The organism is Paraburkholderia sp. UYCP14C (genome assembly GCF_004197395.1).
Lineage (GTDB): Bacteria > Pseudomonadota > Gammaproteobacteria > Burkholderiales > Burkholderiaceae > Paraburkholderia.
Genome location: NZ_SELS01000056.1, coordinates 1 through 53,405 on the forward strand (window position 1 = coordinate 1; position 53,405 = coordinate 53,405).

At 64.0% G+C, this 53,405-nt stretch carries 45 protein-coding genes and 1 pseudogene; 29 read left to right on the top strand and 17 right to left on the bottom strand.

Going from position 1 to position 53,405, the window contains the following annotated elements; translation table 11 throughout:
* The 3 genes and pseudogenes from EVC45_RS34455 to EVC45_RS34465 form a co-directional block, all read left to right on the top strand.
* Positions 1-321: pseudogene (locus tag EVC45_RS34455) on the top strand (ammonium transporter); the annotation flags it as partial.
* Between the two features lie 275 nt (positions 322-596).
* Positions 597-887 (top strand): hypothetical protein, encoded by a 291-nt coding sequence (locus tag EVC45_RS34460; protein ID WP_129962623.1) that lies wholly within the window; start codon positions 597-599, stop codon positions 885-887.
* 135 nt (positions 888-1,022) lie between these two features.
* A complete protein-coding gene (locus EVC45_RS34465) occupies positions 1,023-2,189 on the top strand; it encodes a porin (RefSeq protein ID WP_129962624.1) in 1,167 nt (388 codons plus the stop codon).
* A 20-nt stretch (positions 2,190-2,209) separates the two neighbouring features.
* Here the strand turns inward: EVC45_RS34465 and EVC45_RS34470 are convergent, their stop codons facing one another.
* Together EVC45_RS34470 and EVC45_RS34475 are read right to left on the bottom strand one after the other, a co-directional pair.
* A complete protein-coding gene (locus tag EVC45_RS34470) occupies positions 2,210-3,010 on the bottom strand; it encodes a flagellar brake protein (protein WP_248295365.1) in 801 nt (266 codons plus the stop codon).
* A 233-nt stretch (positions 3,011-3,243) separates the two neighbouring features.
* A complete protein-coding gene (locus tag EVC45_RS34475; protein ID WP_129962626.1) occupies positions 3,244-5,184 on the bottom strand; it encodes a sigma-54-dependent Fis family transcriptional regulator in 1,941 nt (646 codons plus the stop codon).
* Between the two features lie 418 nt (positions 5,185-5,602).
* Here EVC45_RS34475 and EVC45_RS34480 point away from each other — a divergent pair, with 418 nt between their 5' ends.
* The 6 genes from EVC45_RS34480 (at position 5,603) to EVC45_RS34505 (ending at position 12,617) form a co-directional block, all read left to right on the top strand.
* Positions 5,603-6,658 carry an ATP-NAD kinase family protein gene (locus EVC45_RS34480; protein WP_129962627.1) on the top strand — a complete coding sequence of 352 codons (1,056 nt, stop codon included), beginning with the start codon at positions 5,603-5,605 and terminating at the stop codon, positions 6,656-6,658.
* An 82-nt stretch (positions 6,659-6,740) separates the two neighbouring features.
* Positions 6,741-7,724, top strand: coding sequence for a thiamine pyrophosphate-dependent dehydrogenase E1 component subunit alpha (locus tag EVC45_RS34485; protein WP_129962628.1), 984 nt, complete (start codon positions 6,741-6,743; stop codon positions 7,722-7,724).
* 47 nt (positions 7,725-7,771) lie between these two features.
* Positions 7,772-8,776: an alpha-ketoacid dehydrogenase subunit beta gene (locus tag EVC45_RS34490; protein ID WP_129962629.1), complete on the top strand. Its 1,005-nt coding sequence runs from the start codon at positions 7,772-7,774 to the stop codon at positions 8,774-8,776.
* A gap of 3 nt (positions 8,777-8,779) precedes the next feature.
* The gene (locus tag EVC45_RS34495) at positions 8,780-9,889 is read left to right on the top strand and encodes an acetoin dehydrogenase dihydrolipoyllysine-residue acetyltransferase subunit (protein ID WP_129962630.1); all 1,110 of its coding nucleotides are present in this window, start codon (positions 8,780-8,782) and stop codon (positions 9,887-9,889) included.
* A gap of 5 nt (positions 9,890-9,894) precedes the next feature.
* Complete coding sequence (gene lipA, locus EVC45_RS34500) at positions 9,895-10,863, top strand: lipoyl synthase (protein ID WP_129962631.1); 969 nt, start codon at positions 9,895-9,897, stop codon at positions 10,861-10,863.
* A gap of 401 nt (positions 10,864-11,264) precedes the next feature.
* A complete protein-coding gene (locus tag EVC45_RS34505; RefSeq protein WP_129962632.1) occupies positions 11,265-12,617 on the top strand; it encodes a DNA-binding protein in 1,353 nt (450 codons plus the stop codon).
* Positions 12,618-12,766: 149 nt separating this feature from the next.
* Here EVC45_RS34505 and EVC45_RS34510 read toward each other — a convergent pair whose 3' ends face one another.
* The 6 genes from EVC45_RS34510 to EVC45_RS34535 form a co-directional block, all read right to left on the bottom strand.
* Entirely contained in the window at positions 12,767-14,179 is a 1,413-nt protein-coding gene (locus EVC45_RS34510) for a cytosine permease (protein WP_129962633.1), read from the bottom strand.
* Between the two features lie 146 nt (positions 14,180-14,325).
* Positions 14,326-15,795, bottom strand: coding sequence for an aldehyde dehydrogenase (locus tag EVC45_RS34515; RefSeq protein ID WP_129962634.1), 1,470 nt, complete (start codon positions 15,793-15,795; stop codon positions 14,326-14,328).
* A gap of 12 nt (positions 15,796-15,807) precedes the next feature.
* Positions 15,808-16,845 carry an LLM class flavin-dependent oxidoreductase gene (locus EVC45_RS34520; protein ID WP_129962635.1) on the bottom strand — a complete coding sequence of 346 codons (1,038 nt, stop codon included), beginning with the start codon at positions 16,843-16,845 and terminating at the stop codon, positions 15,808-15,810.
* A gap of 11 nt (positions 16,846-16,856) precedes the next feature.
* Positions 16,857-17,828, bottom strand: a complete 972-nt coding sequence (locus tag EVC45_RS34525; RefSeq protein WP_248295366.1) for a flavin reductase — start codon at positions 17,826-17,828, stop codon at positions 16,857-16,859.
* A 1-nt stretch (position 17,829) separates the two neighbouring features.
* The gene (locus tag EVC45_RS34530; protein WP_129962636.1) at positions 17,830-18,648 is read right to left on the bottom strand and encodes an alpha/beta fold hydrolase; all 819 of its coding nucleotides are present in this window, start codon (positions 18,646-18,648) and stop codon (positions 17,830-17,832) included.
* Positions 18,617-19,219 (bottom strand): amino acid synthesis family protein, encoded by a 603-nt coding sequence (locus tag EVC45_RS34535; RefSeq protein WP_129962637.1) that lies wholly within the window; start codon positions 19,217-19,219, stop codon positions 18,617-18,619. Before EVC45_RS34535 ends, EVC45_RS34530 begins: the two co-directional genes overlap by 32 nt.
* A gap of 234 nt (positions 19,220-19,453) precedes the next feature.
* On the opposite strand from EVC45_RS34535, the gene EVC45_RS34540 reads away from it, so the two are divergent.
* The 15 genes from EVC45_RS34540 to EVC45_RS34610 all read left to right on the top strand — a co-directional run bounded on the left by EVC45_RS34540 (position 19,454) and on the right by EVC45_RS34610 (position 35,619).
* Positions 19,454-19,744 (top strand): DUF1330 domain-containing protein, encoded by a 291-nt coding sequence (locus EVC45_RS34540; protein ID WP_129962638.1) that lies wholly within the window; start codon positions 19,454-19,456, stop codon positions 19,742-19,744.
* Between the two features lie 102 nt (positions 19,745-19,846).
* The gene (locus tag EVC45_RS34545; RefSeq protein WP_129962639.1) at positions 19,847-20,533 is read left to right on the top strand and encodes a GntR family transcriptional regulator; all 687 of its coding nucleotides are present in this window, start codon (positions 19,847-19,849) and stop codon (positions 20,531-20,533) included.
* Positions 20,534-20,829: 296 nt separating this feature from the next.
* The gene (locus EVC45_RS34550) at positions 20,830-21,741 is read left to right on the top strand and encodes an alpha/beta fold hydrolase (RefSeq protein ID WP_373683106.1); all 912 of its coding nucleotides are present in this window, start codon (positions 20,830-20,832) and stop codon (positions 21,739-21,741) included.
* Positions 21,734-22,702, top strand: a complete 969-nt coding sequence (locus EVC45_RS34555; protein ID WP_129962641.1) for a flavin reductase — start codon at positions 21,734-21,736, stop codon at positions 22,700-22,702. The genes EVC45_RS34550 and EVC45_RS34555 overlap by 8 nt, the downstream gene beginning before the upstream one ends.
* Positions 22,703-22,797: 95 nt before the next feature.
* Entirely contained in the window at positions 22,798-23,829 is a 1,032-nt protein-coding gene (locus EVC45_RS34560) for an ABC transporter substrate-binding protein (RefSeq protein ID WP_129962642.1), read from the top strand.
* Between the two features lie 75 nt (positions 23,830-23,904).
* On the top strand, positions 23,905-24,789 hold the full coding sequence (locus EVC45_RS34565; protein WP_129962643.1) for an ABC transporter permease: 885 nt from the start codon (positions 23,905-23,907) through the stop codon (positions 24,787-24,789).
* A gap of 1 nt (position 24,790) precedes the next feature.
* Positions 24,791-25,585, top strand: coding sequence for an ABC transporter permease (locus EVC45_RS34570; protein ID WP_129962644.1), 795 nt, complete (start codon positions 24,791-24,793; stop codon positions 25,583-25,585).
* A gap of 16 nt (positions 25,586-25,601) precedes the next feature.
* Positions 25,602-26,699, top strand: coding sequence for an ABC transporter ATP-binding protein (locus EVC45_RS34575; RefSeq protein WP_129962645.1), 1,098 nt, complete (start codon positions 25,602-25,604; stop codon positions 26,697-26,699).
* A gap of 11 nt (positions 26,700-26,710) precedes the next feature.
* Positions 26,711-27,418: a GntR family transcriptional regulator gene (locus tag EVC45_RS34580; protein ID WP_129962646.1), complete on the top strand. Its 708-nt coding sequence runs from the start codon at positions 26,711-26,713 to the stop codon at positions 27,416-27,418.
* Positions 27,419-27,489: 71 nt separating this feature from the next.
* Positions 27,490-28,950, top strand: coding sequence for an NAD-dependent succinate-semialdehyde dehydrogenase (locus EVC45_RS34585; protein WP_129962647.1), 1,461 nt, complete (start codon positions 27,490-27,492; stop codon positions 28,948-28,950).
* 94 nt (positions 28,951-29,044) lie between these two features.
* Positions 29,045-29,959, top strand: a complete 915-nt coding sequence (locus tag EVC45_RS34590; RefSeq protein WP_129962648.1) for a LysR substrate-binding domain-containing protein — start codon at positions 29,045-29,047, stop codon at positions 29,957-29,959.
* Positions 29,960-30,152: 193 nt separating this feature from the next.
* Positions 30,153-31,448, top strand: a complete 1,296-nt coding sequence (locus EVC45_RS34595) for a dicarboxylate/amino acid:cation symporter (RefSeq protein WP_129962649.1) — start codon at positions 30,153-30,155, stop codon at positions 31,446-31,448.
* Positions 31,445-32,911, top strand: coding sequence for an aspartate/glutamate racemase family protein (locus EVC45_RS34600; RefSeq protein WP_129962650.1), 1,467 nt, complete (start codon positions 31,445-31,447; stop codon positions 32,909-32,911). The genes EVC45_RS34595 and EVC45_RS34600 overlap by 4 nt, the downstream gene beginning before the upstream one ends.
* Before the next feature lie 94 nt (positions 32,912-33,005).
* Positions 33,006-34,424 (top strand): aspartate ammonia-lyase, encoded by a 1,419-nt coding sequence (gene aspA, locus EVC45_RS34605; protein WP_129962651.1) that lies wholly within the window; start codon positions 33,006-33,008, stop codon positions 34,422-34,424.
* A 73-nt stretch (positions 34,425-34,497) separates the two neighbouring features.
* Entirely contained in the window at positions 34,498-35,619 is a 1,122-nt protein-coding gene (locus tag EVC45_RS34610; protein WP_129962652.1) for an asparaginase, read from the top strand.
* A gap of 80 nt (positions 35,620-35,699) precedes the next feature.
* Here the strand turns inward: EVC45_RS34610 and EVC45_RS34615 are convergent, their stop codons facing one another.
* Positions 35,700-36,173, bottom strand: a complete 474-nt coding sequence (locus tag EVC45_RS34615; protein WP_129962653.1) for a bacterioferritin — start codon at positions 36,171-36,173, stop codon at positions 35,700-35,702.
* 121 nt (positions 36,174-36,294) lie between these two features.
* The gene (locus tag EVC45_RS34620; protein WP_248295367.1) at positions 36,295-38,964 is read right to left on the bottom strand and encodes a PAS domain-containing protein; all 2,670 of its coding nucleotides are present in this window, start codon (positions 38,962-38,964) and stop codon (positions 36,295-36,297) included.
* A 505-nt stretch (positions 38,965-39,469) separates the two neighbouring features.
* Here EVC45_RS34620 and EVC45_RS45845 point away from each other — a divergent pair.
* Positions 39,470-39,646, top strand: a complete 177-nt coding sequence (locus EVC45_RS45845) for a hypothetical protein (protein ID WP_168991590.1) — start codon at positions 39,470-39,472, stop codon at positions 39,644-39,646.
* A 56-nt stretch (positions 39,647-39,702) separates the two neighbouring features.
* Here EVC45_RS45845 and EVC45_RS34625 read toward each other — a convergent pair whose 3' ends face one another.
* Positions 39,703-41,931 carry a SulP family inorganic anion transporter gene (locus EVC45_RS34625; protein WP_129962654.1) on the bottom strand — a complete coding sequence of 743 codons (2,229 nt, stop codon included), beginning with the start codon at positions 41,929-41,931 and terminating at the stop codon, positions 39,703-39,705.
* Positions 41,932-42,180: 249 nt separating this feature from the next.
* Here EVC45_RS34625 and EVC45_RS34630 point away from each other — a divergent pair, with 249 nt between their 5' ends.
* A complete protein-coding gene (locus EVC45_RS34630; RefSeq protein ID WP_129962655.1) occupies positions 42,181-45,474 on the top strand; it encodes an adenylate/guanylate cyclase domain-containing protein in 3,294 nt (1,097 codons plus the stop codon).
* A gap of 2 nt (positions 45,475-45,476) precedes the next feature.
* On the opposite strand, the gene EVC45_RS34635 is transcribed toward EVC45_RS34630, so the two are convergent.
* The 5 genes from EVC45_RS34635 to EVC45_RS34650 form a co-directional block, all read right to left on the bottom strand.
* Positions 45,477-46,079, bottom strand: a complete 603-nt coding sequence (locus EVC45_RS34635; RefSeq protein ID WP_129962656.1) for a phosphatase PAP2 family protein — start codon at positions 46,077-46,079, stop codon at positions 45,477-45,479.
* 100 nt (positions 46,080-46,179) lie between these two features.
* A complete protein-coding gene (locus EVC45_RS34640) occupies positions 46,180-46,869 on the bottom strand; it encodes an oxidoreductase (protein WP_129962657.1) in 690 nt (229 codons plus the stop codon).
* A gap of 116 nt (positions 46,870-46,985) precedes the next feature.
* Positions 46,986-47,213: an acetamidase/formamidase family protein gene (locus EVC45_RS47095; RefSeq protein WP_306770819.1), complete on the bottom strand. Its 228-nt coding sequence runs from the start codon at positions 47,211-47,213 to the stop codon at positions 46,986-46,988.
* A 60-nt stretch (positions 47,214-47,273) separates the two neighbouring features.
* Complete coding sequence (locus tag EVC45_RS47100) at positions 47,274-47,618, bottom strand: acetamidase/formamidase family protein (protein WP_248295369.1); 345 nt, start codon at positions 47,616-47,618, stop codon at positions 47,274-47,276.
* Positions 47,619-47,838: 220 nt separating this feature from the next.
* Entirely contained in the window at positions 47,839-48,024 is a 186-nt protein-coding gene (locus EVC45_RS34650; protein ID WP_129962658.1) for a hypothetical protein, read from the bottom strand.
* A 71-nt stretch (positions 48,025-48,095) separates the two neighbouring features.
* On the opposite strand from EVC45_RS34650, the gene EVC45_RS45850 reads away from it, so the two are divergent.
* Both EVC45_RS45850 and rarD read left to right on the top strand, forming a co-directional pair.
* On the top strand, positions 48,096-48,239 hold the full coding sequence (locus tag EVC45_RS45850; RefSeq protein ID WP_168991591.1) for a hypothetical protein: 144 nt from the start codon (positions 48,096-48,098) through the stop codon (positions 48,237-48,239).
* 550 nt (positions 48,240-48,789) lie between these two features.
* The gene (gene rarD / locus EVC45_RS34655; protein ID WP_129962659.1) at positions 48,790-49,683 is read left to right on the top strand and encodes an EamA family transporter RarD; all 894 of its coding nucleotides are present in this window, start codon (positions 48,790-48,792) and stop codon (positions 49,681-49,683) included.
* A 1,072-nt stretch (positions 49,684-50,755) separates the two neighbouring features.
* Here rarD and EVC45_RS34665 read toward each other — a convergent pair.
* The gene (locus EVC45_RS34665; RefSeq protein WP_129962660.1) at positions 50,756-52,012 is read right to left on the bottom strand and encodes a serine hydrolase; all 1,257 of its coding nucleotides are present in this window, start codon (positions 52,010-52,012) and stop codon (positions 50,756-50,758) included.
* A gap of 1,027 nt (positions 52,013-53,039) precedes the next feature.
* Here EVC45_RS34665 and EVC45_RS45855 point away from each other — a divergent pair.
* Positions 53,040-53,405, top strand: a 366-nt coding sequence (locus EVC45_RS45855) for a hypothetical protein (protein WP_211193524.1), incomplete at its 3' end; no start/stop codon positions are given.

A 53,405-nucleotide genomic window follows, 5' to 3' on the forward strand; every position in this document is an offset into this window, starting at 1 on the left:
GCGGGTGTGGTCTGCTTCTGGTCGGCCACGTGGCTCAAGCACAAGCTCGGCTACGACGATTCGCTCGACGCGTTCGGTGTGCACTGCGTGGGCGGGATCGTGGGCGCGATTCTCACGGGCGTGTTCGCGGTCAAGGATATCGGCGGCGCGGACGGCGACGTATTGCTGCAGCTCAAGGGTGTCGCGACGACGCTGATCTATAGCGGGGTGGTTTCGTTCGTCCTGCTCAAGGCAATCGACGCCGTGATGGGGTTGCGGGTCGCCGAGGAAGAAGAGCGCGAAGGACTGGACCTGGTCCTGCATGGCGAGGCGGTCGAATAACGGTTGCGGCGCGGATGGAGAGGGTACGACGGTCAGCGCCTGTCCTTTGGGGTGGCCGGTACCCGCAGGCATCGCTGCCATCCGCGGCAGCGCGCCTGCGTGCCTTGGGGTCAGGGGCCTGGCGCTTACAGCGGCCAAGCCGCGACAGAAGTCGGAGCACCCTTCGTACTTGAGGGCATGCGGGTGTCTGCCCGGTACGCGCGCGTACTGCCGAAGTTCGGCCGGACGAGCGAGGAGGTCGTGCCGGGTTCGAGCAACCGGATTTCCGCCAGCCGATGAAAAAGAATAATCAGCAGCAAGTCGTCGTACTGGTTGTTCTCATATCTCAAATCGCCTTTCTGGCAATGTTCGCATTCGCTGAACATGTCGTCAGGCATAACAAATGGATCGCCGCAGGATTTGGATTCGACCTTTTATTCGGTCTGATTCTGTCGGTCGGCTTTGTCGGGGTGTGGCGCACGCGCGCCGTCGAATCAGATTTTCTCGGTTTTCTACTGGCTAATCCGGTTGATCTGGCAGTCGTTATTGCGACCGCCGGTCAGCTGGTGGCCATTCTGCTTGTTTGAGCCGATTGGCAAACGCAAGCAGTTTCAGAAGCGGATCGGCGCGAGCTGCGTATTCCTGGCGATACCCGCCTGGATCGAAGTCCAATTAAAAAGAGTTGTTCTATTTTTCTGCAATCGCAAATGGGGCATTAAGGCATGAAAAAAACCTTGCTGGTAATCGGGGTCCTCGGTGCATTTTCGGTTTCCGCGTATGCGCAAAGCAGCGTGACCCTGTACGGGCTTATCGACACGGGATTTATCTATACCAACAACCAGGCCGGTCATAGCAATTGGCAAATGGCGACCAGCTCCACGCAGAATACGGTATTCGGCCTCAAGGGTACTGAAGATCTGGGAGGCGGTGTTCGTACGACGTTCAAACTCGAGCAGGGCTTCAATCTGAACAACGGCAGCCAGGCTTTTCCGGGTGATGGGTTCGGTTCTCAGGCGTGGGTTGGGTTGCAAAGCGATAATCTCGGCACCGTGACGTTCGGCCGCCAGTTCGATGTGCTGAACGACCAGCTCGGACCGATCTCCGCGGGCAGCAACACGTGGGGCGGCAACCTCGCCGCGCATCCGTTCGAGAACGACAACCTGGCGGCCGACTCGGTGGTCGTCAACAACTCGGTCAAGTACGTGAGCCCCACCTATGCGGGCGTGACGTTCGAAGGCATGTATTCGTTCAGCAACAAGGCGGGAGGATTCGCGGACAATCGCGCGTACGGCTTCAGCGTAGGTTATGCCCAAGGCCCGGTGAATCTTGCCGGTGGATACCTGCAATTCAATAACGCGGGCGGCGGCGTAGCCGGCACGAATCCAAACGGGGCAATCGCGCAGGGCGACGGCAGCGCGAACTTCATCGCGGAGCGCCAGCGTATCTGGGGCGCAGGCGGCAATTACACGTTCGGTCCCGCAACCGTCGGATTACTGTGGAGCCATACTCAGATCGACAACATGGCGGGCGTCATCTCGCTGGGCCTCGGTAGCTATCTGCCGCTTGGCGGCAATCTGCGACTGGACAATTACGAGGTGAACGCGCACTACTCGTTGACGTCTGCGTTGAGCGTATCCGGTGCCTATACGTTCACTGACGGCGCATACAACCAGGGGGCCACGAACGCCTCGCCAAAATGGAATTCGGTGATGCTGCAGACCGACTATTCGTTGAGCAAACGTACTGACGTGTACCTGGAAGGCGTCTATCAGCATGTTCATGGGGCGCCGGCGGACTCCGTGCTCGCAGAGGCGATGATCAATACGCTGTCGCCATCGTCGACGGGCACGCAGGTCGCGGTCACGGTGGGACTGCGACACCAGTTCTGATCGGTAAGTCGTCGGCGCGGCTAAGCCGCGTGAGCGGCCCAGTACGAGATCGCGTCCTGCCTGTCGAACACAAAGGCTTTCAGCGCGAGTTGCTGCTCTGAACTCAAGCCTTCGAATTCAAGGCCATGCGTGCAGAGCGCCGCCGGAGCCGTGCCGGTCTGAACGTTGCGGATGACGGCGACAGCCGAGAATTCCGTGTCGACACTTCGCGTCGTGAGTTGAAACGCAACGCGTAACCGCTCGCCGATCCTTCCGATCGGCGCGGTCGTCGCGAGCGACATGCCGAACACGCTCAGATCGCAGCCCACTCCCATTCCATCGAGCGCGGGTCCCGTCAAATCGATTCCATGGCGCACGGCGAGATGCGTGCGCACACGCACCGCTTTACGCTCGCGCAACTGTTTGATGTTGCCCGGCGCGGACAGCACCAGGTAGTCGAATGGATGCGTGCAAACCGTCTCGACGGTACACACGAACCAGAACACCGCTTGGGTAGTGACCGCGACGATCTCGACGTTCTCGCCGGGCATCAACATCAAGGGTTGACCGCCGACCACCGGCGGCGTGACGAACAGCGTGTGGCTCGGACTGAAGCCGATGACCCGGCTCGCATGCATCGCCCGGCCCATGCCGATCTGGCTGCGCATGCCGAGCAGCGCACCGATGCTCAGGTGCATGTCTTCGAGCGTGACCGGATGCGGCTCGTCGTTGCGCGAGTTCTGCTGGAATGCAGTCGCGTCGCCGCGCCGAGGATGGAAGTATGACAGCAGGAAATTGCGCTGGGATTCGCGGCACAGGATCGTGCCGGCACGAAGCAGCACACTGCCGTCCTGGTCTACCACGCGCCACGGAAGTGGCTCCCCGATCGGTAATTCTTCGCCGGCCAACGGCGCTACTGTGTTCGTGCGGCTTGGACCCTCGTCGTGCTTGCTCTCAGGCATTGCTCACCCGTTATTCTGTTTAAGGCGCTTGTTTTAGACTGCTATATTTTTTATACCATCTTACCGATGGATTGATTGACCGTCAAAGCGACATTCGGCGATAGGGATGCCGCCTATGCGCGATGTGGTCCGACGATGCCCAGCCGTGCGATGCGCCGGTACAACGTCGCGCGCGACATACCTAAAGCCGACGCGGCGGCGTTAGGACGCCACTGGCAACGCGTGAGTGCCGCGATGATGCGTGCCCGTTCGTCGTCGGGGCTGGCTGGCGACGTGGAGTGCGCCGCGAGAACCGGCGCGACGGCGGGCGCGAGTTGCGCCGCGAAGTCTGGCGACACGTGCCGCATCTCGACGCGAGCCGAATCGCAGACCGCGCACGCATAGCGCAGCACGTTGCGCAGTTGCCGGATGTTGCCGGGCCACGTGAAAGCGGCGAGACGTTCGGCGAATCGCGGATCGAGCATCAGCACATGGCTGGCCGCCTGGGCCTCCTCGTTGAACACCGTATCGATCACCTCGCGGATGTCGGCGCGCTCGCGCAGCGGCGGTATCCGCAGCGTCGCACCGCTCAGGCGATAGTAGAGATCCTCGCGGAACGATCCCGCTTCGACCATCTGCAGCAGATCGCGATGCGTCGCGCAGATCACATCGATATCGACGCGCACCGGCGTATCGCCGCCGAGCGGCACCACTTCGCCCTCGGCGAGCACGCGCAGCAGGCGGGTTTGCAGGCCGAGCGGCATGTCGCCGATCTCATCGAGAAACAGCGTGCCGCCGTGCGCGAGCGCGATCTTGCCGCGCGCGCCGCGGCTGCGCGCACCGGTGAACGCGCCAGGCGTATAACCGAACAGTTCGCTCTCGATCAGCGGCTCCGGAATCGCGCCGCAATTCACGGCGACGAACGGCCGGGTGCGCCGCGAACCCGCGTCATGCACTGCGTGCGCGAACACCTCCTTGCCGACACCGGTTTCGCCGAGCAGCAGAACCGGAAGCCGCTTGCCGGCGATCCGCAATGCGACTTCCGCATTGCGCGCGATCCGTTCGTCCGAGCTGTGCAAAAAGCGGCTCATCGCGCCGATGCTGTGGTCCGCGTGCAGATCGCCCGGCCGGGTCGTGACGAGCGGGCGAGCCGCGCGTCGCATCGGAGCGCGAATGCGTGCATACAGCATCGCGCCGGTCGCGCGCAGCCGCAGCGCCACGATCATGTCGGTGCGCGCGACGTCGTGCAGACGGACCTCGGACGTGTCGAATATCTCGTCGATGTGACGCGGACCGTCGAGGCCCGCGATGCTCTCATGCGCCTTGCGGTTCGCGGCGACGATGTTGCCGCATTCGTCGAAGGCGATCAGCGCTTCGGGTTGGGCTTCGACGAAATGGCGGCTTTGATGGCCGAACAGGATCCAGTGCTGCGCGGTCCGATTCAGGAAGTAACCGTCCTCGATCAAACTCGCGCTTTGCCGCACCAGTTGAAAAACCAGTCCCTGGCTGTCGCGCTTGTCGGGCGATTGAATCGCCGACGCATCGAGCACGCCGATCAGCTCGCCGGTCGGCGCGAAGATCGGCGACGCGCTGCACGTGAGCGTGGTGAACGCGGCCCGGAAGTGATCGGTCTTGTGCACGGTGATCGGCGCGAGGTCGGTGAGCACGTTGGCGATGCCGCAGGTGCCTTCTTCGCGCTCGGACCAGCACGAGCCGATATACAGCCCCGCATGCTTGAAGTCGTTGCGCCGGTCGCGGTCGATCCGATAGTCGATCGTGACGCCGTGCGCGTCGGACAGCATCACGCAATAGTCGGCGACGCGAATCATGTCGTGCAGCCGCGTCAGGCATTGGCCCGATGCGCGCAGAAAGGCTTCCTCCTTGCCCTGGACTTCGCGCAGCTCGGCGGAGCTCAGCACGCGCGGGCCGATCACGGAGCTGGGGTCGAGCCGGTACTGCTCGTACGAACGCTGCCACGACGACACGAGGCGCGGCGAATTCGCGGGCGCGGGCAGGCGTCCTTCAATGGCCCCGCGGACGCGATCGATGTGCTGCGTTTGAGAAACGTAGGGCATGGCCGGCTCCAGGCGAGCGACACCGAGTAGGGCGAGTCCCTGTCTTGTAGCACATCCGCAACGCGCAATCACATTGCGGCGCAGCACGTGCGGTGCGTGAGACGAACGTCTCAGCGCTGGGCGAGACGCGGGTCGCATCGAGCAAACCCTTGTCCGGCGCGGTGCCGCGCAAGCATCGCGGCGCGCTTCGAGGCGCTTGCCACATCGCCGCACGTGCGCGTGAGACACAGTGGACTGCGCAGCGCAGGTCCGATGAAAGCGGCCGCGAACGCCAGACCCCCGCGTCTGCCCTTTGAATACGACGCTTGCGGCCCATGCGCACGGCGCGCGAGCACCTGGCCCGACCTTTGCAGTATCGCTGGCAGACGAAAGCAAACGCGCAGGTCCGCTTCGCGACTCGCGCACAGGAGACAAGCCAGTGCCATCACCCATCACCGTCGGCGTGATCGCGAACCCCGCATCGGGCCGCGATATTCGACGCCTCACCACGCATGCTTCGGTGTTTCCGACCGCCGAGAAAGCGAACATGGTCGTGCGCCTGCTCGCGGGTCTCGGCATGCTCGGCGTCGGTCGCGTGCTGACGTTGCGCGACCAGACCGGTGTCGCCGCCCTGGTGCTGCGTGCGCTCGAAACCCATGCGACCGTGGCCGAGCCGCAGCCGTGGCCCAGCGTCGAATTCCTCGAGTTGCCGATTACGGACAGCGCGGCGGACACCCACGCGGGCGTCGCGCGGATGGTCGACCTGGGTGTCGATCTGATCGCGGTGCTGGGCGGCGACGGCACGCATCGCGCGGTCGCCGAGCATTGCGGCGACGTGCCGCTCTTGACGCTGTCGACGGGGACCAACAACGCGTTTCCGGAATTGCGCGAAGCGACGGTGGCGGGACTCGCGGGCGCGCTCGCCGCTTCGGGGCTCGTGCCGCCCGAGGTCGCGCTGACGCGCAACAAGCGTCTGGTGGTCCGCTGTGTCGCCGGTCCGAACGAGGGGCGCGAGGAAATCGCGCTGGTCGACGTGTGCGTGAGCCGGCAGCGTTTCATCGGTGCGCGGGCCATCTCCGAGCCGGCCGATATCGAAGCGCTGTTTCTCACGTTCGCGGCGCCGGATGGGATCGGCCTGTCGTCGATCGGCGGCGCGTGGGCGCCGGTCGAGCGCAGCGCGCCCTATGGGCTGCATCTGACGTTCGCGCGCGCGGGCGAATCCGGCGTGCCGATCTTCGCGCCGCTTGCGCCGGGCCGCGTCGACCGGGTGACGATGCGCACCTGCGAGCGCTTCGAAGCCGGCTGCTGGACGCCGCTGCACACGGAACAAGGAACGCTCGCCTTCGACGGCGAGCGCGAGATCGAGCTCGAACGCGACGACCGCTACGAGATCGCGCTCGACTGGGCGGGACCGCTCACCGTCGATGTCGGCCGCACGCTGCGCTATTGCGCGTCGCGGCAGTTGATGCGCGAAGCGGCGGCGCGTCGCAGGTAATCAACTCAGGAGGATGCGAACGCCTGAAGCAAAGCAGGTTGAAGTAGCAGTGACCATCGAGATCATTCCCAGGAGACACACCATGTCTGTATCGACGCAGTTGAGCAAGGAAAAGCTGCTGGAAGCGTACCGGATGATGCGCACGATCCGCGAATTCGAGGAGCGTCTGCACGTCGAATTCGCCACCGGCGAGATACCCGGCTTCGTGCATCTGTATGCCGGCGAGGAAGCGTCGGCGGTCGGCACGATGATGCATCTGAACGACGCGGACTATGTCGCGACCACGCACCGTGGTCATGGCCACTGCATCGCGAAGGGCGTCGACGTGCGCGGCATGATGGCCGAGATCTACGGCCGCAGCACCGGCGTGTGCCGCGGCAAGGGCGGCTCGATGCACATCGCCGATCTGTCGAAAGGGATGCTCGGCGCCAACGGGATCGTCGGCGCGGGTGGTCCGCTCGTGTGCGGCGCGGCGCTCGCCGCGAAGCTCAAAAAGACCGGCGGCGTGGGCGTGTGCTTCTTCGGGGACGGCGCGTCGAACCAGGGCGTGATCTTCGAATCGATGAATCTCGCTTCCGTGTGGCGCCTGCCCGCGATCTTCGTCGCGGAGAACAACGGCTATGCGGAGGCGACGTCGTCGACGTGGTCGGTCGCGGCCGACAACATCGCCGACCGCGCGAGCGGCTTTGGCATGCCCGGTGTGATCGTCGACGGCTTCGATTTCTTCGCGGTGCACGAGGCGCTCGGTGCGGCGATCGAGCGGGCGCGCGGCGGCGGCGGTCCGACGCTCGTCGAAGTGAAGCTGTCGCGCTATTTCGGTCACTTCGAAGGCGATGCGCAGACGTATCGCGCGCCCGGCGAAGTGCAGAAGCTGCGCGACGAAAAAGACTGCCTGAAGCGTTTCGAGGAGCGCGTGGTGCGCGCCGAAATGCTCAGCGCCGACGATCTGCGCGGCGTCGATGCCAAGGTGAAGCAGTTGATCGACGGCGCGGTGACGGAAGCGAAGGCCGCGCCGTTGCCGACGGCCGCGGATCTGCTGACCGACGTCTACGTGTCCTATCCGTAATTCGCAGCGCGAACCATTCAATTCAGGACAATCTTCAGGAGACAGTCATGGCACGGAAGATCACGTTTTCACAGGCGATCAACGAAGCGCTGAGTCAGGAGATGGCGCGCGACGAAACCGTCATCGTGATGGGCGAGGACAACGCGGGCGGCGCCGGCTCACCAGGCGAACAGGATGCATGGGGCGGTGTGCTCGGTGTGACCAAAGGGCTCTTTCATAAGTATCCGGGGCGCGTGCTCGACACGCCGCTGTCCGAAGGCGGCTTCATCGGCGCGGCGGTCGGCGCGGCCGCATGCGGGCTGCGCCCGGTGGCCGAGCTGATGTTTATCGATTTCATGGGTGTGTGCTTCGACCAGATCTTCAATCAGGCCGCGAAGTTTCGCTATATGTTCGGCGGCAAGGCCGTGACGCCGGTCGTGATTCGCACGATGCAGGGCGCCGGCCTGCGCGCGGCCGCGCAGCACTCGCAGATGCTGACGTCGTTGTTCACCCACATACCCGGGCTGAAGGTGGTGTGCCCGTCGACGCCGTACGACGCGAAGGGCCTGCTGATCCAGGCGATTCGCGACAACGACCCGGTCATCTTCTGCGAGCACAAGCTGCTGTATGGCCGCGAGGGCGACGTGCCGGAAGAGTCGTATGCGATTCCGTTCGGCGAAGCGAACGTGGTGCGCGACGGCGACGACGCGACCATCGTGACTTATGGCCGCATGGTTCACCACGCGACGGATGCCGCCGAAAAGCTCGCGAAAGAGGGGATCCAGGCCGAGGTGATCGATTTGCGCACGACCTCGCCGCTCGACGAGGAAACGATCCTCGAAAGCGCCGAGCGCACCGGGCGCGTCGTCGTGGTCGACGAGGCGAATCCGCGCTGCTCGATCGCGACCGATATCGCCGCGCTGGTCGCGCAGCGAGCGTTCCATTCGCTGAAGGCGCCGATCGAACTCGTGACCGCGCCGCATACGCCCACGCCTTTCGCAGGCGTGCTCGAAGACCTGTATATCCCGTCGGCGGAGAACATCGCCGCGGCCGTGCGGAAAGTAAGGAGCTGAGCAATGCCGATTCACATGATCACGATGCCCAAGTGGGGGCTGTCGATGGAGCAGGGACAGGTCAACGGCTGGTTGAAGGAGGTCGGCGACAAGGTCGCGAAGGGCGACGAGATACTCGACGTCGAGACCGACAAGATTTCGTCGGGCGTCGAGTGCGCTTTCGACGGCACGCTGCGCAGGCAGATCGCGCAGCAGGGCGACACGCTGCCGATCGGTGCGCTGCTCGGCGTCGTCGCCGACGCAGAGACGTCCGATGCCGACATCGAAGCAGCGGTCGAGGCGTTCCAGCGCGACTTCGTGCCGGCCACCGCCGACACCGCGGAGGCCGGACCGCAGCCGGAAAAAGCGCAGATCGGCGGGCGCACCGTGCGTTACCTGAAGATCGGCGACGGCGGCACGCCCGCGGTGCTGATCCACGGCTTCGGCGGCGATTTGAACAACTGGCTGTTCAATCACGCGGATCTCGCCGCGCATCGCGCCGTGTGGGCGCTCGATCTGCCGGGGCATGGCGAGTCGGGCAAGGCGGTGGATACGGGCAGCCTCGACGAACTGGCCGACAGCGTGATCGCGTTTCTCGACGACCGGGGCATCGAGCGCGCGCATCTGGTCGGCCATTCGATGGGCAGCGCGGTGTCGATGACGCTCGCCGCGAAGGCGCCCGAGCGCGTCGCGTCGCTGGCATTGATCGCGGGCGCGGGGCTCGGCGACGAGATCAATCGCGAGTACATCGAAGGCTTCGTCGAGGGCAGCAGCCGCAACACGCTGAAGCCGCACCTGGTGAAGCTGTTCGCCGACGGGTCGCTGGTCACGCGGCAACTGATCGAAGACATCGTCAAGTACAAGCGGCTCGAAGGCGTGAACGACGTGTTGCGCAAGATTGCCGGGTCCGCGTTCGAAGGCGGCGTGCAGCGCCGCGTCTATCGCGACCGGCTCGACACGCTCGCGCCGCGCACGCTGGTGATCTGGGGAGCGCAGGACCAGATCATTCCGGCCGCGCACGCGCAGGGGCTGCCCGCTCAGGTGCGCGTGCACGTGATCGACGGCAAAGGGCACATGGTGCAGATGGAGGCTGCATCGGAAGTGAACCGCCTGCTCAACGAGTTCTTCGGATAACCGCAATGGACGCCTCTGCTCATACCGACAGCCTCACGGCGCTTGGCCAGCATGGCAAGCGCAACCGCGACAAGCTTGCCCGCATTCCGGTGAAGATCGTGCCGGCGGACCATTCGACCGAATTGCCGAAGCCGCCCTGGCTGCACGCGCGGCCGATGATGAGCGAAACCGTCGCGGGCATGGCGGCGATTCTGCGCGAGCACAAGTTGCATTCGGTCTGCGAGGAGGCGATGTGTCCGAACATCGGCGAGTGTTTTGCGCAGCGCACCGCGACATTCATGATCATGGGAGGGATCTGCACGCGGCGCTGTGCGTTCTGCGACGTTGCGCATGGCCGGCCGCAAGCGCTCGACGACGATGAGCCCGCGCGGCTCGCCGACGCCGTCGCGGCGCTCGCGCTGCGCTACGTCGTGATTACATCGGTGGACCGGGACGATCTGCGCGACGGCGGCGCCGCGCACTTCGCGCGCTGCATTGCGCTCGTGCGCGAGCGCGTGCCGGGCATTCGGGTGGAAATCCTCACACCCGATTTTCGCGGGCGAATCGACCGCGCGCTCGATGCTCTGTCCGGGGCGTGGCCCGACGTCTTCAACCACAGCATCGAGACGGTGCCGTCGCTGTATCGGGCGGCGCGGGCCGGCGCGGACTATCGCGGTTCGCTCGAGCTGCTGGCGCGCGCGAAACGGCGGAACGCGGCGGTATTGACTAAATCCGGGCTGATGGTCGGCCTCGGCGAGACCGACGGCGAACTGCTCGCGACGATGCGCGATCTGCGTGCGCACGACGTCGACGTGCTGACGATCGGTCAGTATCTCGCGCCGTCGCGGTACCACATGCCGGTGCGGCGATACGTGCCGCCCGCGACGTTCGACATGCTGCGCGACGAAGGTTTGAAGATGGGGTTCCGGGAAGTGGTGTCGGGGCCGCTCGTGCGTTCGTCGTATCACGCGGATCGGGTTGCAGCAGGGCTTTGAACGCAGGTGCCGAGCCTTTGATGGGGCCGCCGGGCCCCAGAACGTCATTTTTCTGCCCGTTTCGCGAACGCCTTTGAGTACGCGTGTCGGTTTCGCCGTGTCGTCCAGTCCAAACGAGCGCAAGTCCCTGCATATCGGCCCAGCTTGGCGCGGCCAAAGTTCGCAAATCCGGAACATCCGGTTCTCCGTGTCACCGCAGGGGTGGCCGCCCGAGCCAACCGGGCGCTGCAAGATCGCCGCGCAATCCCGTGAATACCTCCCCCTAACCTCGGCTTTTCGACCGATTGGCCGCCGGGGAGGTAGCCGACAATTCGTAGCTATGCGAGGCGAATCCCAGCGCGCGGCCGCCTCCGGAACGACGAAACGGTATTCGTCACCACGTGCACTTTGTCGAGGCAGACATGTCAAGCAACATTACGATCACGGACGAACTCGTAGCTGAAATCGCAGACCGGATGGCCGACGAGGGCCAGAAGGTGTCTCCCGTGGCCATCTGGTCCGAAGTCCATACCGGTTCGGTGGTCGCGGTGTCCGCGGCATTGCGCAAGTGGCGCGAAACGCGCGCCCCGCGGGTGCCGCAGGTCGCCGAACGTCCGGCTTTGCCGGAGACCGTAACGGACACCATGCGCGATGCGCTCGACCGGCTGTGGACGTCGGCGCAGGACGAAGCGGAACGCGCAGTGGCGCGCCGCCTCGCCGCGATGCGCCAGCGCGTCGAGGACGCCAGCAGCGAGCGCGACGACGCGCTGGCGGAACTGCAAACCACCGTCCAGGAACTCGATGCGCTGCAGGTCCAACTGGATCAGATGTCGAGCGCCTACGACGAAAAAGTCGATGCACTGGCTGGGCTCGAAGAGGACATCGCGCTCGCGGTGCAACGCACCGACGCGGCGGAGAAGCGCGCGCAGGAGCTTGCCGACCGCGTTGCGCTGCTCGAAGCGGAACTGGAGCGCGCGGAACAGGCCGCGGAGTCTGGAGCGACTGCCCGCGAGCAAAGCGATGCCGCAGGCGAGGGCGAGGTGGCGAGCGAGTCGACCGGGTCAGTTGTCGACACGGCCGCCGGCGAAGCGGAGCGGGTAGCGTTGGAGGCGGCGCATGCCGAAGCGGTCGCGCGTCTTGAAAGCGAGCTCGAAGCGATTCGCGCCGCGCTGCAGGCCGAGCAGGAAGCGCACGCGGCCCGACGCGACGAGGTCGCGGGCGCGCAGGCAGAACGGGATGCCGCCGCACTTGAATTGCAGACTGCCCAGACGCAGATCGCCAGCCTGACCGATGAGCGCGATGCGGACGCCTCCGAAATCGCGAGGCTGTCGGCCAGCTTGTCCGAAGCGCAGGAGCGCGCCGAGCAGGCCGGGGGCGCGGAGCCGGCGTCGCCGGTGGGTGTCGACTCGCAGGAACTCGACGCATTGAAGGCGCAGATCTCGCGCGACGCGGACGCGCATTCCGCCGCGATTGCCGAAGCGCGGGAGACCGTCAGGAAATGGTCCGACTACTCGAACGCACTGAAGCAGCAACTGGCTCAGGCGAATGAAAAAATGGTGGTCGTACTTGCCCGCGGCGCAGGCGAAGCGACATTGAGCCGCCGGCTGACCGCTGAACTGGGCCAGCTCAAGCCGGAGCATGAATTGCTGCGCAATGAGATTCAGCAGCAAGTGGTCGTCGAAACGATCAACGCTCACCTCGAGAAACAGGGCTATCGCTACGACGAGAAGACGGGTGTGGTGTCGAAGCTGAACCCTGAAAGCGCGCCAGCGTGACGGTACAGTCGATGGGATGATGCGCGTCGCGGGTATGGCGACGCGCATTGCGCTCGTAGGGAGGGCGGCGTTGTTGGAGTCGTTCGCTTCGGCGATACGGCTCGGCAGCGCCGCTTTTTTTTCTCTGTTGAGCGAATAGGCCGCCCCGTTCATTCCGAAGCAGGAACCCCTGCCGGCACAGCATGACGCGAACGCGAACCGTCGTTCGATGCAAACAGATAGTAGGTCACTGCCGTCGCCACCAGTCCGACGATCCAGGAGACGTCCGCGCCGCCCATGATCGATGCCCACGGACCGTGGAAGAAGCTCTCTTCCATGAACGGCACCTGAATCGCAATCCCGAAGATGTAAATCGCAATCGCCTTGAAATTGAACGAGCCGTACACGCCGCCGTTATTGCTGACGATCTCGGACACGCGGTAGCGCCGGTTGCTGATCAGGTAGAAGTCGACCAGATTGATCGCAACCCATGGCGCGAGCACGATACGCATCGCGAAGATCGCGTTCAGGAAGATCGCGATGAAGTTGCTCGAAGCCCATAACGCGGTGACGGTGGACGAAACCAGCAGCACCGTCGACACGACGATGCGAACGTTGCGGCCGGGCACCCAGTTCGGACGGAAGGTTTGCGCGGCGGTAATGAACGACAACACCCCGCCATACAGATTCATGCCGTTGTGGCCGATGATGTTGACCAGGAACAGCAGGATCAGAACATAGCCAAACAGGCCGGTTTGCGCGCGAATGGCTTCCATCGGATCGGTGGCGTGGCTGGTACTGATCGCCAGTACGCCGAACAGGAACGCGAAGATCGTGCCGAGCGACGTGCCGAAATACGTGAACGCGAAGGTCTTCGCGAAGCCGGTGGTGGCCGGAAGGTAGCGCGAATAGTCGGACGTGTAGGGCGCGAAGCTGATTTGCCAAACGGCGCAAAGCCCGAACATCGCGAACCAGTTCGACACGTCGAAATGGCCTTGCTGGAAAATCCGCGTGTCGAGGCCGGGCGCCATCATGATCATGCCGATCAGCAGCGCGCCGCCCATGAACCATGCGCCCACCTTGTTGAAGCGGTGAATGAAGTGATAGCCGATTACGCCGACGAAAGTGGCGAGAATCGCGCCGAGCACGGTGCCGACCGCCACCGGTATCGCGGGCGCGGCGGTGTGCAGCGTCTTGCCCGCGAGGATGATGTTCGACACGAAGAAGCCGAGATAAATCAGCGTGGTGAAACCGACCACGAGCAGCGAGCCATAGCGGCCGAACTGCGCGCGGCTTTGAATCATCTGCGGCACGCCGACGAGCGGACCTTGCGCGGAGGTCAGCGCATGGAAAATGGCGCCGAAGAACTGGCCGGCGGCGATCGCGAGAATCGCGCTCACCACGTCGAGGTGAAAGACCAGGACCGAAGTCGCGCCGGAAATCACCGCAAGCGGCGCGACGTTCGTGCAGAACCACAACGTAAACAGATCGACGGGTTTGCCATGCCGATCCGCGGGAGCGACGTACTCGATCGAGTTGCTTTCAATGGTCAGAACGCTGTTATCGTTCGACGGGCTCTTCATAGTGTCTCCATTTTTATTGCGCAGGCTGCGCGATGCCACGTTCGATGAACGCGACATGGCGTCGCCCTTTACGGCTTTGAAGCGGGAAGCAGGGAAAGGATCGCGGTCCGTCGCTCGTAGCAATGAGCGCGGACCGCGTGCCGGACTCAGCGCATCACGAACGGATCGCTGATCGGCTCATCCGAAGTGCGCAGCCATACCGACTTCGTCGTCGTGTACTCGAGCGCGGCGGCCATGCCGCCTTCGCGGCCGTGACCGGAAAGACGAAAGCCGCCGAACGGGACGAGCGGCGATACCGCACGATAGGTGTTGATCCAGACGATTCCCGAGCGCACGCGCTTCGACACGCGATGCGCGCGAGTCAGGTTGGTGGTGAAGATGCCCGCGGCGAGACCGTAGGCAGTGCTGTTCGCCTTGTCGATCGCCTCCTGTTCGGTCGCGAACGTATCCACCGAAAGCACCGGCCCGAACAGCTCCGTCGTGATGCTGTCCGCGTTGCTCACGCCGGTGCAGTCGAGAATCGTCGGCGCGTAATAGTAGCCTTCGCGCTCCAGCGTCTTGCCGCCGGCGAGCACCCTGGCGCCCTGAGTCACCGAGTTCGCGACGACCTTCTCGATGTTGCGCAGCTGCCTGTCGGTGCAAAGCGGCCCGTATTCGGTCGTCATCTCGTTGGGTGAACCCACGCGTATGCGCGACACGCGCTCCACCAGCAGCGCGAGAAACTGCTCTTTCACGGAGGCCTCGATCAGCAGTCGCGAGCCCGCCACGCAGCTTTGACCGCTCGCCGCGAAAATGGCCGCGACCTGCGCGTTCACGGCGCTCTGGAGATCGGTATCGGCGAACACGATGAAGGGCGACTTGCCGCCCAGTTCCAGCGACACCTTCGCGAGATTGTTCGACGTGTTCGAGACGATGTGCCGTGCAGTTTCCGGGCCGCCCGTGAAGGCAACCTTGTCGATCTTCGGATGGCCGCTGAGAACCGCGCCGCATTCCGGCCCGAAGCCGGTAATCACATTGACGACGCCCGGCGGGAAGCCGGCCTCGTGCACGAGCTTCGCGAATTCGAGCAGCGGCCCCGGCGCTTCCTCGGAGGCTTTGAGCACGACCGTGCAACCGGCTGCGAGCGCCGGCCCGACCTTGACCGCGGATAGAAACAGCTGGCTGTTCCACGGCACGATGGCGGCGACCACGCCGACAGGCTGCCGTTCGAGCCAGACCTGCATGTCCGGCTTGTCGACGGGAATGTTGCTGCCTTCGATCTTGTCGGCGATCCCGGCGTAGTAGCGATAATACTCGGCGACGTACGCGATCTGGCTGGACGTCTCGCGAATGATCTTGCCCGTGTCGTTCGTTTCGATTTCAGCGAGTCGCGGCGCAGCCTTTTCGACGAGCCCGGCCAGCTTGTACAGCAGCTTGCCGCGCGCCGACGCGGTGAGGCCGGCCCACGCGGAATCGGTGAGCGCGCGGTTGGCCGCCTCGACCGCGCGGTTGACCTGCTCCGTGCGCGCTTCGGGCATCTGGGCCCACGCTTTGCCGGTGGCCGGGTTCACGCTCGCGAAAGTGGCCGCGCCGGGTTCGAACTGTCCGTCGATATACAGCTGAAAATGCGAATCCATGGAGTCGGCCCCTTATCTGAACGCAGGCATCACGTGGTTGATCATGCGCTCGAGCGACGCCTTCTTGCGCTCGAAGCTCATGCCCGTATCGATCCAGAACGAGTACTCGTCGAAGCCGAGCGCCTCGTAGGCCTGCAGGCGCCCGATCACTTCCTCGGGCGTGCCGATCACGTTGTTCTTGCGCATCGCCGCGGGTGTGTAGAACGGGTGAGCGGCGATCTCTTCCGGGCTCAGCGGCTTGATCATGCCGCGGCTGATCGGCCGTTCGTTCTTGAACCACGCGCCGAAGTAGTTGTAGAACGTGTTCACTTCGTCGGCCGCGATCTGCGCGTCGTCCTCGCTGCCCGCGACATAGGTGTGACGCAGCAGCATGATCTGCGGACGCGGCATGTTGCTGAACTTCTCGCACGCGGCATTGAAGTGGCCAACCAGCTTCTCGACCTCTTCGTCGCCCAGATGCAGCGGCGTCACCTGCACGTTGCAACCGTTGGACACCGCGAACTCGTGGCTGTTCGGATCGCGCGCGGCCACCCAGATCGGCGGATGCGGGCGCTGCAGCGGCCGCGGTGACGACGTCGTGGAAGGGAATTTCCAGAACTCGCCTTCGTGCGCGTAGTCGCCTTCCCACAGCTTTTTCACGGCCGGAATCAGTTCACGCATGCGTTGACCCGCGCCCCATGCGTCGAGCCCCGGATGCAGGCGTTCGTATTCGAACGAATACGCGCCGCGCGCGATGCCCAACTCCAGGCGGCCGTTCGAGATGATGTCGGTCATCGCCGCTTCGCCGGCGAGCTTGATCGGATGCCAGAACGGCGCGATGACCGTGCCGGTGCCGAGCCTCACGTTCTTCGTCTTGTTCGCGAGGTCCGCGAGATTGATGAACGGATTCGGCGCGATCGTGAAGTCCATGCCGTGATGCTCGCCGGTCCAGACCGCGTGCATGCCGCCGCGATCGGCAATCTGGCAAAGCTCGACCATTTCGTCATACAGCTGCTTCTGACTGGTCTGCTCGGAGACGCGCTCCATGTGAACGAAGAGTGAGAATCGCATGATGTAACCTTTCAGGAATGAAGCGGGCGGACTGTGCCGTTGCTGTGGTCGCCGAAGTACAACCCGTAACTCTTCAACTGGCTTTCCTTGCGGTAGCGGTGGAGCATGCTGGCCAATGCGCTGTCCTGCAACGCTTGCGAGTCGATGTCGTCGAGGCTGATGAATTTGCCCGAAGCATCACCGCAAGCGGCGAGTTCGTCCGGCGCGCTGCACAGGAACGAGATGTACTGGTAATGGGTTTCGGTGTTGTTGTAGGCCGAATAGATGAAGCTTGCCGATGCGTCCGGCTGGTACTTGCTGAAGATCTCGGCGAGTGCCTTGTCGGCGCCTTCCTTGCCGATCTCCTTCGACGGGAGTGCCCATTTGTGGTCTGCCGTTTTCACGAGCAGCACCTTGTCTTCGCGCGCGATGATCGCGCTGACGATCACCTTCGGGCCCGCGATGACCTCGGCCGACACGCTGGCCGGCGTGAAATAGCCGCCGCGGTAGTAGCCGAGGCCCGCGTATCCGGCCGAATGAAACGCCTCGACCTTGCCGACGATCAGCGCATGGTCGCCCGCATCGATCACCGCGTGGGTCGTGCAGTCGAACCACGCGCTAACTCCGTCGATCAGCGGATTGCGGTGCTCGCTCAGATGCCAGCCCACGTTGGCGAAGCGATCGTCGCTCGGTCGCGCGAACGTGTTGGACAGATCTTTTTGCCCTTCCGCGAGGATGTTGATCGCGAAGTGCCCAGCGGTGGAAAACGTCTGGTAGTTGCTCGACGTCTTTGCGATGCTCACCAGCAGCAACGCGGGGTCGAGCGAAACGGACGAAAACGAATTGGCGGTGAAGCCGAGCGGCTTGCCGTCGTCGCTGGCGGCGGTCACGATCGTCACGCCGGTCATGAACGCGCCGAACGCGTCGCGCAATTCGCGGGTGTTGAGTTTCGCTGCTTCGCGGCTTGTTTCCATGCTGGCTACCTGGCTCGTCGGTTGGCTCATTTCACACTTCCACTTGGAGGTTTTCCACCTGCGGCGCCGTCTGCAACCAGGCACGCAGCGCGCGATTGACTTCGTCAGGCGCGGTCAGATTCACCATATGCCGCTCGTTCTCGATCACGACCGCGCGGCCGCGATGGGCGGCTTGCGCCATCTGTCTGGCCATTTCCGGCGTCGAGTTCGGATCGTCGGAGCCGGTGAGTACGAGGGCAGGGCAGGCGATCGTGTTCCAGCCGTCCGCATACACGTCGTCGCCGTTCGCGAAGGCCGTATAGGCGGTCGCGTAGCCACCGAGGTTCACCGCCATCAGCCACGACTCGACCCGTAGCGCGGCAACGCGTTGCGACTCCTCGGCCGTGAACCAGCGCTGCAACGGCGTGGCCACGTCGATCGCGCCCGAGCGCAGTTCGGCCGCGCGACGCAACACGGCATCGCGCGCTTGGACGGTGCGTCGATACACGCCGTTCAACACGGCAACGCGCCTGACCAGATCGGGGCGCGTGACCGCGACGCCCGCGGCGATCAACGAACCCATCGAATGGCCGGCCAGATTGACCGGGCCGATGTCCAGCGCCTCGATGAAGCTCGCTGCCCACTCGACGAACTGTTGCAGGCCCGCGCCCGGTTCCAGCGGATCGCTGCGACCGTGGCCCGGCATATCGACCGAGATCACGTGGAACTCGTGCGCCAGCGCTTCGATCTGCGGATACCACGCGAGCGCCTGCATGCCTACGCCGTGGATCAGCACCAGCGGTTCGCCGGTGCCGTGCTCCAGATAGTGCGCGACGCGCTTAGTTGACAGCTGCAGGGTTCTTGACATCATTTCCGAGCTCTGCGAGGTCTTTGTAGCGATCGCCGATGCGGTGATGCGGACGGCCACCGATAGAGGCACCAATCGCGATCACGAGTTCGTCCGCGGCCGGCGCGTCGGCAATCGCAAACTGCAGCGTCAGGTAGTGCGAACGGCGGCCTTCGTCGTTCTTGTCCATCATCGGAATCAGCAGCGGCGCGTTGGCGGGGCCGCGCGTGTTGTTGAACGCCAGATACGACTTCGCGCCGACAGCCGAGCGATAGATGTTGCCGAAGTGCAGCGTGTGGATCAGCGCGGACGCATGCTCGATCTCACCCGCAAGGCCGACGATCGCGCTCTTGCCGAACGCTTCAACCGCTTCGCCCGAACCGGCTTCGTCGATGATCAGTTTGGTCAGGTGCTCGCTCAATTGCGGCGCGAGCGCGCGAATCTCGGGCGACAGGTCTTCCACGTAACCGCGGCCCGCCCACGGGTTCTTGATCACCGCGGCCGCGCCGATCATTTTCAGCGGCCTGGCGGCGACTTTGTCACCGTCGACGAAGACGGTTTCGACATGGAGGATGGATTTGCGAATCAGGCTCATGGCAACTTCCTGAGTGGGTTGGATGTGTGAGGCATTGTGGTATACCATGTTACGGCATGCCATGAGTGTTAACCCGGGGCGTCGCTAAGAGCCGCGTCCGGCGGGGAAAAGGGCGTTTTTGCGAGGGACTGGATGGCGATCGTCGACGCCAAAAAGAGGCGGCGGGGGTTCGTCAGACCGTCAACGAAGCGGCAGGCATGGCGCAAACCATTCCGGATTCAGAAAGGAGGAGATATGGCTGCATATTGGATCGCCCACGTGACCGTGCTCGACGCGGCGAAATACAAGGACTACACGGACATCGCACCGCTGGCGTTCAACAAGTACGGCGCGGTGTTTCTCGCGCGCGGCGGCGTGTCGGAGGTTCTGGAGGGCGAGTCGTTCGAGCGACACGTCGTGATTCGGTTCAGGGACATGCAAACGGCGCTCGACTGCTACCACTCGCCCGAATATCAGGCCGCCAAACAGAAGCGCGATGGACATTGCCGGGCCCAGATCACGATCGTCGAAGGGCTGGGCGGCTGATTGTGCCCTTGCATGCAAGCCTGGACGTCAGATAAGTCATAATATGGCATTCCACGCCCGCACCTTGCGTGCGGGCTTTCGTCCATCGTCCCACAGCCGCCTATGCAAGACCTCAAAATCGACCGCAATGTCAAAACCTTGCGTGAGCTCACGCTCGACAAACTGCGCGCCGCGATAGTCCAGGGATATTTCCGGCCGGGCACCCGACTCGTCGAACGCACGCTGTGCGACGAGCTGGGCGTGAGCCGCACCGTCGTGCGCGAGGTGCTGCGGCATCTGGAGACCGAAGGTCTGGTCGAGATCGTCGCGCGGCAAGGCCCGATCGTCGCGCGGCTCGACCCGGCTCAGGTCGGCGAGATCTATGAGTTGCGCGGGCTTCTCGAAGCGAACGCCGCGCGCGCCTGCGCCGAGGGCGCCACGCCGGAAGTGGTGCGGCAACTGCGCGAGGTCCGCGCAGTCATCGAAGACGCGTTCGAAAAAAGCGATCTGCCGCGCGTGCTCGAATACACCGAGCGCTTCTACGAAACGTTGTTCGAAGCCGCGAAGAAACAGGTGTCGCTCGCGGTCGTCACGTCGCTCAACGCGCGCATCAACCGCCTGCGCGCGTTGACCATCGCGACGCCGGGGCGCGGCGGCGACTCCAACCGCGAAATGAACCAGCTGCTCGACGCGATCGAGCGGCGCGACGGCGACGCGGCCGCCGCGGCGTCGTTCGCGCATATCAAGCGGGTATCTGAACTGGCTTTGGCGGTGCTTGCCGCGCAGAACGAGGCGAGCGGCGACGCCTGAGCCTGTCTGTAGTCGTCCCTACCAACGCCGCCGGCTTTTGCCGGCGGCTTTTTTTTGTCTGTTCGATCGGGCAAACACGCGCATAGCCCAAAGCGTGCCAGTCTAACTCTCCCCAATATCATGGTATTCCATAATACGTTGAGCATTGTTGTGGGCCATAAGATGGAATACCATAATCTCATCGATTGAGATTTGCAGCTCGAAGCCTGAAAGGAGAACCCCATGACGTTGGAAGCGTGCACGCTGCGTGGCTGTGGTCCGCATCGCAATCTGGAGCGTGTCTGATGAAGCCCGATCTGTCGCCGACGCGTGCGATCTCGCATCGCCAGCAGGGTCGAACCGCGGGCACCTGCTACAGCGTGTACGGGCCGCAATCGGACGCCGCTGCCGAAACCGTCGTGCTGATCCACGGCGTGGGCATGAACCAGAGCGTGTGGGCGCCGCAGATCGATGCGTTGTCCGGATCGTTTCGCGTCGTGGTCTACGACATGCTGGGGCACGGCGACAGCGTGCTGCCGAGCGCGGAGCCCACGCTCGACGAATACGCGGCGCAACTCGCGTCACTGCTCGACGCGCTGCGGATCGAGCGGGCGCACGTGGTCGGGCATTCGATGGGCGCGCTGGTCGCGCTCGAATTCGCGCTGACCCACCCGCAGCGCACGCTGAGCGTCGCCGCGTTGAACGCGGTGTACGACCGCACGCCGGCACAGCGCGAGGCGGTGATGACGCGCGCGGCCACGCTCGGCGATACGCGCGCCGACACCGGCGTGGACGGAACGCTGTCGCGCTGGTTCGGCGATCCGATTCCGGGGCACCTGACCCAGGCCGCGCAGGCGGTGCGCGCGCTGCTGCTTGCCGTCGATCCGGTGGGCTACGCGCGCACCTACCGCCTGTTCGCCTGCTCGGACGACGCGCACGTCGGGCGTCTCGCGAGTCTCGCGGTACCCGCGCTGTTTCTGACCGGCGAGGGAGATCCGAATTCGAGCGCGCAGATGTCGCAGGCGATGGCCGCGGCGGCACCACGTGGCCGCGCTGAAGTCATCGCGAACGCGCGCCACATGATGAACGTCACCGACCCGGAGCGCGTGAACGCGAGCCTGCTTGCGTTCCTCGACGAAGCATCGGCGCAGCGACGCACGAATGCCGCAACGACCGCGACAACTACCGCAGCAACCACCGCAGTGCCAACCGGAGAACGCCATGGCTGAGCCGATCACCGCCCCGAGCGCGGAACCCGCTTTCGATATCGCCGAATTTCGTCGTGCGCTCGGCGCATTCGTGACGGGCGTGACCGTCGTCACGACGATCCAGCCGGACGGCTCGCCGCGCGGCTTCACGGCGAACTCGTTCACGTCGGTATCGCTCGATCCGCCGCTGATTCTGGTGTGCATCGCGAAGACGGCGGCGAGTTACGCGGTGTTCTCGGACGCGCGCCGCTTCGCGGTCAGCGTGCTCGCGGAAGACCAGAAAAACGTGTCGGGCGTGTTCGCGTCGAAGGCCGCGGACAAGTTCGCGCAAGTGCCGTGGAGCACGCGCAAAACGGGCGCGCCGGTGATGGATGGCGCGGCGGCGAGCTTCGACTGCACGACGCATGAGGTGGTCGATGCGGGCGATCACATCATCCTGATCGGTCGCGTGGTGGACTTCGTGCAAACGAGTTCGTCGCCGCTTGGCTATTGCCGTGGCGCGTACGTGAACTTCAGCCTGTCGCAGGACGCGCTGGCCGCGGCCGGTGCGCGCGCGAAAGTCGGCGCGATCCTCGAGCATCGCGACGGGCTCGTGCTCGTCGACACCGGCAAAGGCTTGGGTCTGCCAACGGGCATCAAGCTAGACCCGGCCAGCGACCCCGCAAGCCTGCACGGCGTGCTCGCGAAGCTCGGCCTGCAAGTGCATCTCGACTTTCTGTTCGCGGTATTCGAGGACGGCAGCGGCAAGGAGGCGGGCGTGCATATCTACTATCGCGGCCGCGTGATTCCGAACAGCTCGCCGTGGCTCGACAGCAGCGTTCGCATCGTGCCGCTGTCGCAGATTCCATGGGACGAAGTCAGCGACGCCGCCGTGCGCTCGATGCTCGAACGCTATGAGCGCGAACGCAGGCAGGACGCGTTCGGCATTTACGTCGGCGATAGCGAAGCCGGCACCGTGCAGCCGCTCGGCATCGCTCATTGAACGCGCTGCAATTGAAAACTCACAACCATGAAGCCGGCGCGTTTTCTCGCCGCCGGACCGACCAGGCAACATCCAACCGTATCCCGGAGACAGACATGAGCAGCAGAAGCAATTCGTTTATCGCGCCGTTGTTCGTTGCTTGCGCGACGACGCTCGCGGCAGCGTCCGCATTCGCGGCAGACCCGATCGTCTTCACGAGCTGGGGCGGCACCACGCAGTCGTCGCAACAGAAGAACTGGGCGCAGCCGTTCACGCAGGCGAGCGGCATCACCGTGTTGATGGATGGCCCGACCGACTACGGCAAGTTGAAGGCGATGGTGGATAGCGGCAACGTGAGCTGGGACGTCGTCGATGTGGAAGGCGACTTCGCGTACGCCGCGCAAAAGGCCGGCCTGATCGAGCCGATCGACTACTCGGTCGTGAAGAAGGACGAACTGGACCCGCGCTTTGCGACGCCGGACGCGGTGGGCAGCTTCTATTACTCGTTCGTGCTCGGCTACAACAAGGCGAAGTACACGGGCGCGCAGCCGCAGACGTGGGCCGATCTGTTCGACACCAAGAAATTCCCGGGCAAGCGCACGTTCTACAAGTGGTCGGCGCCGGGCGTGCTGGAAATCGCGCTGCTCGCCGATGGCGTGCCGCCGAACAAACTCTATCCGCTCGACCTCGACCGCGCGTTCAAGAAGCTCGACACGATCAAGAGCGACATCGTCTGGTGGAGCGGCGGCGCGCAGTCGCAGCAACTGCTCGCGTCGGGTGAAGCGCCGATCGGGATGTTCTGGAACGGGCGTTTGCACGCGCTCGCGCAGACCGGCGTGCCGGTCGGCATTTCCTGGAACCAGAACCTGACCGCCGCCGACATGCTGGTGATTCCGAAGGGCGCCAAGCACCGCGCGGAAGCGATGAAGTATCTGGCGGCCGCGACGAGCCCGCAGGCGCAAGCGAAATTCGCCGCCGAGACGGGCTATGCGCCGATCAACGTGAAGTCGGCCGCGCTGATGCCGGCTGGCATCGCGAAGACACTGCCCGACCAGTACAAGGACTCGCAGATCAATCTCGACATGAAGTACTGGGCCGACAACCGCGACGCGATTGCGAAGCGCTGGTACGCGTGGCAATCGAAATAACCAGCACGGACCGACGTTAGAGCCGAGCGCCGAGCAGTGAACCGGCGCGCACAGAGACACGGAGCAGGAGACATCATGCCCAACGTAATGAGTACCGTCGCGCATCCGCCCGCGACGGCCGCGCGCAAGCGGCGCGACTGGCGCAGCGTCTGGCTGCTGACGCCGGCCATGCTGCTGCTGCTGATCTTCTTCCTGCTGCCGGTGCTGTCGCTGCTGTTGCGCAGCGTGCTAGAGCCGAGCCTGGGACTGGAGAACTATCAGCAACTGGTTGGTTCGACCACGTATCTGCGGGTCTTCGGCAATACCTTCCTCGTCGCGACGGTCGTAACGCTGGTCACGGTGCTGGTGGGCTTTCCGATGGCATGGCTGCTCGCGATCGCGCCGCGCAAGCTGAGCTCCGTGCTGTTCGCGATCCTGCTGCTGTCGATGTGGACCAACCTGCTCGCACGGACCTTCGCGTGGATGGTGCTGTTGCAGGGCACGGGTCCGATCAACCGCGCGCTGATGGCGATCGGCCTGATTCACGAACCGCTCGCGCTGGTGAACAACCTCACCGGCGTGACGATCGGTATGACGTACATCATGCTGCCGTTCCTCGTGATGCCGCTGCACGCGACGCTGCGCGGCATCGACCCGTCGACGCTGCGAGCCGCCGCGGTCTGCGGCGCGAGCCGCTGGCAGGCATTCTGGCGCATCCTCGTGCCGCTCGCGATGCCGGGCGTGGCCTCCGGCGCGCTGATGGTATTCGTGATGGCGCTCGGCTACTTCGTCACGCCCGCGCTGCTGGGTGGCCCGTCTTACATGATGCTCGCCGAACTCATCGCCCAGCTCGTGCAGGAACTGCTGAACTGGGGTCTCGCCGGTGCCGCCGCTTTCGTGCTGCTGAGCGTGACGCTCGTGCTCTATGCGTTGCAATTGCGCTTCACCGGCAGTGCGCGCGCCATTCAGGGAGGACGCTGACATGTTGCTCGATTTCGATCGTCTCGGCGGGCTACGCTGGGCGTTGGTGGCGATAGGCGCTGCCGTTGCACTGTTTCTGTTGCTGCCGATCGTGTTCATCGTCGCGCTGTCGTTCGGCGATTCGCAGTGGCTGATTTTCCCGCCGCCGGGCTGGACGCTGGAGTGGTATCGGCAGCTTTTCACCGACGCGGGCTGGATCGACTCGCTGCTCACGAGCGCGAAGCTGGCCGTGATCGTAATGGCGCTTTCGGTGCTGCTCGGGTTTCTTGCCTCGCTGGCGCTGGTGCGCGGCAAGTTCCGCGGCCGCGAAGCGGTGAAAGGCTTCTTCCTGACACCGATGGTGCTGCCCGTCGTCGTTCTGGCCGTCGCGCTGTATGCGTTCTTTCTGCGCATCGGCCTGAACGGCACGATGACCGGCTTCGTGATCGGCCATCTGATCATCGCGCTGCCGTTCTCGATCATCTCCATCAGCAACTCGCTGGTGAGCTTCGATACGGCGCTCGAAGACGCGGCGCTGATCTGCGGCGCGTCGCCGCTCACCGTGAAGCTGCGCGTGACCCTTCCCGCGATCCGCCTCGGCCTGTTCGCCGCTGCGATCTTCGCGTTTCTCGCGTCGTGGGATGAAGTCGTGGTGTCGATCTTCATGTCGAGCCCGACACTCCAAACGCTGCCCGTGCGTATCTGGTCGACGCTGCGGCAGGACCTGACGCCCGTCGTTGCGGCGGCGTCTTCTCTGCTGGTCGCGTTGACGACCGTATTGATGCTGGCGGGCGCGGTGCTGCGCCGCGCGCGCTAACCGAGGTAAACAAGCCATGACTGAATTCCTGCAAATCCAGCGTCTGCGCAAGACCTACGACGACGTGGTCGCCATCGACCAGGTTTCCCTCGATGTGCGTAAGGGCGAATTCATGACGTTCCTTGGACCGTCCGGTTCGGGCAAGAGCACGACGCTGTATATCGTCGCGGGCTTCCAGGAGCCCACCGACGGCCGCGTTCTGCTCGACGGCAAGCCGCTGCTGGCGGTCGCGCCGAACAAGCGCAACATCGGCATGGTGTTTCAGCGCTATACGCTGTTCCCGCACCTGACGGTAGGCGAGAACGTCGCGTTTCCGCTGCGCGTGCGCCGCCGCCCCGATGCAGAAGTCAACGCAAAAGTCGACAAGATGCTCAAGCTCGTGCATCTGTCCGAGTGCCGCGACCGGATGCCCGCGCAGCTGTCGGGCGGGCAGCAGCAACGCGTGGCGATCGCACGCGCGCTGGCCTACGATCCGCCCGTGCTGCTGATGGACGAGCCGCTGTCCGCGCTCGACAAGAAGCTGCGCGAGGAAATCCAGCTCGAATTGCGCCGCATCCACCAGGAGACGGGCGTGACGATCCTCTACGTCACCCACGACCAGGAAGAAGCGCTGCGCCTGTCCGACCGCATCGCGGTGTTCAACAAAGGCCGCATTGAGCAGGTGGGCACCGGCGAGGAGCTGTACGCGAACCCGGCGTCGCGCTTCGTCGCGAGCTTCATCGGCAATTCGAATTTCCTGCCGGTGAAGGTGACGAAGAATAGCGAAGGCCGGATGAACGGCGTGTTCCCGAACGGTCACGAGATCGCCTCGGACGCCTTCAGTCCCGGCCTCACCGCGGGCGACGACGGCACTTTGATGATCCGCCCTGAACAGATGCGCATCAGCGCGCTGCAACGTGCGAGCGAGGTGAAGGGCACGAGCGGCCTGCCTGTGACGGTGCGTGATATCACCTATCTCGGCGACGCGATGCACTACGCGGTGGCGACGCCGTGGCAGCAGGAAATCTCGATCCGGATGCCGGCCGCGCATCGCCACGACAGCGGCATCGCGATCGGCACCCAGGCGCTGGTCGACTGGGACGCACGCGATGTGCGCCTGTTCGCGCAAGCATGACGGCGGCTGCCATGAGCGGCTCACTGCCATCGCTGAAGGTTCAACGCCCGACCACCACCTTGCGCGAACTCGCGCTCGAGAAAATGCGCACGGCGATCCTGGAGGCCCATTTCCATCCCGGCGAGCGGCTCGTCGAGCGCTCGCTGTGCGAGATTCTCGGCGTGAGCCGCACCGTGGTGCGCGAGGTGTTGCGGCATCTGGAAACGGAGGGGCTCGTCGACTCGATACCGAACCAGGGGCCGATCGTCGCCGTGCTCGACTTCGAGACGGCGGCGGAGATCTATGAAATACGCGCGCTGCTCGAAGGCGAGGCGGCGATGGCGTGCGCGCAGCATGCGGACGAGCACACGGTCGCGGATCTCGCCGGCTTCATCGACCAGATCCAGACGGCCTTCGAAGCGCAGGATCATCAGGCCGTCAGGGCGCTCACTTCGGCCTTCTATGAACGCATGTTCATCGGCGGCAAGAAGCATGTGGCGTGGGAGATCGTGCAGTCGTTGACCGCGCGCATCAACCGCCTGAGAGCGCTGACAATCGCCTCCGACGACCGCGGCCGCCAGGCCGTCGGCGAGATGCACCAGATCCTCTCGGCCATCGAGGCTCGCGATACCGCCGCCGCGCGCGAGGCCGCGATCGCGCACGTGCACAGAGTGGCCGACATCGCCCGCAAGCTGCTGGCGGACGGGCACGAGCAGTCCGTGTGGCGTCAGGCGGGCTGACGCGCGTTTCCAATCAACCGCCGGCGCGCAGCGCGGCATCAACCGCATTTTGTGTATCAAAGGAAAGTAACGTGGAATTGAAGACCCTGTTGAAGGACGCGGCGCTTCTGCGCAATCAGGCTTATATCGACGGCCAATGGTGCGCCGCCGACTCGGGCGCGAGTTTCGACGTGTCGGACCCGGCAACGGGCGCAACGCTCGGCAGCGTTCCTTTGATGGGAGCAGCCGAGACGACGCGGGCAATCGATGCGGCCAACGCCGCGTGGCCGGCATGGCGAGCGCGCACGGCCAAGGAGCGTGCGGTCGTGATGCGACGCTGGTACGACCTGATGATCGAAAACGCCGACGACCTCGCGCTGATCCTGACCGCGGAACAGGGCAAGCCGCTCGCGGAAGCGAAGGGCGAAATCGTCTACGGCGCGTCGTTCATCGAATGGTTCGCCGAGGAAGGCAAGCGCGTTGCCGGTGACACGCTGGCGTCGCCGGCGTCGGACAAGCGGCTCGTCGTCCTCAAGGAGCCGATCGGCGTGTGCGCCGCCATCACGCCGTGGAATTTTCCGAACGCAATGATTACCCGCAAGGTGGGCCCGGCGCTCGCGGCGGGCTGTCCGATCGTCGTGAAGCCCGCCGAAGCCACCCCGTTCTCGGCGCTCGCGCTCGCGGTGCTGGCCGAGCGGGCCGGCGTGCCGAAAGGCGTGCTCAACATCTTGACCGGCGACCCGAAGGCGATCGGTGGTGCGATGACGAGTAGTCCCGTGGTTCGCAAGCTGTCGTTCACCGGATCGACCGGGGTGGGCAGATTGCTGATGGCGCAAAGCGCGCCCACGGTGAAGAAAGTCACGCTCGAACTGGGCGGCAATGCGCCATTCATCGTATTCGACGACGCCGATCTCGACGCCGCGGTGGAAGGCGCAATTGCATCGAAGTACCGCAACAACGGGCAAACCTGCGTGTGCACGAATCGCTTCTACGTGCATGAGCGGGTGTACGACGCGTTCGCGTCGAAGCTGGCTGCGGCGGTCGAAACCCTGAAAGTCGGGCACGGCATGGAGGGCGGCGTCACACTGGGCCCGCTGATCAACGACGCGGCGGTCAGCAAGGTCGAGGCGCACATCGCCGATGCACTCGGCAAAGGGGCGTCGCTCGTCACCGGCGGCAAGCGTCACGCGCTCGGCCACGGCTTTTTCGAGCCCACGGTGCTGACCAACGTAAGCGCGCAGATGGATGTCGCGAAAGACGAGACCTTCGGCCCGCTTGCGCCGCTGTTCCGCTTTTCGAGCGACGAAGAAGTGGTGAAGCTCGCCAACGATACCGAGTTCGGACTGGCCGCCTACTTCTATAGCCGCGATATCGGCCGCATCTGGCGCGTGGCCGAACAACTCGAATACGGCATGGTGGGCATCAATACCGGCCTGATCTCGAACGAAGTCGCGCCGTTCGGCGGCGTGAAGCAGTCGGGTCTCGGCAGGGAAGGCTCGCACTACGGCATCGACGATTACCTCGTGATCAAGTACCTGTGCATGGCGGTTTGACGTCGGTCCGATAGTCAGCATCGCGCGCGGCCGGGCGTAGAATTGCGGGCGCAGCGGCGAGCACATTCGTCGCCGGACCGGAGACCGATGGCTGATGGAAATCAAGTGGATCGAAGACTTCATCGCGCTCGCCCGCTATCAGAGCTTTTCCCGCGCGGCGGAGTTTCGCAACGTCACGCAGTCGGGTTTCAGCAGACGGATTCAGCAGCTCGAACAATGGGTCGGCGCCGACCTCGTCGATCGCAGCGGCTTTCCGCCGACCCTGACCCCGGCAGGGCAACTGTTTCGTGACGCGGCCGAAGACATCCTCGACAAGCTGTTCGACACGCGCGCGATCATTCGCACCGAACAGCGTATCGCGGGCACGAGCCTGCAGATCGCGGCGGGCCACACGATCGCGCTGAACTTCCTGCCCGCGTGGTTGCGCACGCTGTCGAAGCACGTCGGCGAAGTGCGCGCGCGCGTGATTCCGGCGAACGTGCACGATTCGATCCTGATGCTGGTCAACGGCAACTGCGAGCTGATGTTCGCTTATCACCATCCGCAGTTGCCGTTGCATCTCGATCCGGCCAGGTACGAATGCGTGACCGTGGGCGTCGACACGTTCATGCCGGTATGCCGGCCCAATCAGCGGCTTGCACACGCGTACCGTCTGCCCGGCGTGATGGAACATCCGATGCCGTTCATCGCGTATACGGAGACCAGCTACTTTGGCCGCTGCTTCGCGTTGCTGATGGAGCAGAGCAAAGCGTCGCCCGCGTTGCATCTTCACTACGAGTCCGACATGGCCGAGGTCGTGAAGAAGCTCGTGCTGGAAGGCGAGGGCGTTGCGTGGCTGCCGAAGAGCTCGATCGCGGCCGAGCTCGACGCCGGCCAGCTCGTTGCCGCCGGCCGCTCCGAATGGCAGCTGGAGCTGGAGTTGCGCGTGTATCGCGACCTCACGAATCGCAGCGAACTTCTCGATACGCTGTGGCGGCATCTGCGGGCCTCGTCGGGGCCCGCCGCCTAGCGCCGATAGGGTTATCCCGCGTTATGCGAAACTTGCATAGCCGTATGCAACACTAGCATTCACGTCTTTTCTGTCGTCTCTAGAATTCCGTCCAGACACAAAAAACGGTACCTCGACATTCGATGTACCGGCCATTTCCGAGCGCGCGCCGGTTGCTGCCGACCGTTCGTGCGCCATCTCAGGACGGAGACACATGAAGAATCGGCTTACCCTCTACATCCTCGCCGGCATGCTGCTCGGCGTGGCCGTCGGCTATGTCTGCCATCGCATGGCGGCCGATGCCGCGCAGGCGAAGGAGATCGCCGGCTACTTTTCCATCGTCACCGATATCTTCCTGCGGCTCGTGAAGATGATCATCGCGCCGCTGGTGTTTGCGACGCTGGTGTCGGGTCTCGCCGGCATGGAAGGCACAAGCGACGTGCGCCGCATCGGTCTGCGCTCGATCGCGTGGTTCCTGTGCGCGTCGCTGTTCTCGCTCGCGCTCGGCCTCGTGCTCGCGAATCTGCTGCAACCGGGCGCGGGTCTGCACATGACCCAGACGAGCGCTGACGTGGCCACCGGCCTGAACACGTCGAGCCTGAACTTCAAGGACTTCGTCACGCACGCGTTCCCCACCAGCATCATCGATTCGATGGCGCGCAACGATATCCTGCAGATCCTCGTGTTCTCGGTGATGTTCGGCATCGTGCTCAGCGTGATCAAGTCGGACCCGCGCGTCGCGCCGCTGATCGCCGGCGTCGAAGGGCTCGTGCCGACCATGCTGAAGCTGACCGACTACGTGATGCGGCTCGCGCCTCTCGGTGTGTTCGGCGCGCTGGCATCGGCGATCACCGTGCATGGCCTCGATGTGCTGACCACGTACGGCAAGCTCGTCGCCAGTTTCTACACGGGCCTCGCGCTGCTGTGGGTCGCGCTGATCCTCGCCGGCTACGCGTTTCTCGGCAAGCCGATCTGGGCCTTGCTCAAGGCGATCCGCGAACCGGCGATGCTGGCGTTCTCCACCGCGAGCAGCGAGGCCGCCTATCCGCGCCTGACGGAGAAGCTGGAGGAATTCGGCGTCGACAAGAAAGTGGTCGGCTTCACGCTGCCGCTCGGCTATGCATTCAATCTCGACGGCTCGATGATGTATCAGGCGTTCGCCGCGATCTTCATCGCACAGGCGTTCGGCATCGATATGCCGATCAGCACGCAGATCGTGATGCTGCTCGTGCTGATGGTGAGCAGCAAGGGTATGGCGGGTGTCGCGCGCGGCTCGGTCGTCGTCGTCGCGGCCGTGGCGCCGATGTTCCATTTGCCGCCGTCGGGCGTCGTGCTGGTGCTCGCGATCGACCAGATTCTCGACATGGGGCGCACGGCGACCAACGTGATCGGCAACAGCATCGCGACGGCAGCCATTGCGAAGTGGGAGGGCAAGCGCGCGGCGCGCCAGGAGCGCCGCGCGGCGATGGCGACGGCTTCGTTCGGCCCGCTCGAAGGCGAGACGAAATGAGCGGCATCGACGCAACGGCTGCCACCAGCGCGCGGAAGTTCGGCGTGGTGGGCGGGCTTGGCCCGCTCGCGAGCGCGGACGTGTTCTTCAAACTGATCAAGTCGACGCCGGCCACGCGCGACGCCGAGCACTTCGATGCGATCTTCGAGCAGCAGCCGTTTCGCAGCGCCGATGCCGACAGCGAGACGTTGACGCAGCGCAAGCTGTACATCTTCGATCTGATCAGCAGCTTCGAGAAGCGCGGCGTGACGACGGTCGTGCTGCCGTGCTTCCTGAGTCACACGTTCATCGACGAACTGAAGGCCAATTCGCCGCTGCAGATCGTCGACATGATCGATGCGGTGCGCAGCCACGTGCGCAGAAGATTTCCCACGGTGCACCGCGTGGGCGTGCTCGCGTCGGCCCATACGCGGCGCAAGCGCCTGTTCGAGAAGTACTTCGCGGCACCCGAGTTCGAAGTGATCCATCCGCGCATCGGCGACGGCATCGATTTCGTCACGGAAGCCGTCTATGGCGAGGATGGCGTGAAGAGCGGCAATCTGCGTGGCCGTCCGGTCGAGTTGCTGCGCGCGGCGTGCGAGGATCTGATCGCGCAGGGCGCCAACGTCATCGTGCCGGGGCTCACCGAGATCGCGCTCGTCGCGGACGAGCTCGGTCCGTTACGCGTGCCGCTGGTCGATTCGAACCTCGCTTACGCGCAGTATGTGGTGTCCGGCCAGTACCACACGCCCGAGACGATCTTCAAGGTCGGCGTGGTGGGCGGCGTGGGTCCGGCGGCCACCGTCGATTTTATTCACAAGATCGTGCGCGCGACGCCCGCGCGGCGCGATCAGGACCACATCAAGCTGCTCGTCGAGCAGAACCCGCAGATCCCGGATCGCACGGAGAATCTGATCGGCGATGGACCCGATCCGACCATCTCGCTGTACGCGACCTGCAAGAAACTCGAAACGGGCGGCGCGGATCTGATCGCGATCCCGTGCAATACCGCGCATGCTTTCGTCGAGCGGATCCAGCCTTATCTCGGCGTGCCGATCGTCAATATGCTGACCGTGACGGTGCGGTATCTGCGCGAGTCGTTTCCCGCGCTGCGCTCGGTCGGTGTGCTCGCGACCTCCGGCACGCTCGCGAGCGGCGTCTACGAGAAGGCGCTCGAATCGCAAGGCTTGCGGCAGGTCGTTCCGGCGCCCGCGCTACAGGCGCGCGTGATGGACGCGATCTACGGCAAGGAAGGCGTGAAGGCCGGCTTCACGGCGGGGCAGTGTCAGCAAGACCTCGCCGCGGCGATCGACGGGCTCATCGCCGACGGCGTCGAAGTGATCGTTCTCGGCTGCACGGAACTGCCGCTGCTGCTGCGCGAGCCGTATGTGATCGGCGCGAACGGCGCACGCGTGAGCGTGGTCGATCCGACCGATGTGCTCGCGAAGCAGTGTGTCGCCTGCGCGACCTCACCACCAGGGTAACCAACCGCATCACCCAGTCAATGCGACGGACCTGCACACGACGTGTGCCGGATGACCCCGCTCGCCTGTCGATTTCAGAACCTCAGAGGTACTTATGCTTGCACCGACCGAACGTATCGAACACGACCTTCTTGGCGATCTCGCCGTACCCGCGACCGCGTATTACGGCGTACACACGCTGCGCGCGCTGCAAAACTTTCCCATCACGGGCATTCCGATCGCCGCGTATCCGAACCTCGTCAACGCACTGGCGAGCGTGAAGGAAGCCGCCGCGCTGGCGAACTACGATCTCGGCCTGTTGAGCGCCGTGAAGAAGCAGGCGATCGTGCACGCCTGCAGGCAGGTGCGTTCGGGCACCGCGCACGAGCATTTCGTCGTCGATGTGATTCAAGGCGGCGCGGGCACGTCGACCAACATGAACGCGAACGAGGTGATCGCCAATCTCGCGCTCGAACAGCTCGGGCGAGAGCGCGGCGAATACGCGGTGCTTCATCCGAACGAGGATGTGAACCTCGGCCAGAGCACCAACGACGTTTATCCGACCGCGCTGAAGATCGCCACGTACGCGGGCATCATGCAACTCGTCGACGCGATGGGCGTGTTGCGCGCATCGTTCGAACGCAAGGCGGTGGAGTTCGGCAACGACCTGAAGATGGGCCGCACGCAGCTTCAGGACGCCGTGCCGATGACGCTCGGCCAGGAGTTCAGCACTTTTGCGGTGATGCTCGGCGAGGACGAAGAACGGCTGAAGGAAGCGGCCCTGTTGATCTGCGAGATCAATCTCGGCGCGACGGCGATCGGCACCGGCATCAACACGCATCCGGAATACGCGCAGCTCGCCTGCAAACACTTGAGCGACATAACGGGTATCGCGTTGACCACGTCGCCGAATCTGATCGAAGCGACGCAGGATGTCGGCTCGTTCGTGCAGCTCTCCGGCGTACTGAAGCGGGTCGCCGTGAAACTGTCGAAGACCTGCAACGACCTTCGTCTGCTTTCGAGCGGTCCGCGCGCGGGCCTCGGCGAGATCAACCTGCCGCCCGTGCAGGCGGGTTCGAGCATCATGCCGGGCAAGGTGAATCCGGTGATTCCGGAGGTCGTCAACCAGATCGCGTTCGAAGTGATCGGCAACGACGTGACGGTGAGCTTCGCCGCCGAAGCCGGTCAGCTGCAGCTCAACGCGTTCGAGCCGATCATCGCGCACAGCCTGTTCAAGAGCGTCGCCCACTTGCGCGCGGGGTGCCTCACGCTCGCGTCGAAATGCGTCGACGGCATTACCGCGAATCGCGAGCGGCTGCGCGCGATCGTCGAGAGCTCGATCGGTATCGTGACCGCGCTGAACCCGTACATCGGCTATACGCACTCGACCGAAGTCGCGAAGGAAGCGCTGGCGTCGGGGAAGAGCGTGGCGCAGATCGTGATCGAGAAGGGCTTGTTGAGTCAGGCACAGCTCGACGAGATCCTGCAACCCGCGATGCTGACGCAACCACGAAAAATCACGTCGGCCGGATGAGCGACGAAGGCTTTTCCGGTCACAGGTCGCTGCATGCGCACGCGACTCTTTTAAACGATGAAGGAGACGAAAGATGAACATCACCACGTTCAATCGAACAGCAATCCGTCTGTGCGGTTCGGCGGCCCTGCTGATCGCGGCACTCGGCGCGGGTACCTGCGCGCAGGCCGCCGACGCGCCGTCGCAACAGGCCAGCGCCCCCAACGCAATGCCGCGCGTTCTGGTGCTGGCCACCGGCGGCACGATTTCCGGTACCGCCGATCCTCGCTCGGCGATCGGCTACAACTCGGGCAACGTGAAGGGGCAGGAACTGGTGCGCGGCGTGCCGGGCATCGAGAAGCTTGCGAGCATCAGCGCGGAGCAGATCTCGAACGTCGGCTCGCAGGACATGAACGACAAGATCTGGTTGCAGCTTGCGCATCGGATCGACGAGGCCTTCGAGCGTAACGAGGCCGACGCCGTCGTGATTACGCACGGCACCGATACGATCGAGGAAACCGCGTTCTTCCTGAACAACGTGCTGCGCTCCGACAAGCCGGTGGTGCTGGTCGGCTCGATGCGGCCGGGCGGTTCCACGAGCGCCGACGGTCCCAACAATCTGTACGAAGCGGTCGAAGTGGCCGCGAGCCCGCAGTCGCGGGGCAGGGGCGTGATGGTCGTGATGAACGACCAGATTCACGCGCCCCGCTGGATCACCAAGACCAATACCACCGCGGTACAGGCGTTCGCATCGCCGAATGCGGGCGCGATCGGTTATGTCGATCCGGCCAGCGTGCGCTTCGTCCAGCCCGCGGTGACGTCGGCACGCGCTGCGCTGAGCCTGCCCGCGAATGGCCAATTGCCGCGCGTCGATATCGTCTACGCGCATAGCAACATGGATGGCCGCCAGATCGATCATGCAATCGCCGATGGCGCGAAGGGCATCGTCGTAGCCGGCGAAGGCGATGGCGACATGTCGAAGGAAGCGCTCGCGGCGCTCGACCGCGCGGCGGCAAAAGGCATCGTGGTGGTTCGCTCGACGCGGCTGGTGTCGGGGTTCGTGAACCGGAACGTCGAGGTGGATGACGACAAGCGCGGATTCGTGGCATCGCTCGATCTGAATCCGCAGAAGGCGCGCTTGTTGACGCAATTGCTGGTGGCCAACGGCGTGACCGACCCGGTCAAGGTGCAGCAGGCGTTTAGCGGGACGTGGTGATGGGTTTGGGGCGGCGTTCGAGGCGCCGCCCCGCACTCAGCGTCTGCAGCGAGGCGGCAGGAAGTGGCGACGCAGTTCGATCAGGACTGGGGCGCCTGTCCATCGGCCGACGTCGTCATTTCTCCAGGGCGGCGTAGCATCTTGTCGACTTCGCCCGCATGCATCTCCTCGACCTGGATCATCTGACGGGCGAACTCTTCGAGTGCAACCGAGCGGTCCTCGACCAGCGCCAGCAGGTCGCGATAATGCCCCAACGCGACGTTCTCGGCTTGCAACGACTCGCGCAGGATCGAAGCGATATCGAAGGTGTGCGAGTCGAGGAGGGGACCGATCGCAAGCGACGGATAGGCGCCCAGCGTGGTGATCCATTCTCCGGCCTGTTGCGCGTGCAGTAACGATTCATCGGCCTGCGCGCGCAGCCACGACTGGATCGGAATGCGTCCGAAGCCGAAAACCAGAAACGAGTAGTGCGTATATCGCACGACGCCGGCCAATTCGGATTCGAGGATCCGGTTCAGCACCGCAACAACGTCTTCCTTATTCATCTCGGCCATTTGATATCCCCTTTCATGTCACTGCGACAGACTCGGTCCGCGATTCGCCCCGCTCGTATCACGCCATATGGTCTCGACGGATATTGATTAAATGTAGTCCGTCGAGACGATCGCGCAAACCTTATTGCCCAGCCATCAGCGACGCAAGCAACTTGAGCAGGCTGTCGATATTGACGGGTTTGACGAAGTGATAGTCGAAGCCCGCCGATTGCGCGCGCAGCCTGTCTTCCGTCTGACCGTATCCGGTGATCGCGATCAGCAATGGCTTCGCGGCCCCTTTGCGGCGAAGCTGCCGCGCCAGTTCGTAGCCGTCGATATCCGGCAAGCCGATATCGAGCAATGCCACGTCCGGCACGAATGGCGGCGCGGCTTGCAGCGCCTCGGCGGACGAATAGGCGACGCAAGCGGCATGCCCTTCGGATTCGCACAGCATCGCAAGCGAATCGGCGGCGTCGCGATTGTCATCGACGACCAGCACGCGCAGCGCGGTTCGTGCAGGCCCCGGCGCCGGCTCCGACAGCGCGACTGCCGAATGGCGTTCAAGGTGGTGCAGGCGCGGCAGTCGGACCGTGACCGTCGTGCCGAGATTGGGACCGTCGCTGTGCACGGCGATCGTGCCGTTGTGCATTTCGACCAGCTTCTTGACGAGCGACAGGCCGATTCCGAGGCCCCCATCCGAGCGATCCAGCGTGCGTTCGCCTTGCGAAAAGAGCTCGAACACCTTCGGCAGAAGCTCGGCCGAAATGCCCGTTCCGGTATCTTGCGTGACGATGGAAACCCATTCGTCGTCGGCCTCGACACTCACCGTGATATGCCCGCTCTCCGGCGTGTACTTGCTCGCGTTGTTCAGGATATTGACGAAGATCTGCGAAATCCGCGTGATGTCGCCGGATACCCACGTTGTCGGATCGCCAACGCTGACGTGCAACTGCTGATGACGTCCTTCCGCCATCGCCGCGATTGCCTCGACCGCGTGATAGACGGCCGTGCCGACCAGCACAGGCTCCAGTTGCAGCACGATGCGGCCTTGCGTGATGCGCGACACCTCGAGCAGATCGTCGACGATTCGCGTCATGTGCTCGACCTGCCGACGCATCAGGTTGATCAGCTCGTGCGGGCGTGAGGCCGGCTCGGGCTGCTTGTCGAGCAACGCGATGGCCGTGCGTAGCGGCGCGAGCGGATTGCGCAGCTCGTGCGCAAGCATCGCGAGAAACTCGTCCTTGCGGCGATCGGCTTCGCGCAGCATCAGTTCGAGCTGCTTGCGCTGGGTGATGTCGATCACGCTGGCGATGATGCGCAACGGCTTGCCGTCCGCGCCTCGCTGAAGCAGCGCGCTGCCTTGCATCCATTGTTCGCCTTGCGCGCTGCGCACACGAAATTCGAAATTCGCGCCCGGGTCCTGGCCTTCGATCAGGCGGTGGACATATTGTTCGAGCGTGACCCGATCGTCGGGGTGCACGTTGCGCAGCGCCTCGTCGTAGGTGAGCACATGGTCGATCCGCGGTGCGAGACCCTCTTCGAACGATAGCGTGCGCGAGGCGAGGTCGAAGCCGACGATGGTGAGCCGCGCCGCCTGCATCGCGACGGACAGACGCAGGTTGCGCGCTTCGATCGCCGATTTCGCTTCATACTGAGGCGTCACATCGGTCGTCGTGCCGAACCACTCCTGCAATTTTCCCTGGCTGTCGAACAGGGGCGCCGCCTGGGCGTGCATCATCCGGTACTGGCCGTCGTAACGACGCATGCGGAACATGGTCGAGCCGGGCGAGCATCGCTGCAGCACATCGACCCACACCTTCCGTGCCGTCGCGCGGTCGTCCGGGTGAACGTAGTCAAGCCATCCCCAATCCTCCAGAGGGACCACGTCGTCGCCCGTGAATCGGCTCCAGTCCTCGCCCGCGGGCCGGATGTCGCCGTTCGGTCCGGCCGACCATACCAGTGCGCCGGTCGATTCGACGAGCACCCGATAACGCCGCTCGCTGAGGCTGAGCTGTTCTTCGGCCGCCCGCTGCTTGCTGATATCGAAGGTCACCCCATAAACATGCGCCAGCGCGCCGTGATCGTCGAATTCCGCATGGCCGCGCATGCGCAGCCAGCGCGGTGAAGTCGATCCGCCGTCCAGCACGAAGTCGAATTCGAAGGGGCCGCCGTGTTGCAGAGCGGCATCGACCTTCTGCTGGAATAGCGCACGATAGGCGGGTTCGACCCGCTCCTCCAGATCGGATAGCGCGAGTGCATCGGTGCCCGGCGGAAACCCGTACAGATCCGCGAGTTGCGATGTCATTCGCACGACGCGGCTTTTCATGTCCCATTCCCACGCGCCCATGCGAGCACCGTGGAAGGCGGCCTTCAGGCGTCGCTCGCTGGCTTCGTACATGGCCCACGCGTGACGGGCTTCGTGGATATCGGTCGCGACACCTACCGTATCGCCGATGCGGCCAGTCTCGTCCCGTTGCGCCTGAAGATGCAACGCGTGCCAGCGATACTCGCCGTCCGCGCGCAGCAGACGCACTTCGACATTGCCGAGCAGGGTGCCGTCGCGCATTTGCCGCACTGCGTCGAGCACATGATCGATGTCGTCGGGATGAACGAACGCCTTCCAGTGCAGCCCGACCAGTTCCGGGGCGGCAATGCCGAGATAGCGCGATGTCCACGGGTTGGCATAGCGCACGACACCGTCGCGATCGGCACGCCAAACGAATGAAGGAAGGAAGTGAGCAGGATCGTTCATCAGCGTCCTTGCATCGGTTTCCTCTGCAGGCACGTCGCCGAAGATGATCTGGCGCTGCACGCATGGTGCCTGGTTACGTTAGTTAGCCCGGAAAGCGCTACACGATGTTTGTACCATGCGAATGTTCATCCGGTAAAGACGAGCCAGGTAGTCGTTTCTAGCCAGACAGTCGAAGAAGGGCCGACGTGTCACTACCGAGGGTATCGATTGGAATGACGAATGCGCAGCGGTTGTGAAACGCGCGAGGGCCGTCGAATTCCGACATTCGCGTCATGGCATGGCGCCAACGGCCTACGAAGCTGGTTCGAGGTGCAACAACAGTACGTTTATGGAAAAAACTACATCACGGCGTGATGTATATCGAGGCGCGGGTCGGATAACACCTGGCATCCTGGACCGCGCGGTGTCGCCGTTGCGTGGTTTCGTCGGAGACGAATGCGGTGAAGGCATTGAACTTGCTGAATTCTACATATGAAGCCGAGGGGCTCGCCGATACGGACGCATTCATCATTTCTGCATTGAACGCATCCATGACGGGACCACAGGCCATTCAAAGGAGACAATGATGAATCACCCCGAAAACACCAATCCGCAGCAAGGTCAGCGGCGCGATGCGGATGTGACGAGCGACACCTACGTGCCGTCATACCGTTTGTTATTGAACGAGCCAACCGTCCTGCTTGCTGGCAATCCGACTGACCGCGCGGATGTCGCGACGGCAGCGATCCTGGGCTATAACTGACGGTCGCGCGCGATGCGTCGGTCGGGCTGTGCCTTGTCGGCCTCCGCATACACCCGTTACAAAGCCGCGCGTAGTGCCTCATCGGCAGCGGCAAGACGCAACGCAATGGTTTTCACGAGAAATCGATGCAACTGTTGCGCCGTTGCCGGATCCTGCTGTTCGAGTTCGAGCAGCCGGGAGATCGACAGGCGGTAGACGCGTGTCGGTGCCTCCGCAATCACGTCCGCGCTGCGCTGCTGCTGCGTGTACACCGCCATTTCCCCCACGACCGTGCCCGGGCCGAACGAGCGCAGGCGTGCTGAGCGGCCCTTGCCGAGCGGCAGCGAGATCGCGACACGTCCTTGCTCGACGAAATACATTGCGTCGCCCGGCTCGCCGTGGAGAAACAGCGCCTGCCCCGACAGCAGATCACACATCTCCAGACACGCGATCAAGCTATTCAACGCACCGGCCGTGAAATGCGGCGCTAGCATCGCCCGCAGGTCGCCGCCGTGCGCGGGCGCGAGCGGGTTCGACGCAAGCAGTTTGTCTTCGATCCATTCGAGACCCGCATCGAGCGTAGCGAACTCATGGATCTTCAGATTGAGCGTGCCGGTCTTCACGAGCAGATCGCGCGACCGCTGCGGCAGCGCGGTCAACACGAGGTCCGCGTTTTTTGCCGCGCACAGCTGCCTCAGCTTGACGAAGCTGATGGATACCGACGCATCCATGCCATGCGTGGCCGCAAAGTCGAGCACGACGAAGCGGACCTGCGCCGGACCACTCGCACCGAATCGCTCTTGCAGACGCTGCAAAATCGAATTGGCTGTGCCGAAGAAGAGGAACCCTTGCAGGCACATTCCGCATACCTGGGCGCCGATTGCACGCAGCGACTGGGTCTCTTCGATGCTGCGCTCCACATTCGAGGTCCGCGCGCGCAGGTCGAATTCCATGCGTATGCAGCCGACCCGCCCGTAGAGCAGCGTGAACATCACACACGCCGCAACGACGCCCACCCCTACGCCGACGATCACGCCATACGCCGCGATAGTGCCGAGAATCACGGGCACGAGCAGGTACTCGTACCAGTTGAGCTTCGTCCAGGCGCCCGCGAGCCAATGTACGAGCAGGCGCAGCCCCATGAAGAGCTGAAGCCCGACCAGCACCGGCACGGGAAAGAGCGCCACGATGCCGGGCGAGGTGGCGAGCACGGCGACACAGGCGAGCGAGGCGAACACGCCCGCTATCCGGCTCGTCGCGCCCACCCGCGCATTGAGCATCGAGCGATTGAACGACTGGTAGCCGACCATGCCACCCAGCAGTCCGCTCGCGAGATTGGCGAGGCCGGCGGCGCGCATCTCGCGATTGAGATCGACGTCCTCCCCGGTGGCCACGCCGATCGCCGTTGAATTCATCAGGATCGTCACGGCCGATACCGTAGTCACCACCAGACTCTCCGGAAGATGCGCGCCGACGGCCGGCCAGTCGATGCCGCCCCGTCCGAGCCCCGCGGCCAGGTGCATGTCCGGCAGCCCGGTGAGGTGCAGCTTGACGCGCGGCAGCAGCAGACCCATGCCGCGAGCGTCGTCGATCGAAAGGCCGGCCATGTGCAGCAGTACGTAGAAAAGCACCACGCCGAAGGCCAAGGTGAGTGGCAGCGCGGCAATGTGCTGCCACGTGCGCATCAGCACGGTGGCCAGCACGCCGACGACGAGCGCCGGGACCCATGTGAGCCAGTGAAGGTGCGCGAGCAACGCGAGCGTGTCCCATTGCAGCGGCTGGCCCGTCAGCACGCGGAACGCCCCGGCCAGCAGCAGGTAGCCCGTGCCGGCGAGAAATCCGCCGAGCACCGGATAAGGCAGGAACTGCAACGAGCGGCTGCGCCTCGTCGAGCCGATCGCATAGAGGACGATGCCCGTGATGACCGAACAGAGCGCGATGGCGATCAGGACGGTGAGGATCAGCGTCTGCGATGAGCCGCCGTCCGCGCGCACGCTGCTGGCCACCCCCGCCGCCACGCCCGCGAGAAAGGCCGCGGCATTGCTGTCGGGGCCGCCGATGTTGACGCGCATCGAACTCGTCAAGGCGATCACGAGCGCCGTGACGACGCAGCTCACGAGCGCGGTGGGCACGCCCAGCATCGCGTAACGGGCAAGATCGGCGCTGAAGATCATCGTGCCGAGGCTCATCGCATAGCACAGCATGACGAGCGTCGAAACGGCGCCCGCCGCCACATCGCCTGGCAGGCTCGCCATACGCGAGCGCAGCGGGACGTCGGAGACGGAAACGGTCTTGCCCGGCTTCACGTGGATCCCCGGTCGAATGCAAGGGCGCCGTGGGGCGTGCTGCCCAGTATCCTGCTCGGCTCGAACGGCTGTCAAACGCCATGCAGCGTGCGTGTCGGACACCTACACTGCTTATTCATCGGCCCTGTACTTTGCGAAGGTCACGCAAAGGCCACGCAACCGCGGGCCGTTCACACCGGTGGCCGGCACGCGCGCTATTCGTCTGAGCTTTTGACGGCGTGGCCAGGCATCGGATGCAGGGCGACGAACATGGACATCGAGAAATGGCTGCGGAGCCTCGGGCTCGAACAATACGCCCACGCGTTCGCGGCCAACGACATCGACATGTCGCTGTTGGGGCAATTGACCGACGTCGACCTGAAAGAGCTGGGCGTACAGTCGCTCGGCCACCGTAAGCGCATTCTGGCCGCGGCGGCGGGATCGCCAGCGGCAGCGGCCCCGCAACCGCCCCAGACACCCTCGGACAAAGACGTGCCCGCCGACGAGCGCAGGCAGGTCACGATTCTGTTCGCCGATCTCTGCGGGTACACGATGCTGTCGCGCTCGCTCGATCCTGAAGACTTGCGCGCGCTGATCGGCCGCTTCACGGCGCTGGTCGACGGGATCGTGCTCGGCTATGGCGGCACGATCGACAAGCACATCGGCGACGCGGTGATGGCACTGTTCGGCGCGCCGCGCTCGCACGAGACGGACACGCTGCGCGCCGCCCGCGCCGCGCTCGACATTCACGACGGCCTCGCGCGGCTCGCCGCGCAGACCGGGCGAGCGTTGCAGGCGCACATTGGGATTGCGAGCGGCGAGGTCATCGCGGGCGCGCTGGGCCGCGCCGATGCACAGGACTACACCGTGCATGGCGATCCGGTCAACCTGGCCGCCCGGCTCGTGGCGGCCGCGCAAGCGGGCGAAACCTGGATCTCCGACGACGTGGCGCGCACACTCGGCGACGCCGTCGTTTGCGAAGCAATCGGCGAGCGGCGCTTCAAGGGCATCGACACGCCGGTGAAGGCATGGCGCCTCGTCGCGCCCGGCAGCGAGCCCGTCAGGACGAGCCGCAGCCGCTTCGTCGGACGCGAAGCCGAGCTCGAGCAGTTTCACGGCATCCTGCATGCGTGCATCGCAAGGCGCGCGGGGCATGTCGTTCACGTGCGGGGCGAAGCGGGAATCGGCAAGACGCGCCTCGTCGACGAGATGCGCCGCCGTGCGCAGGCACAGGGCTTCACGCTGCATCGAAGCCTCGTGCTCGATTTCGGCGTCGGCAAGGGCCAGGATCCGGTACGAACCATCATTGGAAGCCTGCTGGGTTTGCCGGCCGGTGCATCGGTTGAAGCGCGGCAGGCCGCCGCCGCGCATGCCGCGAACCAGGGGATCGTCAAGGCCGAGCAGATCGCGTTTCTGCACGACTTCCTCGACCTCCCTCAGCCCGCCGAATGGCAGACCATCTATGAGGCGATGGATCACGGCGCGCGCAAGCGCGGCAAGCAGGCGCTCGCCGCGAAGTTGACCGAGGACGTTTGCGCCCATGCGGCGACGCTCATCGTCGTCGAAGACGTGCATTGGGCCGACTCCGAAGCGATCGGCTACCTGTCGGCGTTCGCGTCGGGCATTGCCAACGGCACGGGCCTGCTGGTGACGACTTCGCGCGTGGAAGGCGATCCGATCGATGCAAGCTGGCGCGCACGTTGCCGCGACACGCCGTTCGCCACGATCGATCTCGGCCCGCTTCGCAAGGAGGAGGCGCTGAGCCTGGCGGGCAATTTCATCGATGCGACCCAGCGCGTCGCGCTCGCCTGCATCGAGCGCGCGGGGGGCAACCCGTTGTTTCTCGAACAACTGCTGCGCAATGCAGAAGAAGGCAGTGGCAGCAACGTGCCCGCATCGATCCGCAGTCTCGTGCTCGCGCGGATGGACCGGCTCGCGCCCCGTGACCGCCTGACATTCCAGGCGGCTGCCGTGATCGGCCAACGTTTCGACCTCGCGCTGCTGCGACGACTGGTCGACGATCCCGGCTATGTCTGCGACGGCCTGCTCGTCAACGCGCTCGTGCTGCCCGAAGGCGAGGACTTCCTGTTCGCCCACGCGCTGATCCAGGAGAGCGCCTACTCGACGTTGCTGCGCGCGCGCCGCCGTGAACTTCATCTGCGCGCGGCTGAATGGTTCGCACAGAGCGATGTCACGCTGCACGCCCAGCATCTGGACCGCGCCGAAGCCGAGCACGCGCCGCATGCCTACCTGCGCGCTGCGGTCGCACAGCGTGCCGCCCATCGTTTCGAAGCGGCGCTGCGGCTCGCCGAGCGCGGCATCGAGATCGCGCGATCGGACGCGGACCGCCATGCATTGAGCTGCTGCAAGGGCGAACTTCAGCGCGACCTGGGCGACATTGCGGGATCGATCGCCACGTACCGCACCGCGCTCGCCGCCGCCACCGACGATGCCGCCCGTTGCGACTGCCAACTCGGGCTCGCGGAGGGGCTGCGTGTCAGCGAAGGGCTCGACGAAGCACTCGGCCTGCTGGCCGAAGCGCAAAAGATCGCGGAGCGGGAGGACCGGCTGGCCGAGCTTGCGAGCCTCCATTATTTGCGCGGCAACATCCTCTTTCCGCTCGGCAAGATCGACGCCTGCTGCGCCGAACATGAGCGCGGCCTTGCGTACGCGCGGCGTCTCGGCCTGCCCGAGGCAGAGGCTCGCGCGCTCGGCGGGCTTGCGGATGCGGCGTATGCGCAGGGGCGCATGCGCACCGCGTTCCATCATTTCAGCGGATGCGTGGCGATGAGCCGGGAACATGGGTTCGGTCGCATCGAGGTGGCCAATCTGTCGATGCAGGGCTTCAGCCGCATCTACCTGAACGACGCGGGTCAAGCGCGCGAGGACGCAATCGCCGCCGCCCGCGCCGCCGAATTGATCGGGCAGCCTCGCGCGCAATTGCTCGGGCAGACGCTGGGCGTGTTCGCCTGCCAGGAACTGGGCGACGCGCAGGCGGCCAGCAACCATCTGGTGCAGGAAATGCGGGTGATCCGGCAACTGGGTGCGCGCCGCTTCGAAGCCCAGAACCTGGAGATGCAAGGGCGCGTGCTGCTGGACAGAGGATGCCGTAGTGAAGCGGTGACGGCGCTGCGCGAATCGCTCGCCATCTCACGCGAGGTGGGGACCCAGTTTTGTGCGCCGAAGACCTTGAGCGCACTGAGCCGCGCGGTCGACGACCAGGACGAGCGTACGCGGCTACTGGCCGAAGGCGAGGCGCTGTTGCGCCTCGGCGCGGTTGGCCACAATCATCTGTGGTTTTACCGCGACGCCATCGAAGCGATGCTTGGAGCGGGCGATCCTGTTGGCATGCTGCGTTACGTGGACGCGCTCGAAGGCTATACACAGCGCGAACCGTTGCCGTGGTCCGAGCTTTTCGCGGCGCGTGGCCGTGTGCTGGCGCACGCGCTTCGGACGCCGCTCAACGAAGCCATCCGAGATGAACTCCTGCGACTGCGAGAGGCGCTGCAGGAGGCCGGTTTTCGCAATTACGTGAGCGCGGTCGAAGCCGCGCTTGCGGCTTGATGCTAAGGCGCGAGCCAGCCACGCCGGATCGGCCACGACAACATCTTTCGATACAGCGAGATAAGCAAGCGCATGAACGCATCGCCCGCACGCGCCCAGAGTGGTGCAAGGAGGGCGTACGTCAGGCACGAGACGATCACGGCGCCCACCATATCGAGCGGAAAATGCACGCCGATGCGCACGCGTGCCAATGCGACCGCCGCACCTGCGAGCGTGATGAGCAGTCCGGCGCGGACGAACCCCGCGAGAAGCAATGTGAGTGCGATGCTCGCGAACACCGTGACGTGATCGCTGGGAAACGAGGAATCCGGCACATGTTCGACGAATGTATGGCCGAGGCCGATCATGAACGGCCGTGGATGCACCCAGATCAGACCGATCAGCCGATTGAAGCCGAGCGCAAGAAAGCTGACGCAACAACCGCGCACGGCTGCCTCGCGCTGACGGCGATCGCCGAACAGCCACATGACGGCGAGCACGGCGGGAATCAGATAGATCAGGTCATTCGCGATGGCGAGTGTGATGTCGATCTGCCATTGCGGTGAATCGGGTTGTGCGTTGATCAGAAGGAACAATGCGCGGTTCAGCGCTTCGAGCTTATTCATGCGGGGGGTTCTGGAGCGGGAGTAACGCGCCATGCTAGCCCGCCAACCTTATGAAAGCCTTAGCGTGCCTACACCGCAGTAGCTTATCGAACGGCGCCGACTATGCGGATTGCTCGCCCAGAACGATCTTATGGATATTCCCCGCGTACACCCATTCGCGGCCCTGATGCTCGATGAAGTCCATGAAAGCAAGCGGACCACTGCAGTAAATCTGTGTAGTGGGATGAGTTGGACTCATCGCGTGAGCACTTTTCTCCACGACGAGATCATCGGGCAGGCCGAAGTAGCGATAGACCTTGCCGTGACTTCGAATCGCGTCGAATTCTTCTCGATGCACCGCCTGGTCAGCGGATCGGGCGAAGTGGTGCACCTCGAACTTTTGTCCCGCGGAGGCGAGCCGCTTTGCGATTCCCGCGATCGATGCGGCGCCTATCCCGGCTGCGTAAAGAATGGATTGCACACGATCATCAAGAACGGTCGGAGGGCTGATCGGCATGCCGACGAATGCTTCATCTCCTTCCTGCATCGGAAACCCGGCGGGCGGGCTATCTGCTTTTCTATCGTCTCTTTGTCTTGCGCCTACTACGTAGGTGTTCGACAGGGACGAATCATGGAGCAATGGATAAATTCTTCCGTGGTTGCCTGCATGATTCCGACAAAGCGCGATGGACGCGCCATCGGCAAACGGCGGAAGCACCGATCCGGATGTTGTTCGAAGCTCGATGGCATGGTACCCCTCGGCAATTTGCCAGCTCCGGCCCACGATGACGGGAATCAGGTTATCGCGCATGTCTTCTCCTGTAGGTCCTGTCTTCGAGGGTAGGGCGGACTGGAGTCACCAGCAAGACGTTGCGGTCGAATGTCAGTCATATGGCTCGGGCAATGTAGCGACCGAGTAAAACGGGCTCACTCGAATACGATACGCGGGAAGTAAAGCGAAACGACCCAGTTAGGCTGGTCGACGATCTCGTCGATGTGCAAGTCGGCACAAACACTACAGAGCAGGTAAGCATCGATTGCGCTGAGGTGGTGTTGTTTCATCAGCAGATCGATCATCCCGGAAACTGCGGCCCGAGCGCCTTCCATCAGATCCGGACCGATGCCCGTGGTGACCTCATAGCCGCTTGCGTCCAGGTGACGGCTGACGGGGCCCGGCGTGGTAAAGCGGGGAAACGGGAGGGTTCGCCCCTTTGATCAACTCGAACTTTGCCGCCAGAGACACTGGACTTTCGATTGCCGTGCCGCACACCTTGCCGTCCCCCTGCGCGGCATCGATAACAGTGTCACCTTGACGGCGTCGCCCGGCTCCGCGCCGTCGATATACACCGGGCCGACAACCGGGTTCACCCTTGTAAAGTCCAGCCGTGGAATGTCGGCGACGCTCGAGTTCGCGGTAAGTTGTCCGCCGGAGGCATCCAACGGAAAGAACTCGACGGTTTCGTGCGGCGCGACGCTCAGCACTGGACTTAGCGAGTTGTCCCAGCCGAAATGGTTCTGATGCTCATGGATCGTGTGGCGGGTGCATGGCTTTTCGTTCATTGCTCGCTCCCCTGGGATGCCCGCTGCAAAGCGTTCTATGCCATCACGAACACCGATTCAATCTGTTCGTTCGCCCACGTTCCGGCCGGCGAGGCAGCAATATTCGTTCCATCAGGATTCATGTCCGAATCCTGTGCCAGCCAACGGTCGCGGGGCTTACGCAAAGTCCGTGCCGCGTCGCGCGTGCGTCGCCGCCGGGGCGATACGCGTCACAAATGACCTATCCGGTGGAATAACGGCGCGCCTTGAGCGTTTGTAGATCAGGCGTCGCGTGCAAGACCGCGAAGCCGTGGAACCGCGAAACGGCATTGGCGGCCGCGCACAGCGGTTGCGTGCCGGTTTTGCAGAAGGTTTGTCTGTCCTTTTCGTCAACGTTCACCGGCGTCGCGGCACTTGCCGCCAGCAATCCGCGACTCGCCGGCTCAACGCGTGGCCGCGCGACAAGTCAGTCGCGTTGGCCGTGCAGGAGAGTTCTACATGAAAGTATCAAGACTACTATCGGCCGTATGCGTGATCATCGCGCTCGGCGTCGCATCGTTGACGTTGGGCGGGTGCCAGTCCATGGGTGACACAAGTTCGTCGGGCAGCAGCGGCATGAGCAGTGGCGGCGGCGGCTATTGATGCGCGCACGCGCGACCGTCAGCGCCGGGTGAATTCGCAGCGGAACTCCTATCGCGGCTCCCGCAGCCGCCGCGCTATACGTGTGCGCTGACGTGTGACTCGGTCCGGGCGAACCATCTGGTTCGGGATCCGGCCGAGCGGGCGCTCGCGGGCCGACATTTTGTTCCGGGAGGAATCTGGCTCTCGGGCCGCTTCTCGAACAGAGCAGCCCGCTGAATGACCATCCAGGCACAAGGGCGGACCACCGCAGGTGGCCCGCAGTACACGTTCACCCGCCTCGCCGGAAAGCTGCCGTTGCAGACTCCAACGTCAGCTGTGTGAAACGTCCACAGAACTGGTACGCTCGGCCAGGAGTTCCGCTCGCTCTGTTTTAGCTATGAGATGCGCAGGCGCCCTTTCTGACGACGGCGCTTGGCGGAGGCTGCGCGTCACGATTGAGATCGTCGCAAAGCCGGCCGATCGGCGCAGGGTCGGGTGGAATCTACGCGAAATTCTTTTCCACCGACGCGCCCTCGCACTGATCACGGGTGCCGGCCAACTACAACGAACCATGAATCCCGGCATCGTCTACGCCTTTTCCGCCTTCGTCATCTGGGGGCTCTTTCCCGTCTACTTCAAGACGCTCCACCAGATTCCCGCGCTCGAGATGCTCGCCCACCGCATGGCGTGGTCGCTCGTGTTCATCCTCGCTGTGCTCGTCGTGCGCCACCACTGGGCGTGGCTACGGCCCGCGCTGAGCGACAGGCGCCTGATTGGACGCTTCGGCGCGAGTGCCGTGCTGCTCTCCGCCAACTGGGGCATCTACATCTGGGCCGTGAACGCGGGCCATATCGTCGAGGCGAGCCTCGGCTATTTCATCAATCCGCTGATCAACGTGTTGTTCGGCTTCCTCTTCCTGCATGAGCGGATGCGCGCGCTGCAATGGTGCGCGGTGGCGCTTGCGGCGCTTGGCGTGGCCTGGCTCACCTGGCAAAACGGCGCGCCGCCGTGGATCAGCCTCGCGCTCGCGCTGACGTTCGGGGGCTATGGTCTATTGCGCAAGACTGCAAAGCTTGGTGCGCTCGAAGGCCTGGCACTCGAAACGGTGCTGCTCTTTCCCGTGGCGATCGTCTATCTGATGATGATCGGCCTGGCCGGCGCAAGCCATTTCACGCATGCGTCGCTCGGGCTGCAACTGCTGTTGGCCGCCGCCGGACCTATCACTGCCGTGCCGCTGCTGCTCTTCGCGGCGGCGGCGCGACGCATCCCGCTGTCGATGCTCGGCCTGATCCAGTACGTGACACCCACGCTTCAGCTCCTCACTGGCGTGCTGATTTACGGCGAGCCGTTCGGGTCCGTGCGCGCGATCGGCTACGGCGCAATCTGGGCAGCACTCGCGCTCTACTCGTTCGAAGGGCTGCGTGGCACGCTGGCCGCTGCACGGCAGGCGCGCAGGGCAGCTTGACGAGCTTGAAGGGTGGAGCGCCGCCACCGGGGGCTTGTATGAAGCGCTCTTGACGGCGAGGGCGGCGCGCTTGAATAAACGAGCATCGGGAACAGGCGCTCTTGCGAGGGGCGGCCCGTGGCCTGACGCTTCGCTTGCGCGGCTACTGGGACGGAGGCATTCGTGAAATGGCGGTGCACTCCCGTTGAGGCGCAGGGCGAGGAACCTGGCCGATCCGGTCGGGGCGCCGACCTTGACCGTCGATCCCGTCCTGGTGTTGGCGACCTGGCTCTTGCAGAAGCGGAAGTAGGAATTGTCGCAAGGATAGGGGCCGGCGATCTGGAAGCCGACCGGAGAGCCCGGGGTCACGCTTATCGGGCACGCGCAGATGATCTCCGCGCGGTCGAGCGGCTCGTCGAACCCGGGGAACGAACTGCCCTTGCTGCTGGTGAAACATATGCCGCCGTCGCATTGCGCGTAGCCGCCGTCGGACCCCGCTGGACAGGTATAGAGCGCCTGATCGCCATGCGGCGCGACGACGGACTCCGGCACGCTGAACGTACTCACCATGTACCCATTGTCGATGCCGTTGGCGTTGATCGAGCAGACGTCCTCGCCGTCGACCCGAAGTGGCAAGCTGATGCTATCGCCCTTTTTGACGTCGCATTGGCAGTAGGCCACCTGGTTGAGCACCGTGCAGCTTGCGGTTGCGCACAGTGCGTACGTCTGCCCCTTGCAGATCTTGAAGAATCCGGAGGCAGTCGCGCCCTCAGACATCCCGGGTGGAGGGATGCTCGCGGAAGGGGGGGCGCGACCGCCTTCCCTCCGTAGCCGGTCAGTGCGTCGAGCGCCCCGCCCAACACTATCGCCACGACGAGAAAGTTCACGAGCCTGGGTGCCATGACTCCCTCCTGCCATCTGACGCGATGGTATGGAGAAGTATGGCCAGATGTCCGTATCGCGTCGGACATTGTGTCTGCGCCGTGTACGCCACTTCCGAGGCCTGGATCGCAGTGGGAGCGCTTACGTCATCTTCATTTGAAAGCGCGGCAGAGTTTTTCGGACGAGGTGGGCGCTCGTCGCTCCGTTTCAGCTAAGGCCGCCCCTCGCTCGGTACTTCCGATGCCTTGCTGAGTTCTCCCATGAGAATCTGCGCGATGACGTTCGCGGGCGCGCGGCCATCGGGCGCCGCAGCCGTCGTCGCCCATGTGATGATCGTCGTGTTCGTTGCCGGGTCGTAGCCCATGAACGTATTGAAGCCGGGTATCTCGCCCGTGTGTCCGTAGAACGTGCCGAATTTGGCAAGGCCGAGGCAGTAACTGGCGGCCATCGGATCCGACGGGTTGACGGACCGGCAACTGGCGAGCCGTTGTGCCTGCAGACCGGCGTTCAGATAGCCGCCGCCCACCATCCGTTGCACATACGCCGCCAGTTCCTTCACGGTCGAGATGCCTGAGCCCGCGCTCCAGCCCCAGGATGTGCTCACGCCGGTGACATCGGAGGGTTGCAGCGTGCCGTTCTTCGCGGCCGCCTGACGCTCAGGGGATAGCGCGTCGCTAGTGGCCGTCTCGACATTGGTGCCCCACTGGTAACCATGCGGCGACGGCGCAGGCAGCGAAGTGTCGTCCTGCGGCGGAAGAAACGTATCGGTCAAACCAAGCGGCGCAAAAAGACGCGCCTTCATTGCGTCTGCCGCGCTCATCCCGGTCAGCCGCTCGATGACGAGTCCGAGCAACACCGTGTTGGTATTCGAATAGCGAAAATCCGCCCCGGGCGAGAAATACACCGGCTGGCTCAACCCGATGTCCAGCAGTTCCGTCGTGGTCCACACTTTGTTCGGCTGCGAATCGAGCGTTTGATTGAACGCGAGACTGGTCGAATAGTTGTAGAGGCCGCTGCGCATCGTCAGCAACTGCTCGATTGTGATCTGGTCGCCGTTTGGGACGTTCGCGACGTATTTGCTGATGGGGTCGCTCAGTTGCAGCTTTCCCTCCTGCGCGAGTTGCAGAATCACCGTGCCGGTCCAGGTCTTCGTCACGCTGCCGACGCGAAAGTGAGCGGTCGTCGGTATTGGCGTGTTCGTGCCTCGCACTGCCGTTCCGAATGATGCGAGCCAGTTGCCGTTCGGCGACTGCACATACACGACGGCACCCGACGTCATCGTGTCCGCGAGCAATGCGTTGATCTGCGGGCGTGCCGCGGTAGCAAATGCGGGCTCGTTCGATGTTAGCGTGTCGTTGCCACCGCAAGCGGAAATCGTCACGCCTATCCCGACTGCCAGTGCAACCGCCGCATACATGCGACGCGAAAGCCCGCGCGCCGTGTATGCAACATAGCGGGAAGTTGCCATTGTTTTTCCCTTCCTGATCGTGACGCCATGTCATGGTGGCCGGTCGAGAGGCCGGTATGGCATCGCTCGATCCAGGCATCTTCACGGGCCCGCTCAAACCGAAACGGGCACCGTCAGGAGAGTGCGCTGCTCCAGGTTTTCCCGGGCTATGGCCTTTCATTCTTCGTTCCGGCTGTGCTGAACAACTATAGGACGCGGATAGCGAATCTGGCGTGCAATTTACGGAAGCAGGAATCGGAAGCAGGAATCAGCTGACGCCGTCGCCGTCCCTCCTTTGCGGCAGAAACTTGAGACGGCGTCGTTACGTGAGCGAGGACAAAGTATCCTATGCTCCCGCGTCCGTTGCAGAATCGACGTAGCGCGAATCGGCCGACTTCAAATGCGGATGAGACATTCAGGTGACCGTATCGCCAGTCTACCCAATGCCTCATGATGGCCGGCAGTACGCATTCGCACAGATCGTCGGAAAGCTGCCGTTGAAGGCTGCAACGTCAGCTCTGAGGCAAGATCGCAGAAGTGGTGCTCTCGGTGCGAACCGGCCATTGGAATGACGTCTTGGCGGATTGCGTCAACGGCGACTATAGGCAGAGAGTACGGTGCGATGGAGTTACTCCAGAGCTGACACCGGAGTCTTCAATCGCAGCTTGCCAGCGAGGTGGACGAACGCGTACCGCCGGCTAGATCCCGTCATTGCTCTCATAGGGTCGATGCGCTTTGACAACTGACATTTGCCTCTCAGTGTTGCCAGGACAGGGCGGCCGGCTGCAATTAGCCATCGGAGCTTTCCACTATAGAGTTGGACATACGCGAGGGATTTCACCCTTGGTGATCGATCCAAGCCGCGCATCAAACAAGATGAGAGCCGCATCAGAGACAATCAAATAACAAGCGCGTCAATTAATAGACTTGCCTAGGTCAATCAACATCGGCATCGTCACTTCGCCGCGACATTCTCACCTTGTTTGTCGCGCGTCTCTCATCCCGATTGTCGCGCCACACAATCGGGATTTCGCGTCGGACAGCCGACATGACCTTCGTCTCTTGCACGAAAGGGTGGCTGAAATCGAGGCGGCAGATTACCTTGACCCGCCCGAACCGCCGCCGCCGCCGCCGCCTCCGCCTCCGCCGTGACCGCCTCCGCCCGAGCCGCCTGAGCCGTGACCACCCGCGCCCGAACTGCCTGCACCCGAACTGCCTGCACCCGAACTGCCCGCGCCTGAACTGCCTGCACCCGAACTGCCTGCGCCGTGACCGCCTGCGCCCGAACTGCCAGCACCGGAACTGCCTGCGCCTGAGCTGCCTGCGCCTGAGCTGCCTGCGCCTGAGCTGCCTGCGCCTGAGCTGCCTGCGCCTGAGCTGCCTGCACCCGAACTGCCTGCGCCGTGACCGCCTG

What these genes read in the sequence shown, in the direction of transcription:
- EVC45_RS34460 (WP_129962623.1), top strand. Translation starts at nt 597, where the DNA reads ATGAAAAAGAATAATCAGCAGCAAGTCGTCGTACTGGTTGTTCTCATA.
- EVC45_RS34465 (WP_129962624.1), top strand. Translation starts at nt 1,023, where the DNA reads ATGAAAAAAACCTTGCTGGTAATCGGGGTCCTCGGTGCATTTTCGGTT.
- EVC45_RS34475 (WP_129962626.1), bottom strand. Translation starts at nt 5,184, where the DNA reads ATGCCCTACGTTTCTCAAACGCAGCACATCGATCGCGTCCGCGGGGCC.
- EVC45_RS34485 (WP_129962628.1), top strand. Translation starts at nt 6,741, where the DNA reads ATGTCTGTATCGACGCAGTTGAGCAAGGAAAAGCTGCTGGAAGCGTAC.
- EVC45_RS34490 (WP_129962629.1), top strand. Translation starts at nt 7,772, where the DNA reads ATGGCACGGAAGATCACGTTTTCACAGGCGATCAACGAAGCGCTGAGT.
- EVC45_RS34495 (WP_129962630.1), top strand. Translation starts at nt 8,780, where the DNA reads ATGCCGATTCACATGATCACGATGCCCAAGTGGGGGCTGTCGATGGAG.
- lipA (WP_129962631.1), top strand. Translation starts at nt 9,895, where the DNA reads ATGGACGCCTCTGCTCATACCGACAGCCTCACGGCGCTTGGCCAGCAT.
- EVC45_RS34505 (WP_129962632.1), top strand. Translation starts at nt 11,265, where the DNA reads ATGTCAAGCAACATTACGATCACGGACGAACTCGTAGCTGAAATCGCA.
- EVC45_RS34510 (WP_129962633.1), bottom strand. Translation starts at nt 14,179, where the DNA reads ATGAAGAGCCCGTCGAACGATAACAGCGTTCTGACCATTGAAAGCAAC.
- EVC45_RS34515 (WP_129962634.1), bottom strand. Translation starts at nt 15,795, where the DNA reads ATGGATTCGCATTTTCAGCTGTATATCGACGGACAGTTCGAACCCGGC.
- EVC45_RS34520 (WP_129962635.1), bottom strand. Translation starts at nt 16,845, where the DNA reads ATGCGATTCTCACTCTTCGTTCACATGGAGCGCGTCTCCGAGCAGACC.
- EVC45_RS34525 (WP_248295366.1), bottom strand. Translation starts at nt 17,828, where the DNA reads ATGAGCCAACCGACGAGCCAGGTAGCCAGCATGGAAACAAGCCGCGAA.
- EVC45_RS34530 (WP_129962636.1), bottom strand. Translation starts at nt 18,648, where the DNA reads ATGATGTCAAGAACCCTGCAGCTGTCAACTAAGCGCGTCGCGCACTAT.
- EVC45_RS34535 (WP_129962637.1), bottom strand. Translation starts at nt 19,219, where the DNA reads ATGAGCCTGATTCGCAAATCCATCCTCCATGTCGAAACCGTCTTCGTC.
- EVC45_RS34540 (WP_129962638.1), top strand. Translation starts at nt 19,454, where the DNA reads ATGGCTGCATATTGGATCGCCCACGTGACCGTGCTCGACGCGGCGAAA.
- EVC45_RS34545 (WP_129962639.1), top strand. Translation starts at nt 19,847, where the DNA reads ATGCAAGACCTCAAAATCGACCGCAATGTCAAAACCTTGCGTGAGCTC.
- EVC45_RS34555 (WP_129962641.1), top strand. Translation starts at nt 21,734, where the DNA reads ATGGCTGAGCCGATCACCGCCCCGAGCGCGGAACCCGCTTTCGATATC.
- EVC45_RS34560 (WP_129962642.1), top strand. Translation starts at nt 22,798, where the DNA reads ATGAGCAGCAGAAGCAATTCGTTTATCGCGCCGTTGTTCGTTGCTTGC.
- EVC45_RS34565 (WP_129962643.1), top strand. Translation starts at nt 23,905, where the DNA reads ATGCCCAACGTAATGAGTACCGTCGCGCATCCGCCCGCGACGGCCGCG.
- EVC45_RS34570 (WP_129962644.1), top strand. Translation starts at nt 24,791, where the DNA reads ATGTTGCTCGATTTCGATCGTCTCGGCGGGCTACGCTGGGCGTTGGTG.
- EVC45_RS34575 (WP_129962645.1), top strand. Translation starts at nt 25,602, where the DNA reads ATGACTGAATTCCTGCAAATCCAGCGTCTGCGCAAGACCTACGACGAC.
- EVC45_RS34580 (WP_129962646.1), top strand. Translation starts at nt 26,711, where the DNA reads ATGAGCGGCTCACTGCCATCGCTGAAGGTTCAACGCCCGACCACCACC.
- EVC45_RS34590 (WP_129962648.1), top strand. Translation starts at nt 29,045, where the DNA reads ATGGAAATCAAGTGGATCGAAGACTTCATCGCGCTCGCCCGCTATCAG.
- EVC45_RS34595 (WP_129962649.1), top strand. Translation starts at nt 30,153, where the DNA reads ATGAAGAATCGGCTTACCCTCTACATCCTCGCCGGCATGCTGCTCGGC.
- EVC45_RS34600 (WP_129962650.1), top strand. Translation starts at nt 31,445, where the DNA reads ATGAGCGGCATCGACGCAACGGCTGCCACCAGCGCGCGGAAGTTCGGC.
- aspA (WP_129962651.1), top strand. Translation starts at nt 33,006, where the DNA reads ATGCTTGCACCGACCGAACGTATCGAACACGACCTTCTTGGCGATCTC.
- EVC45_RS34610 (WP_129962652.1), top strand. Translation starts at nt 34,498, where the DNA reads ATGAACATCACCACGTTCAATCGAACAGCAATCCGTCTGTGCGGTTCG.
- EVC45_RS34615 (WP_129962653.1), bottom strand. Translation starts at nt 36,173, where the DNA reads ATGGCCGAGATGAATAAGGAAGACGTTGTTGCGGTGCTGAACCGGATC.
- EVC45_RS45845 (WP_168991590.1), top strand. Translation starts at nt 39,470, where the DNA reads ATGAATCACCCCGAAAACACCAATCCGCAGCAAGGTCAGCGGCGCGAT.
- EVC45_RS34630 (WP_129962655.1), top strand. Translation starts at nt 42,181, where the DNA reads ATGGACATCGAGAAATGGCTGCGGAGCCTCGGGCTCGAACAATACGCC.
- EVC45_RS34635 (WP_129962656.1), bottom strand. Translation starts at nt 46,079, where the DNA reads ATGAATAAGCTCGAAGCGCTGAACCGCGCATTGTTCCTTCTGATCAAC.
- EVC45_RS34640 (WP_129962657.1), bottom strand. Translation starts at nt 46,869, where the DNA reads ATGCGCGATAACCTGATTCCCGTCATCGTGGGCCGGAGCTGGCAAATT.
- EVC45_RS47100 (WP_248295369.1), bottom strand. Translation starts at nt 47,618, where the DNA reads ATGAACGAAAAGCCATGCACCCGCCACACGATCCATGAGCATCAGAAC.
- EVC45_RS45850 (WP_168991591.1), top strand. Translation starts at nt 48,096, where the DNA reads ATGAAAGTATCAAGACTACTATCGGCCGTATGCGTGATCATCGCGCTC.
- rarD (WP_129962659.1), top strand. Translation starts at nt 48,790, where the DNA reads ATGAATCCCGGCATCGTCTACGCCTTTTCCGCCTTCGTCATCTGGGGG.
- EVC45_RS34665 (WP_129962660.1), bottom strand. Translation starts at nt 52,012, where the DNA reads ATGGCAACTTCCCGCTATGTTGCATACACGGCGCGCGGGCTTTCGCGT.